The organism is Achromobacter insuavis (assembly GCF_902859645.1).
Classification (GTDB): Bacteria; Pseudomonadota; Gammaproteobacteria; order Burkholderiales; family Burkholderiaceae_B; genus Achromobacter; species Achromobacter insuavis.
In genome coordinates this window covers 1-55,871 of the sequence record NZ_CADIJR010000045.1, presented here as the reverse complement: position 1 = coordinate 55,871, position 55,871 = coordinate 1, and the positions used below count along the sequence as shown (strand labels likewise).

Genomic DNA, 55,871 nt, shown 5'->3' with positions numbered 1-55,871 from the left:
TTCAGGAGCCGCGTCGATCTGGTCGTAGCCCTTGGCTTCGCCGCCGAACTTGCTCGACAGAACGGTCGTGATCGCCGCCGTCAACGTCGTTTTGCCGTGGTCAACGTGACCAATCGTACCCACGTTCACGTGCGGCTTGGTACGTTCAAACTTGCCTTTTGCCATGGCTGACTCCTGACCTGGATTGCGCTTTTGACTGAAGCTGCTGACTGAAGATAAGACTTTGGAATTTGTGGTGCCCATGGCGCGGATCGAACGCGCGACCTCTCCCTTACCAAGGGAGTGCTCTACCACTGAGCCACATGGGCATGTGTACTGCTTGGAGCGGGTGAAGGGAATCGAACCCTCGTCGTAAGCTTGGAAGGCTTCTGCTCTACCATTGAGCTACACCCGCGGCTGTCCTTTCACCACCTCACTACTTTTCCCAGACTTTCAAAATCAAGGCCCGGAGAACTTACCGCCTTCGTTGCGAAGGCCGCCCAGTTCCCTAGGCCTACATTTTAAAATCCAGGCAAACATCGCCTGGATTCAGGTTTGGGTCTCTGGTGGAGGAGGTTGGATTCGAACCAACGTAGGCGCAAGGCCAACAGATTTACAGTCTGCCCCCTTTAACCACTCGGGCACCCCTCCAGCGGAGAACTTGAGATTATGAACACTTTCAAATCCGCTGTCAAACGCCTGGGACGAAAAATATTCAAATCTTTTGCTCTTCCTGCCGCGTTTCCGCGCAGAGGGGGCGAAGCTTACAAGATTCCGCGAACGGCTGCACGAAAAAGTTCAGCGTACTGGTCCGGCGTGTAGGCGACGGGGTTGGTGCCGCCCGACGGATCCTCGCTCGCCATGCGCCCTACCCGCTCGGCCTCGGCGTCATCGATACCGATGTCGGCCAGGGTGTGCGGGATGCCGACGGTCTCGCGCAGCGCCAGCACCCAGTCGAGCACGGCGCCGGGGCTGTCGTCAGGCAAGGCCAGGTAGCGCGCCAGCGCCTGCAGCCGCGGCGCGACCGCGTGCTGGTTGGCCTTGAGCACATAGGGCATGAGGATGGCGTTGAGCATGCCGTGGTGCGCGTCGTACAGCGCCCCCAGCGGATGCGCCAGCGCGTGCATCGCGCCCAGCCCGCGCTGGAACGCGGTGGCGCCCATGCTGGAGGCCACCAGCATCTGCTGGCGAGCCTGCAGGTCCGCGCCATCGGCCACCGCCTGCGGCAGGTATTCCTTGACGATGCGCATGCCTTCGAGCGCGATGCCGGCGGCCATCGGATGGAAGAACGGCGAACAGTAGGCTTCGAGGTTGTGCGACAGCGCATCCATGCCCGTGGCCGCGGTGATGCGCGGCGGCAGGCCGACGGTGAGTTCGGGGTCGAGAATCACGATGGCGGGCAGCATGCGCGCGTGGAAGATGATGCGCTTGACCTGCGCCGCCTCGTCGGTGATGACGGAGGCGCGTCCCACTTCCGAGCCCGTGCCCGCGGTGGTCGGCACCGCCACCACCGGCGCCATGCCGGCGACGTTCACGCGCAGGTAGTTGTCGCCCACGTCCTCGAAATCCCACAGCGGACGCTTCTGCCCGGCCATCAGCGCGATGGCCTTGGCCGCGTCCAGCGCCGAGCCGCCGCCGAACGCGATGACGCCATCGTGGCGGCCTTCGCGATAACGCGCCACGCCATCGTCCACGTTCCGACCGGTGGGGTTGCCCTTCACTTCGTGGAACAGGCCGCATTCGAGCCCGGCCTGGCGGCAGCCGCGCACCGCGTCGGCGATCATGGGCAGCGCGGCCAGGCCGGGATCGGTGACCAGCAAGGGCCGCGCCATGCCGAGTTCGCGGCACCAGTCGGGCAATTCCTTGATGCGGCCGGGGCCCGCCTTGATGGCGGTGGGATAGTTCCAGTTGACGCTGGGGACAGTCATGTCGGCTCCTGGTCGCGCGCTCAGGCGGTGCGGCGCAGATGGAAGGATTTGGCTTGGGTGAGCTGTTCGTAGCCGACGCGCGACAACGAAACGCCGCGGCCGGTTTGCTTGACGCCGGTCCACGCCAGCGCGGGATCGAGGTAGTCGCAGCGGTTCATGAAGACGGTGCCGGTGCGCAACTGGCGGCCGAGATGCAGGGCGGCGTCTTCGTCCTGCGTGAAGACGGCGGCGGTCAGGCCATAGGGGCTGTCGTTCATCAGGGCCACGGCCTCTTCATCGCTGTCGACGGGCATCACGCCAACCACGGGGCCGAAGCATTCATCATTCATCACGCGCATGCGGTGGTCGACCTGCGTCAGCAGCGCGGGCGCCACGTACGGCGTGCCGGCGCGCGCGGCGTCGAAACGCGCGGCATCGACCAGGTTGCGGGCGCCGCGCGATTCCGCCTCGGCGATGACCTCGCGCACCTCGTCGGCGGCGCGCGTGCGCACCACCGGACCCAGCGTGGTGTCTTGCCGCAACGGATCGCCCAGCACGTACTCGCGGGTCAGCGCCGCGGCGCGATCGATGAAGTCCTGGTAGCGTGCGCGCGCCACGTAGATGCGCTGGATGCCGCAGCACGATTGGCCGGAGTTGAAGAAGGCGCCGTCGACCAGCGTATCGACCACGTGCGCCAGGTTGGCGTCGGCGCGCACATAGGCGGGATCGTTGCCGCCCAGCTCCAGGCCCACGCCGATGAAGCGGCCGGCCGCGGCCTGCTCCACGCTCTGGCCGCCGCGCACCGACCCGGTGAAGGACACGTAGCCGATTTCAGGCGCGCGGATCAGCCGCTGCGCGATGTCATGGTTCGCATGCAGGTACTGGAACACGCCATGCGGCACGCCGGCCTCGCTGAAGGCGCGGCCGATGAGCTCGGCGCACAGCGGCGTCTGGTCGGAGTGCTTGAGGATGACGGTGTTGCCGGCCATCAGCGCCGGCACGATGCTGTTCACCGCCGTCAGCAGCGGATAGTTCCACGGCGCGATGGTGAGCGCCACGCCGATCGGCTCGCGGCTGATGAAGCGCGTGAAGCCCGCGATCTCCGGCACGTGGACCGGCGCCAGCGCTTCGGCGGCGATGCCGATCATGTGGCGCGCGCGCGCTTCGAAGCCATCGACTTCACCCGGCGTGTAGCGCAGGGGACGGCCCATCTGGATCGTGATGGCGCGCGCGATCTCGGCCTTGCCCGCGACAAAGCGCGTCACGGCCTCGGACAGGATGCGGCCACGCTGCTCGATGCCGAGCGCGTGCCACGCGCCCTGCGCGACCTGCGCGTCGGCCAGCGCCTGCGCGACCTGCGCCTCGCTGGCGTAGGGGCGGCGCACGACTTCGCGGCCGTCGATGGGACTGATGGTGATGAGTTCCTGCGTCATGGCGACCCTGTGCTTGCGTGGTGGATGAGTGAAGCGGCGGTGTTCAGATGATCTCGAAGTAGCGCGCCAGCTCCCAATCGGTGACGTGGCGCCGGAACTGGCGTTCTTCCCATTCGCGCGTGGCGGCGTAGTGTTCGACGAAGGCGGCGCCGAACAGCTCGCGCGCGGCCTCCGACTGGCGCAGGCGCTGCGCCGCTTCCCACAGCGTGGTGGGCAGGCGCAGGTGGTCGGGAAACTGCTGCGTGTAGGCGTTTCCCTGCACCATCGGCTCGGGTCTCAGACCCTGTTCGATGCCGTGCAGGCCTGACGCCAACGCGGCGGACAACGCCAGGTACGGATTGGCGTCGGCCGAGCCGATGCGCACTTCGACGCGCTGCGACTTGTCGCTGCCCGGGATGAGGCGCAATGCGGTGGTGCGGTTCTCCATGCCCCAGGTCGCGTCCAGCGGCGCCCAGTAGCCCGGCACCAGGCGCGAATAGCTGTTGATGGTCTGCGCGTACAGCGCCATGAATTCGGGCAGGTAGCGCTGCACGCCGGCCATGAAGGCTTCCTGCGTCGCGCTCATGCCGTGCGGGCGCGACTCGTCGTAGAACGCCGAGCGGCCGCTGGTGCGGTCGCGCAGAGACAGGTGGATGTGGCCGCTCTGGCCGGGATGATCGTGCGACCACTTCGCCATGAAGGTGGCCATCAGGCCGTTCTGCTGCGCCAGCGCCTTGGTGAAGGTCTTGAAGAGGAAGGCCTTGTCGCCGGCGGCGGCGGCCTGGTCGACCGCGATGGCCGCCTCCAGCACGCCGGGACCGGTCTCGGTATGCAGGCCCTCGATCGGCATGTCCATGCGCTCGCACATGTCGAGCAGCTTGCGGTAGAAATCGCCCTGCACCGTGCTGCGCAGCACCGAGTAGCCGAAGTTGCCGGGGGTCCAGTTCTCCATGTCGCGGTAGTGCTTGGCGCGCACCGAGTGCGGCGTCTCGCGGAACATGAAGAACTCGTATTCGAGCGCGGCGTAGACCTCGAAGCCCATGCCGGCGGCGCGGTCCAGCGTGCGGTGCAGCAGGCGGCGCGGGCAGATGTCGGCCGCGGGGCCTTCGAACTCGGCCAGGAACAGCAGCATGTCCTCGCCGCCGGGCCCCTGCTCCAGCGGCAACCGGCGGCAGGTGCTGGGCACGATGCGCAGCTTGGCATCGGGATAGGCCGTGTGCCAGCCGGTGTACTTGGTGTTGTCGTAGAGCTGGTCGTCCAGGTCCCAGCCGAACACCACGTCGCAGAACGCCAGCCCGCCGCGCAGCGCGGCCAGGAATTTGTCGCGCCTGACATACTTGCCCAGCATGACGCCATCGACGTCGGACAGGCCGATCTTGATATGCGAGAGCGTGCTGGCCTGGACCAGCCGCTCCGCGTCTTCCACCGTTGCTACCCCTAGTGCATGCATGGCTCGTTCACCTTGTCGTGGCTGAAGCGTTGCGTTGACGTGCGGGGTCGCGGGGCGCGGTGTTTCAGGTCACGGCCGCCCCCAGCATCCGCATCGCCTCGCGATGCAGCTGCGGCGTGGCGGCCGCGATCACGCGGCCCTGCGACGCGAGGCCTAACGGCTGCCCCGACCAATCGGTAATAACGCCGCCCGCGCCTTCGATCACGGGCATCAGCGCCAGATAGTCATACGGCTGCAGGCCGGCCTCGACCACCAGGTCGACATGGCCGCTGGCCAGCAGGCCATAGCTGTAGCAATCGCCGCCATAGCGGCGCATGCGCACCGAGCGCGCCAGCGCCTCGAACGCGTCCAGGTCGGCGCCTTGGAAGATGTCGGGCGAGGTGGCGTAGAGAATCGCCTGGTCCAGTCCGGTGCACTGGCGCGCGCGGCAGGGTTCGCCATTCAGGCGCGCGGGCGAACCGACAACGCCCAGCCAGCGTTCGGCCATCATGGGAATGTCGATCAGGCCCAGCACCGGGCGGCCGCGGTGCAGCAGGCCCAGCAGCGTGCCCCACAGGGGATTGCCGGAGATGAAGGCGCGGGTGCCGTCGATGGGATCGAGCGACCACACCCACTCGGCCTCCGCATGGCTGGCGCCGTATTCCTCGCCGAAGATGCCGTGATCCGGATACTCGCGGGCGATGGCCGCGCGCAGCGCTTCCTCGACCTCGCGGTCGGCACGGGTGACGGGACTTTCATCCGCTTTGGTCTCCACCGTCAGGGGGTGGCGGAACCACTGGCGCGACAAGGGCCGGACCTGGTCCGCCAGCGTCTGGGCGAACGAGGAAAACGCGGCCAATTGCTGCGCATTAAGCGGCGGCGAAGTTTGCATGACGAGCTCCGAGGCGTGGCGCGGCGCGGAAATACCCATGCGATTCGGGTTTTTCCAGTCTAGACACGTTGCCACAAATTTGCAAATATACCTAAAAACGCAACCCGGGAAACGCAACGTTTCCTCGCGCAACCTTACCGCCCCGCCGTCCGCAGAAAAGCAGCTCATCGCCGTTGCCGTGTATTCCTTTCCGGAGTCCCATCATGCAATGTAAGAAGAAGCTTGGTCTTGTGGTTGCAGTAATTTCCCTAGGTTTTGCCCAGGCTGTCCACGCCGGCGCCATCACCGTCTACACGGCGCTGGAGGAAGACGAGATCGCGGCCTACCTGAAGGCCGCCAACGCCGCCCTGCCGGACGTGAAGGTGAACGTGCTGCGCCTGTCCACCGGCGACCTGGGCGCGCGCCTGATCGCCGAGGCCGGCAATCCGCAGCAGGACGTGATCTGGGGCTTCGCCGTCAGCAACATGCTGGACCCGCGCCTGCAGAAGCTGCTGGAGCCGTATGCGGCCAAGGGCATCGACGCACTGCCGGCGCAATACAAGGCCGCCGACAACAAGTGGTTCGCCGCCACCGGCTACGTGGCCGCGTTCTGTGTCAACACCGACCGGCTCAAGTCCAAGAACCTGCCGATGCCGACCTCGTGGGAAGACCTGACCAAGCCGGTCTACAAGGGCGAGATCGTCATCCCCAGCCCGGCCGCATCCGGCACCGGTTATCTGCAGATCGTCGCGCTGTTGCAGGGCCTGGGCGCCGAGAAGGGCTGGGCGCTGCTCAAGGACCTGGACAAGAACGTGGCGCAGTACACGCCGTCGGGTTCCCGCCCCTGCAAGATGGCGCGCGCCGGCGAGTATGCGATTGGCGTGTCGTTCGCGTTCCCGGCGATGCAATCGATCGAGGAAGGCTTTCCGGTGAAGATGGTGATCCCGTCGAAATGGGTGGGCTACGAGCTGGAAGCCTCGGGCCTGATGAAGACCGCCAAGAATCCCGCGGACGCCAAGCGCTTCCTCGACTGGACGCTGTCGGCGCAGGCCGGCGGGCTGTACAGCAAGTACAAGGAACTGGTGACGATTCCAGGCGCCGCCCCCAACAAGGCGGCCGAGGCCGCCGGGCTGCCCAAGGACCTGACCGCCGTGCTGTACCCCGTGGACTTCCAGAAATCGGCGGCGGAACGCGACGCCACCATCAAGACCTGGCAGGACACCATCAAACGCTGACGGCGCGCGCGGCCGGCGCCGCCGGCCGCCACGCCACCGCCTGGAGTGGCCATGTACCTGGAATTGCGCGGGATCCGCAAGACCTTCGACGGCGCGGTGGCGCTGGAAGGCATCGACCTGTCCGTCGGCGAGCACGAATTCGTCTGCCTGCTGGGACCCAGCGGCTGCGGCAAGACCACCCTGCTGCGCATCGTCGCCGGCCTGCTGCCATTCGACAGCGGCACCATCACGCTGGGCGGACGCGACCTGTCGGCGCTGCCTGCGCGCAAGCGCGGCTTCGGCATCGTGTTCCAGTCGTATTCGCTGTTTCCCAACATGACCGTGGCCGAAAACGTCGGCTACGGCCTGCGCATCCGCGGCGAGAGCCGCGAGCGCATCGAGGCGCGGGTGCGTGAATTGCTGGCGCTGATCAAGCTGCCGGATTATGCACAGCGTTATCCCCACCAGCTGTCCGGCGGCCAGCAACAGCGCGTGGCATTGGCGCGGGCGCTGGCGGTGGACCCGGCGCTGATCCTGCTGGACGAACCGCTGTCGGCGCTGGACGCGCGCGTGCGCACCGACATGCGCGCCGAGATCCACGAGGTGCAGCGCCGCCTGCAGATCCCGACCATCATGGTGACGCACGACCAGGAGGAGGCGCTGACGCTGGCCGACAAGATCGTGTGCATGAACGACGGCCGCGTCGAGCAGGTGGGTTCGCCGTCCGACTTGTATCTGCGGCCGCGCACGCGCTTCGTCGCCAACTTCGTCGGCCTGAGCAACCTGCTGCCGACCGACTGGGTGCGCGAGGCCATGCCGGCACTGCTGGCGACCCGGCCCGATGGCGCCAGCGAGCGTTTCGAGGCCTGCCTGCGGCCGGAAAGCCTGCGCATCGCCGCCGATGCGCGCGGGCCGGGGCGGGTGCGCGAGATGACCTTCATGGGCAACCTGACACGCGTGCGGGTGGCGTGGCAGGGCCGCGAGCTGCTGGTCGAGCAGCAGGGCGCGGCGGGCTTGTCGCAGGGCGCGCCGGTGCGCCTGGACATGGCGCCGGAACAGTGCGCCTGGGTCCGCGTATGACTGCGTCCGCCACGCCGGCACGCGCGGAGGCCAAGGCATGAACACGGTTCGTATCGGCGCCGCCACGTCGTCTCGCGCCAACCGCTCGCCGGCCTCCCTGGATCGCCTGCTGCTATGGACCTGCGTCGGCATTCCGATGGCGGGACTGGCGCTGTTCTTCCTGTATCCGCTGGCCACGGTCGGCTGGCGCAGCCTGGTGGAAAAGGACGGCGGCATCGGCCTGGGCAACTACGCCGAGGTATTCGCCACCCGCGGCATCCTGACCGCCACCGCCAACAGCCTGACGATGAGCGCGGCCACCACCGCCGTCAGCCTGTTGCTGGGCTTTGCCATCGCCTTCGGGCTGGACCGCAGCCGCATGCGCGGCAAGGCGCTGGTGAAGCTGGCGCTGGTGCTGCCGCTGCTGGCGCCGTCGCTGGTGCAGGGGTTGGGACTGATCTTCCTGCTCGGCCGCAACGGCCTGGTGCATCGCTGGACGGGGTGGGAATTCGATATCTACGGCTTCTGGGGCCTGCTGATCTCGAACGTGTTCTATGCCCTGCCCCAGGCGGTGCTGATCCTGCAGGCGGCGCTGCGCAACACCGATGCGCGCTATTACGACGCGGCCGAGGTGATGGGCGCGTCGAGCCTGCGGCAGTTCTTCGACATCACCCTGCCCAACTGCAAGTTCGGCCTGCTGAGCGCGGCGTTCGTGGTGTTCGTCATCACCATCACCGACTTCGGCAACGCCGCGGTGATCGGCGGCAACTACCGCGTGCTGGCCACCGAGATCTACAGCCAAGTGTCGGGCCAGATGAATTTCGGCATGGGCTCGGTGGTCGGCATCCTGCTGCTGCTGCCCTCGTTGATCTCGGTGCAGATCGAACGGGTGGCGTCGCAACGCCAGTTCGGCGCCGCCTCGCCCAGCGGACTGCGCGTCACGCCGCAGCCGGCGCGCGGCCGCGACCTGGCGTTCACGGCGGGCGTGCTGCTGTGCGCCAGCACCATCGTGGTGACGGTGGGCACCGTCGTGTTCGCCAGCTTCATGCGGCTGTGGCCGTACCGGATGGAGTGGACCCTGAAGCATTACGACATCACCGTCAGCGGCGGCTATGCGCCGCTGTGGACGTCGCTGTACCTGTCGCTGGCGGCCGCGGCCGGCGGCGTGCTGCTGCTGTTCTTCCTGACCTTCGGCGTCTGCCGCATTCCGCGCGCCTGGGCCAAGCTGGTCTACCTGGTGTCGGTGCTGCCGGTGGGCGTGCCGGGGCTGGTGCTGGGGCTGTCGTATATCTTCGCCTTCAACTCGCCCGCCAACCCGCTCTACGCGCTGTATGGCAGCGCCGCGCTGATCGCGCTGTGCAACTTCTACCACTATCACACGCAGGGCTTTCTGACGATGATGACCGGCATGCGCGCGGTGCCGCAGGCGCTGGAGGAAGCGGTGAGCTGCCTGGGCGGCGGCACCTTGCAGGTGCTGCGCGACGCGGTGCTGCCGCAGATCGCCGCGACGGTGCTGGGCGTGTTCTTTTTCCTCTTCATGCGTTCCATGGTGACGCTGTCGGCGGTGATCTTCCTGGTCACGCCGTCGGTCAGCGTCGCGCCGGTTTCCGTACTGCGGCTGGACGAAGCGGGGTTCGTCTCGCAGGCGGCGGCCTATTCGACGCTTATCATGCTGGTCGTGGGCGGTTCGCTGCTGGCGATGCGCGCGTTGATCGCGCTGCCGGCGCGCCGCCGCAAATAGATTAGGAAGCATCCGATATGTGGCAAGAAGAGCGGTATCAGAGAATCCGCGCCCTGCTGTCTTCCCTGCAGCAGGTATCGACCGACCGTATCGTCGGCGAACTGGGGGTATCGCGGGAGACCGTGCGGCGCGATCTGCTGGAGCTGGAAGCGATGGGCGAGCTGCGCCGCGTGCATGGCGGCGCGGTGCCGGTGCACAGCGAACCGCCGATCGCCGAGCGCGTGCACACCCGCGTCAAGTACAAGCGCGCCATCGCCCGCGCCGCCGCCGGCCTGGTGACGAGCGGCCAGACGCTATTCCTGGACGCCGGCAGCACCACCAGCATGCTGGCCGACGAGCTGGCCAAGCTGAGCGGCCTGACCATCATCACCAATTCGTTCGACGTGGCGCTCAAGGTTGGCGCCGCGGGCAGCGGCGCCAACGAACTGCTCATGCTGGGCGGCTCGGTCGGCGGGCCGGTGTGCGCCACCGCCGGCGACATCACCATCGCCGAGATCCACCGCTACCGCGCCGACGTGGCGCTGCTGTCGCCGGTGGGCGTGGACGCCGAATGCGGCGCCACCAGCTACGACCTGCGCGAAGCCGAGGTGGCGCGCGCCATGGCGGCCAACGCCAAGCAGCGCATCCTGCTGGCCGACTTCAGCAAGATCGGCCTGTGCAGCCGGGTGTCGTACTGCGAAGTGAACCGCATCGATCACCTGATCACCAACACCAATGCGCAGAAGCAGCCCGCCTACGCGGCCCTGAAGGCCGCCGTGGGCAAGCTGCTGGCGGTGTAGCCGGGCCTCAATCCACCGAGACGCCGGCCACCTTCACCATGTCGGCCCAGTAGGCGGTGTCCTGCTGCAGGCGCTTGCCGAAGGCGTCGGGCGCGCTGCCCACGGGCTGGCTGCCGCCGGCCTGGATCTTGGCGATGACGTTGGGCGATTTCATCGCCTGCGCCACGGCCTGCGCCAGATAGGCGACGCGTTCGGGCGGCGTGCCTGCCGGCGCGAACAGGCCATACCAGTCGTCGGCCGTGATGCCGTCCATGCCGGACTGCCCGAGCGTGGGCGCGCCCTTGAAGATGCCGATGCCGTTTTCATGGCTGAGCGCCAGGATGCGCAGCTTGCCCGCCGCCACCATCGGCTCGGCCGAGGCCGGCGAGGTGATCAGCATGTCGACCGTGCCGCCCATCAGGTCGGTAATGGCGGGCGCGGCGCCGCGGTACGGCACGTGCACCAGCTTCACGTTGGCCTTCTGCGACAGCAGCGCCCCCATCAGGTGGCTCATGGTGCCGTTGCCGGGCGTGGCGTAGGTGATGACGCCCGGCTGCTTGCGCGCGGCATCCAGATAGTCGCCCAGCGATTTGTAGGCGCTTTCGCTGCGCGCCACCAGCACCAGCGGCGCCGAGGTGATCTGCGAGATCGGCACGAAATCCTTGAGCGGATCGAAGCCGACGTTCTTGTACAGGCGCGGATTGACCGCCATGACGCTGGTCTGCGACATCACCAGCGTGTAGCCATCGGGCTTGGCGCGCGAGACCTGCGAAGTGCCGACGTTGCCGCCCGCGCCGGAGCGGTTTTCCACCACCACGCTCTGGCCGATGAGGGCGCCCAGTTCCTGCGCGATGAGACGCGCCACGCCATCATTGCCGCCCCCGGGCGGGAACGGCGACACCACGGTGATCGCCTGCTTGGGATAGTCGGCCAATGGCGCCGGCGCCTGGGCATGGGCATTCATCCCCCACGCCAGGCAGGCCAGGGCCGCGGCGGTCTTGCAGGCGTGCTGCAGGTTGAGCTTGTTCATCGGTATTTCCCCTTGTGGTTGGCGGCCGGATGCTCGGCCGTCCATTGCATTTCGGTTCGCCATGAACCGTCCGCGCCCCGCCGGCGAAAGCGCCGGGGCGTGCTGATCGGATGAAGCATTGGGCGCGGCCGCCGTGGCGGCCGCGAGGGTCATTCAGCCCCGGCGGTCACCCGGCCGGGAAGCGGTACGCGGCGCGCTCGCGCGCGTCGATCTGCTTGACCAGGTTGGTTTCCCAGGCAAGGTACTGACGCGCCGCGGCCTTGTTGCCGTCGTGGCGGTCATGCACGAAGAACAGGTAGTCGATGCAATCGGCATCGGCCGGTTCGGCCGGCGTGGCCGCCAGCGCCAGGCCCGCCGCCGCCCAGCCCGCGGGCGTGCCCAGGTTGGCCTTGACGTCACGCACGCCGAGCGCGCGCAGATCCGCCGCGGCCCACGCGGCCAGCGCGCGTTCGTCGGCCAGCAGCACCAGCGGACGCGCGGGATCCAGCGCCAGGTCGGCGAAACGCGGCCGCACCGACCAGCGCGCGCCGTCGATGTGCTGCGCGCGATAGCGCATGCTGGAACGGATGTCGACCAGCTGCGCGCCTTGCGCCAGCGCGGCGGCCAGCGCCGCGTCGTCGAGCACCGTCAACGCCGGCTCCGCCGCCGGGGCGACGGGCGCTTGCAGGTCGGCGGCCACGCCTTCACGCAGCACGCTGGCGTCCCAGCCCATCTGGCGCAGCCAGCTGGCCACCACCGGCGCGCGCACGCCTTCGCCATCGAACACCACGATGCGCGCGCCGCGCACCGCCAGGTATTGGTCGGTGGCCTGGACCAGCTGGCCGCCGGGCGTGTGCTGGGCGCCAGGCAGCGAGCCGCGCGCGAATTCCTCGGCGCTGCGCACGTCGCACAGGAAGGTGCTGCGGCTGGCGTCGTTCAGCCATTCACGCACCTGCGCGGCGTTCACCTCGGGCACGCCATGACGGCGGGCCAGGCCGGCCGAGCGCTGCGCCAGGTCGGGCAGGTCCGCGGCGGCAACGGCGTCGTCGTAGCGGCGGCTGGCGCCGTGGTCCAGCTTGAAGTCCGCCAGATACCAGCCCTGCGTGCCGTTCTCCAGCGCATAGACGGGGTTGGGCACGCCCAGGTTGATGAGCGTCTGCGCGCCGATGATGCTGCGCGTGCGGCCGGCGCAATTGATCACGATGGTGGTGTTGGGGTCGCGCGCCAGCGTGTGGGCGCGCAACGCCAGCTCGCCATTCGGGCAGCAGATGCCGCCGGGAATGCTCATCTTCTGGTATTCGGTGTAGGGCCGGCCATCCAGCACGATCAGGTCGTCGCCGCGGCGCTGGCGCTCGGCCAGCTCGGCGGCGCTGATGCGCGGGGTGTGGAAAACTTCTTCGGCCAGTTCGCCGAAGGTCTTGCTCGGCACGTTGACGCCGGCGAAGGCGGCATAGCCATCGCGCTGCCATTGCGCGATGCCGCCGGCCAGGCAATAGACCCGCGTGTAGCCCAGGGCGCGCAGGGCCGTCGCCGCGCGCGCGGCGACGTCGTCATCGCCGCCTTCGTCGTAGACCACCACGCGCACGTCGCGGCGCGGCGCCAGGCGCGCGATGTCGGCCTCGAGCCGGCTGAACGGCACGGGGGCCGCGTAGAACAGATGGGACTCACCGTACTGGCCATGCTCGCGCACGTCCAGCAGCGCAATCTCGCCGCCGTCATGCAGCCAGCCCTTGAGGGTGTGCGAGTCAATATCGGCCAGTTTCAGGTCGGAATGGGAATGCATCGTTAAATCCGCAGGGAATCGGGAGAATGGGAGTTCGGGGCCTTCAGGCTCGGCCGCAATTGGTCGAATGCCTGTTCGAGGTCGGCGATCAGGTCGTCCGGATCCTCCAGGCCGATATGCAGGCGCAACATGGCGCCGTGCGCGGTGACGGGCAGGGCGCGCGCCTTGGCCAGATTGACGGGAATCACCAGGCTTTCGAAGCCGCCCCAGGAGGCGCCGATGCCGAACAGGCGCAGCGCGTCGATGGCGCGCTCCATGTCGGCGTCGGCGATGCCGGCGGCGAATTCCAGCGTCAACAGGCCATTGGCGCCCGAGCATTCACGCCGCCAGACCGCATGCGCGGGATCGTCGGGCAAGGCCGGGCACAACACGCGCGCCACTTCCGCCCTGCCCTGCAGCCACTGCGCCACGCGCAGGGCGCTGCGAGCGTGCTGCGCCATGCGCAGCGGCAGCGAACGCATGCCGCGCAGCACCAGGTAGGCGTCGTCCGCGCCGACGGTCTGGCCGAAGTCGATGCTGGCGCGTTCCAGCGCGCGCCAGGCGCGGGCATTGGTCACGACCGCGCCCATCATCACGTCGGCGTGGCCGCCCAGGTACTTGGTGGCGGCGAGGATCGAGATATCCGCGCCCAGCGCCAGCGGCTGGCACAGCAATCCCGACGCCCAGGTGTTATCCACAGCCAGCCAGCAATCGTGGCGCCGCGCCAGGTCGGCCAGCTGCCGCAGGTCCGGCATCTCGTAGGTCAGCGAGCCGGGCGACTCGGCATAGATCATGCGCGTGTTGGGGCGCAGCAGCTGCGCCAGGCCGGCGCCGTCCGGCGGATAGAAGGTGAATTCGATGCCCAGCCGCGCCAGGTGCTCGGCGCAGAAACGGCGCACCGGTTCATAGACCGCGTCGGTCACCAGCACGTGGTCGCCGGCGCGCAGATAGGCCAGCAGCACGACGGCGATGGCGGCCTGCCCCGTGGGATACAGCTGCGCGCGATGGCCCTGCTCCAGCTCGACCAGCGCGTCTTCCAGCGCGTGCGTGCTGTCGGTGCCGCGCGCGCCGTACGACGGCAGGCGTTCCTGTTCGCGGCGGGCGCGGGTGTCACGCCAGGCCGCGACGCTGTCGAACACAAACGTGCTGGCGCGCGTGACCGGGGTGTTGACCCAGCCGGCATGGGGACGCCCGGCGCGCAGCAGGCGCGTCGCGGGCCGCAGGGGCTTGTTCATGATGGTCAGCGGCGGGTCTGCACGCCGATCGGCATGACTTTGCAGGTGCCGGCCGCCAGGTCGAAGGCGAGCCGTTCGGTCAGCGTCTCGAGGGCGCGGCCATACATGTGCAAATGGCGGATGACACTGTCGCCCTGGATCTCGACGGCGTGGATGTCGTCGGGCATCAGCGCGATGCCGGCGCCCGGCCCCACCACCACGGTGCCGGTCTTTTCCAGGTGGCCCACGCCCGGCACCGAGCCGTCGTCGGTGCGGTCGTAGACGTAGTTGTATTCCACGCCTTCCACGGCGGCGATACAGGCCCAGGTGGTGTGGTTGTGCGGCACGATCTGCTTGCCGGGGCGCATCACGTTCAGGTAGAGCGCGTAGCTCTTGTCGGCGTCTTCGCCGATCAGGTAGCGCGCCTGGCGCTCGCCCTCTTCCGGCGCCGGGTAGCGGTCCTGGGCCCACCAGTCTGTATGGCCGGCCAGGCCGATCAGCTCGTCCAGCACGGCCTTCAGGCTGTCGCGGTTCAGGCCCTTATTTCCTAAAGTATTTTTAATATTTCCGATGGCGCTATCGATGCCCTGCTGCTGGGGGTGCGTGGTGCTCACAGTGACTTTCCCTCTTGTTTCATGAGTTATTGCAGTCACTGTATCGCCGCAAAGAGGCGCCAACAATTTAATTTGCCTTAATATTCCATAAGCATTGCTAATACTTTGGACCCACCGCTCCCATGCGCAATCTCGATCTGGACCTGCTGCGCACGCTGACCGCGATCGCGCGCCATGAAACGTTTTCGGAAGCGGCCAATCGGCTGCACAAGACCCAGTCGGCGGTGACGCAGCAGATGCAGCGGCTGGAAGCGGCCATCGGCCTGCCGCTGTTCGAGAAACAGGGGCGCAACAAGGCCTTATCCACGCATGGACGGCGCCTGGTCGAATATGCGCGCCACATGCTGGCCATCAACGATGAAGCGCTGCGCGCGCTGCAGGACGCGCCGCTGGAAGGCGACCTGCGGCTGGGCGCGCCGCTGGACGTGGCCGACACCATCCTGCCGACCCTGCTGACCCACATCGCGCGCTCGGCGCCGCGCGTGAAACTGGAGATCCGCACCGACCGCAGCCCGTTCCTGATGGATGCGCTGCGGGCCGGCGAACTGGACCTGACCATCTCGACCCGCTTCGACCAGGAATTCGAAGGCGTGGCGCTGCGCACCTCGCCCACGGTGTGGCTGGCCTCGGCCGACTACGTGCACGACATCAACGCGCCGGTGCCGCTGGTGCTGGCCGACGAGCCCAGCATCTTCCGCCGCCTGGCGCTGACCGCGCTGGAACAGGCGCAGGTGCGCTGGCACACCAACTACGTGGCGCCCAACCTGGTCGGCATCAAGGCCGCGCTGCGCGCGGGCCTGGGCGTGACGGCGCGCAGCGTCGAACTGCTGGCGCCGGAAATGCGGGTGCTGGGGGAAAAGGAAGGCCTGCCGCCCTTGCCGGACGTGACGTACTTCCTGTGGATAAGGCGGGATCTGATCAATCCGCTGACGCGGCAGGTCTACGACATGCTGCGCACCAGCCTGGGATTGGCGCACGGCGCGGACGCGCCGCCCAATCCGTAGCGGCGGCATCGCGGGGACAGCCCCGTTGAATGCCGCCGTGGGCCCCGCTCAGTAGCGATCGAAGCAGCGCTGCAGCGCCGCGGGTTCACGCGTGACGCACAGCGCCAGCATCAGCAGGACGCGGGCCTTCTGCGGATTCAGGTCGCCGGCGGCGACGAAACCCAGCGCCGCGTCATCCAGCTCGACGTCGCGCGCGACGAAACCGCTGCCGGTGCGGCTGGACCGCGCCACCGCGACGCCGTCGGCGGCGGCGCGGGTCAGGGCATCGATGGCCAGGTCGGTGGCATTGCCGTCACCCACGCCCGCCAGCACGATGCCGTCGGCCTGGCGCGCGATGAAATCGATGACGTCGCCTTGCAGGTCGGCGTGCGCATAAACGATATCCACGCGCGGCCAGCCGGCCTTTTCCAGCAATGCGAGTGAAAACTCGCTTTGTGTCGTGTGCGTGGTGGTGTTGCGTGAATAGAAGCACGGCGTGCCGCCATGCATCACGCCGGCGCGACCGCGATTGGGCGAGGCGAAGGCGTTGATGCCGGCGCTGGCGATCTTCTGCAGTTCGCGGGCGTAGTGCACGTCTTCGTTCATGACGACCAGCGGCCCGCGGCCGCGCGCGTCGGGATGGCGCGCCAGCGCCACGGCGTTGTACAGGTTCGCCGGGCCTTCGGCGCCCAGCGCGGTGGCCGGGCGCATCGCGCCCACCAGCACCACCGGCTTGTCGTGCTGGATCACCAGGCTGAGAAAGTACGCGGTCTCTTCAAGCGTGTCGGTGCCATGCGTGATGACGATGCCGGCCACCGACGGATCGGCGCACAGCGCATCGACACGGCGCGCCAACGCGCGCCAGACGTCATGCGTCATGTTCTGGCTGCCGACGTTGGCGACCTGTTCGGCGCGGATGTCGGCCAGCGTCGACAGCTGCGGCACGGCGGCCAGCAGGTCGCCCACCGAGAAGGAGCCCGACTTGTAGCCGGCGGAAGTGGCGTCGGCCTGCGCGCCGGCGATGGTGCCGCCGGTGGCCAGGACCGCGACGACCGGCAATGCCTGCTCAGGCATCGACGACTCCCGACAGGCCCTGCCGTTCCAGCAGCGAATTCAGGTGTTCCCAGCCATGGAAGTCGATGACGATCTGGCCCTTTTCCTTGGCGCCGACCTTCAGCGCCACGCGCGTGCCCAGATGGTCGGACAGCGCCTCTTCCAGGCGCGTCAGGTCGCGCGACACGCCGTTGGCCTTCTTCTTGGGCGAGGCGGCGCTCTCGGCTTCCTTGGCGGTCTTGGCGACCAGCTTTTCGGCTTCGCGCACCGACAGGCGGCGCGCGATGATCTGGTTGGCCAGCTGGATCTGCGTGGCCGCGTCCACCGCCAGCAGCGCGCGCGCATGGCCCATGTCGACGTCGCCGGCCAGCAGCATGGTCTGCACCGCGGCAGCCAGGTTCAACAGGCGCAGCAGGTTGCTGGTGGCCGAGCGCGAGCGGCCGATGGCCTGGGCGGCCTGCTCGTGGGTCAGGCCGAATTCGTCCAGCAGGCGGCGCACGCCATGCGCCTCTTCCAGCGGGTTCAGGTCTTCGCGCTGGATGTTCTCGATCAGCGCCATGACGGCCGCGTTTTCGTCGGCGACTTCGCGCACCAGCACCGGCACTTCCTTCAGGCCGGCCAGCTGCGCGGCGCGGAAACGGCGTTCGCCCGCGATGATTTCGTAATGGCCGGGCGCATCGCCCAGCGCGCGCACAAGAATGGGTTGCATGATGCCTTGTGTGCGAATCGACTCGGCCAGCTCGCCCAACGCGCCCTCGTCCATGCGGGTGCGCGGCTGATACTTGCCGGCCCGCATCTTCGAAACAGGCAGGGTGGACGGCAGACCCTCGGGCTTGGCCGGGGCCTTGCCGATGTTGTCGATGGCGGGCGCGTCGGCGCCCAGCAAAGCGTCAAGTCCGCGACCCAATCCCTTGGGTTTCTTGGTGGCCATAGTTAAATCCTCTTTCCTTCTGTTTTTGGTATCCCGAGCGAAGCTCAGGCGGCCGCCTGCTCGGCGGGCAGGCGGTACCAATACGCATAACAGTCTTTGAAACCGTAGCGGCCATACAAAGCGCGCGCGGCGGTGTTTTGCGGCTCCACCTGCAGATAGGCCGTGGTGGCGCCGTCTTCGACGCACACGGCCAGCAGATGTTCGACCAACATCGCGGCGTGCCCCTTGCGCCGCTGCGCGGGGTCCGTCACGATGTCGAACAGCCCCGCGAGATCGCCATCCCGCACGGCCATGCCGCCCGCCACGCATTCGCCAGCGGCGTCGAACGCCAGCACCGGCAAGATATCCACAGCCAGCCCCTCCAGACGCGCCTGATGCTCGGCGATGTGCTCGGGCCGGGAATCGCGCATGCGTCCGACCGCCGCCGCGAAGCGGGCAGCGTCCACTGTCCTGAAAAGCAGATCGCCCCGGGCGGCCAGCCTGGGGGCGAGCGGCATGCTCATGACTCGGGTCTCTTCGGTAAGGAGGTAGCCCCGCGACGCCAGTTCGGCATCCAGGGCGAAATCGGGGCCGAGGGAGGTCAGGCGCAGCACCATGGGCAGGCCATGGCGCGCGTACAACGTTGAACAATACGCCAGCCGCTCATCGAGCGGACGTGTGGATAACCCCAGCACATTGATGCTGCGTACCCGTTTGGCGGACGACGGCGCGAAACGCACCAGCCAGCCGTCGTAGAGCACCTGCGCGCGCACCGCCGTGGCATTGAGCGCGGCCTCTTCCAGCCGCACGCGCAACGCGTCGCGCACGTCGACGGGCGGCGTGCGGGTATGGGTGGAGTCCGGGGACAGGCGCGTGACGGCGGACATGCGGGCGGCTTACTTGTTGAGTTCGCGGACGCGCTCGATCATTTCGGCGCCGAAGGAGATGTACGCCTGCGCGCCACGCGAGGCGCGGTCGTACACCACGCCGGGCATGCCATAGCTGGGCGCTTCGGCCAGCCGCACGTTGCGCGGCACCACGGTCTTGAAGACCTTGTCGCCGAAGTGCGATTCGAGCTGCGCCGACACCTGCTGCTGCAGGGTCATGCGCGGGTCGAACATCACGCGCAGCAGGCCGATGACGCGCAGGTCATCGTTGATGTTGCGATGCACGCGCTTGATGGTGTTGACCAGGTCGGACAGGCCTTCGAGCGCGAAGTATTCGCACTGCATCGGAATGATGACGCCGTGCGCTGCAGCCAGGCCGTTCAGCGTCAGCAGCGACAGCGTCGGCGGGCAATCGATGAGCACGAAGTCGTACTGGCTGCCGACGGTGTCGATGGCGGCCTTGAGCTGGCGCTCGCGTTCATCCATCTGCACCAGGTCGATCTCGGCGCCGGACAGTTCGCGGTTGGCGGGCAGCACGTCATAGCCGCCCGACTCGGAGCGCACGCGTGCCTGCTCGATGGTGGCTTCGCCGATCAGCACCTGGTACAGGTTCGACTCGAGCGAATTCTTGTCGATGCCGCTGCCCATGGTGGCGTTGCCTTGCGGGTCCAGGTCCACCAGCAGCACGCGTTGCTTGTGCGTGGCCAGCCCGGCCGCCAGGTTGATGGCGGTGGTCGTCTTGCCGACACCGCCCTTCTGGTTGGCGATGCAGAAAACGCGGGCGGTCGAGCTGGGGGGTAAGTTCTTCATAGGGTTCCTTGACTGCGGCGCATCCAGATCAGGCAGCGTTCTGCTTGCAGCTCCGGCACCCGGAGCGGCTGAATATGGTCGACTTGCCATTCCCCACGCGCGTGCAGCGCCTGGATTTCATCATCCGGGACCTTGCCCTTCATGGCGACGAGGGTACCACCGTTGTCCACATGTCTGCCCGCGAGCATCGCAAAATCCTCCAAGGAGGCGAATGCGCGCGACGTCACAATGTTGCAGCCGGCGGGTTCCAGCGTTTCGATGCGCGCGTGGCGCGCCTGCAGATTCGGCAGCGCCAGCGCGCCGCTCATCTGCCGGACGAATGCGGTTTTCTTTTCAACGGCGTCGATGCAGGTCACCGACCATTCGGGCCGCATGACCGCCAGGACGACGCCGGGCAACCCGCCGCCGGAGCCGACGTCGTAGACCTTGGCTGGCGTGCCGGGCGCGCCCAGCGCTTCGCTGAACGGCCCCACGGCGGCCAGGCTGTCGAACAGGTGCTGCACCAGCATCTGCTGCGGATCGCGGATCGCGGTCAGGTTGTAGGTCCGGTTCCAGCGCTGCATCTGCGCCAGGTAGTCGAGCAGCTTGGCGGCCGCGGCGGCGTCCGCCTGCAGTCCGAGCTGCTCGAAGGCATGCGAAAGGCGGCCGGCCATGTCCGCGCCGGCCGGTTGGGGATGGGCGCTCATGCGGCTTGCTTGCGCGAGCCGTAGTGCAGGCGCTTCAGGTGGATCAGCAGCAGCGAGATCGCCGCCGGCGTCACGCCCGAAATGCGGGCGGCCTGGCCGATGGTTTCGGGCCGATGCGTCTTGAGTTTCTGGCGCACTTCGAACGACAGGCTGGTCACGGCGTCGTAGTCGACGTCGGCCGGGATCGGCTGTTGTTCGTGCGCGATCTGTTTCTGTACTTCGTCCTGCTGGCGGGCGATGTAGCCGGCGTACTTGACCTGGATCTCGACCTGCTCGGCCAGGACCTCGTCCTCGACCACGCCCGGACCGGCCAGCAGCGTGCCGTCGGTGTTGCGGGCGGCCATCAGCGCTTCATAGGAAACATTGGGCCGTTTAAGCAGGTCTGCAAGTGAGTACTCACGTTCAATCGCCTTGCCCAGCAGCGGTTCGGCCACTTCCAGCGGCAGCACGCGCGGGTTGACCCACGACGACTTCAGGCGCTCGACTTCGGCGGCGACAGCATCGCGCTTGCGGTTGAACGCGTCCCAGCGGGCGTCGTCGACGATGCCGAGCTGGCGGCCGATTTCGGTCAGGCGCAGGTCGGCATTGTCTTCACGCAGGCTCAGGCGGTATTCGGCGCGCGAGGTGAACATGCGGTACGGCTCGGTCACGCCGCGGGTGACCAGGTCGTCCACCAGCACACCGAGGTAGGCCTCGTCGCGCCGCGGCGTCCAGGGGTCGCGGCCGAGCGACGACAGGGCGGCGTTGACTCCGGCCAGCAGGCCTTGGGCCGCGGCTTCTTCGTAGCCGGTGGTGCCGTTGATCTGGCCGGCGAAGTACAGACCGGAGATCGCCTTGGTTTCCAGCGTGCTCTTCAATCCACGTGGATCGAAGTAGTCGTATTCGATGGCGTAGCCGGGGCGCAGGATGTGCGCGTTTTCCAGGCCGGGCAAGGAATGGATCAGGTCCAGCTGCACATCGAAAGGCAGGCTGGTGGAAACGCCGTTCGGATAGACCTCGTGCGTGTCCAGACCTTCCGGTTCCAGGAAGACCTGGTGCGATTCCTTGTCGGCGAAGCGGTGGATCTTGTCTTCGATCGACGGGCAGTAGCGCGGGCCAACACCCTCGATGACGCCGCTGTACATCGGCGAGCGGTCCAGGCCGCCGCGGATGATGTCGTGGGTGCGGGCGTTGGTATGCGTGATCCAGCACGGCAGCTGCCGCGGGTGCATGGCCACGTTGCCCATGTACGAGAACACCGGAATCGGGTCCAGGTCGCCCGGCTGCTCTTCCAGGATGCTGTAGTTGATGCTGCGGCCGTCGATGCGCGGCGGCGTGCCGGTCTTCAGGCGGCCTTGCGGCAGCTGCAGTTCCTTGAGGCGCTGCCCCAGGGAAATCGCCGGGGGGTCGCCAGCGCGGCCGCCCGAATAGTTCTGCAGTCCCACGTGGATCAGGCCGTTCAGGAACGTGCCGGCGGTCAGGACCACCGTCTTCGCCCGGAACTTCAGGCCGACCTGGGTAACGGCGCCGACCACGCGGTCGCCCTCCACCATCAGATCCTCCACCGCCTGCTGGAACAACCAGAGGTTGGGCTGGTTCTCCAGGCGGCCACGGATGGCCTTGCGGTACAGCACCCGGTCCGCCTGCGCGCGGGTAGCGCGCACGGCCGGGCCCTTGGAGCCGTTCAGGATACGAAACTGAATCCCCGCCTCGTCCGTCGCCAGCGCCATGGCGCCGCCAAGGGCATCGACTTCTTTGACGAGATGGCCCTTGCCAATCCCGCCGATGGAGGGATTGCAGGACATTTGGCCTAGGGTCTCGATGTTGTGAGTCAGCAGCAGCGTCTGGGCACCAGTGCGTGCCGCAGCCAGCGCCGCTTCGGTACCGGCGTGGCCGCCACCGACGACGATGACATCGAATTCGCGGGGATAATCCATGATGGGGAGATAAGAGAGCGTTCGGTGCTCATTATAGAGGCAGGGGGTGCATGTTTCACGTGAAACATGGTTCGGTGCAGCAATGCAGGTAGTAACACTCGACCTCGTGTGCAAATTGGCAACGAGGGCGACTCGATCGACGTTTGAATATGTCGGCATCTGCCGCTGTTAGGGGGATGTTTCACGTGGAACATCCTGTGGCTACGCCCGGACCTGGCGATGTTTCACGTGAAACATGCAGTGTGCCCCGGTCGGACTGACTGTCCAATACCGTTCATCAAGTGCATTCAGGTCTTGGGTTGGCCCAGGTTGGGTGCTTCGTGAGTCTTTACCCTTCCCTCGTTCGACCTTGGCCTTCCTCCTATGTTTCACGTGAAACATGCCTGCGCGCCTGTCTGTGGAGGGAATTGATCTGGGTCTATCGAAGACTCGGGCCAGGATATCTATCGATGCCTCGACGGTCGGCAGCCCTTCATTCGCCCTGTGCCTCCCGCTGGAGACCAATGTTTCACGTGAAACATCGCTCACTTGAATACCTTGCTCAGGGGAATACGTCAGCCTGCACACCAGCTAGACATAGTCATACCCTCCCCCTGCCGACGTCCTGATCCGATGTTTCACGTGGAACATGCCGGGTGAGAGTCCTTTGAACCGATGCCAATTAGTAGCTGGGCCACCAAGTCCAAGTTGATGTTCCACGTGGAACATCACGTGAGATACGTCGCCTCTATAGCCTACTCGCTTTGAAAACCCGTTCCTGCCAGCCCGTCAGCTCCAGAATCTCGGCCGAGTCACTCCAAGAACATAGGAAAAGAAGTGCTGCCGCCCGGCCATTCGGATAGTTCATCGACGCGGGAAAATTTGGGTTTTATCACCCCTACCCTACCCCTACCCCCAAAACATCCCGAATTTTTCCTGTTCCACGTGAAACAGCATATCGCTCCGGGCCAGTCTGCACGCATCGAATCTCACAATCTTCACCACCGCCATCGCAGCCCTTCATCTTGAATGTCTCCCGTCATTCAACTGAAACACTAAACGCCTATGCCGAATCCGGCGCCGTTGCCGCTTAGACCGTCCAGGTCGCAAGCCCGAAGCAGTCGGTTCCCGCCGCCACCCTCCCTCCCCGCGTCACCGGAACAATCGGCCGCAAGCAGAATCCTGTCGGCGCACAGCCAGGGCAAAGGCATGAATGGAAATCAGGCTCGCCGGCACAAAGCCGAGACAAGGCAGACTCACCAGCACCTTATGCACAAAAGCATCCACAAGCTCGAACGCCTCCGCGGACCCGGTTTCACGTGGAACAACTCTGGGGATAACTTGACGCTGCCGTCAACGGGGAGGCTGCGAATGTGGCTCTGAACCGACTCGACAGGGAATTACCCAGATTGCGGAAACCACACAAATTCGCAACGCGCTGCCTGGGAAAGCATGGGCCGGAGAACTGAATCGCCATGCCTGCAACGTCTGCGATCCGCCCGGCAGGTATACCCGGGACGATACGGTGGCAGGCGGGAAAAACAGTGGAAAAGATTGTGGATAAGCTGCCGCTATCGGTTCGATAAGCGCGGCCAAAACGCGGAGCCGGGCGCGAGCACGGAAAAGCCATATTCCTGAACATTCCGATCACGCGAGTGAGACATTGCCCCTGAACTTAACGGGGAACTTCAAACCGGGGCAAAAGTCCAACCGCGCCTTAAGCAGGCATCGGCGACTTATTCACATATTTATCCTCGCCGCCGGCGGATGCATCGCGCCACAACACACAAGTCCAGGCGCGACGCTTGATCGGAGAATCATCTTGCCCGTCCTGGAAGTTTCGCGCCATCATCCTTTCGGCTGACACGCCTCTACGCCAACCGCGGACGCGGCGACCCGACTGTGGAAAACTCGCCGGCACATAATCCGGGAGCAAATCCGCTTTCACATGAAATCCACAACATGGCGTTCCCGGCGTCAAACTCGACGGCAGTGCACCGTCGGGCGATCCTCGTAAACCCATTTCCGATTCGCTATCCCCATTTCTATCCACAGGCTGAGCCCCCACCTTTTGGCTATCCAAGGTGTCATTCTGTGCATAACCGGGATGGGGATATCTTTGTGAACAACCGCGACGCGAATGGATAAAAATGCGTCATGGCGAGCATCAATGCTGCTCCGCCAGCGCCAGATTCAGCCCGGCCAGGCAGACGAAAAAATGCCGTAAACGCCCGGTTTTCCTAGGGAAACACGCGGTTTCCCATGAAACGCGCCCTGGCCGGCATGCGGGCGCCGGTGACGAGTCGAGCGCAGCGTTCCGCCTGCGGATCTTTCCGAAAATTGTGCAAAACTCCCCGGCGCAAACGCAGCGTGCTTCATTACTGCGCAGCGCTATGCACATGCCCGAAAATAATTATCCACAAACTTATCCAACGCTCGAGGATATGTTAGTGAGCACTAACATCACGGAAATAGCCGGGCAAGAAAACCCGCGCCGCAAATGAAACAACGCCCCAGACCGCGAGGTTCTGGGGCGTTGTAGCCAGGCCAGGCCTGGCGGACGGGAAATTGGGATTTCCCGATTTAGAGCGGGCGAATTTCGGCCGCTTGAGGTCCTTTCGGACCATCCTTGACTTCGAATTCGACTTCCTGGCCTTCGTTCAGGCTGCGATAGCCGCGGCCCTGGATGGCGGAAAAGTGTGCGAACACGTCGGTGCCACCAGCATCCGGCGTAATGAAACCGTAACCCTTGTCAGCGTTGAACCACTTGACTTTGCCCTTCTGAGCCATTTTCCTAGCGTCCTGTAATTAACGAAATGCAATGAATCAAGGACGCCGTGAGAACTGAACGACCGGTAGGGATACCTGCGTTGGTGCTGCGTTCTCGCTTGCCGCAAAAGCGGCAGAACAAGTCCGCGCGCTGCTTGAATCAACTGCGGAATCAGCATACTCATCCCGCATTACAGACTCATATAGTTGTTTTCCCCAATGTGTCGTATTTTTCTGACTGGAAGCTCAATACCGCTACGCGGAATTTGCCTGCCGCCGCGCCAGGAACGCGTACATCGGCCCGGTCACGATCACCACGAACACCATGCGCGACACGTGGAATGCGGTCACCACCGGCACGCCCAGCTGCAGCACCTTGGCCGTGATCGCCATCTCCGCGATGCCGCCCGGCGTGGTGCCCAGGATCAGCGTCGGCACCGGCGCCGCGGACCACAATGACAACAGCGCGCCCAGGCCGAATGCCAAGGCCAGCGCGATCACCGTGAACACCGCCACCGCCGCGATGAAGCGCGGCGCCGCGCGGAAGAAATCCGGCCGATAACGGTCGCCCAGCGACCAGCCGATGAAGAGCTGGCCGACCTTCGGCACGAAGTCCGGCAACGCGGACAACTCGATGCTGCTGGCCGTCAGGATCATCGCCATCAGCATCGGCCCCAGCACCCACGGATTGGGCAACCGCAGCTTCATGAAGAACAGGCCGCCGACGCAGGTCAGCGCCACCAGCGCGGCCAGGCCGGCGCCATGCACGGTCCTGGGCCCGGGCACCGTGGGATCGATGCCCGCCACGCCCCACCATTGGAAAATGAACGGCACCGTCATCACCACCATCAGCACCCGCACGCTGTGCGCCGTGGCCACGCGATCGATGCGGGCGCCATGGCGTTCCGCCAGGCTGGCCATCTCGCTGGCGCCGCCCATGGCCGACGAAAACCAGGCCGTTTTGAAATCGGCATCGGTATAGCGCCGCAGGATCGCGGTGCCGATGAACGCCAGCCCCAGCGCGAACAGCATGCCGACGATGATGGGACCGGCATTGCTGCCGATGTGCCCGATCACCTGCGGCGTGAAATACAGGCCCAGCGACGTGCCGATGACCCACTGCCCGGCATTGCGCGCCGGCCGCGGGCATACGGTGCCGCCGCCCGCGATGCGCACCGCCGCCGTCAGCAGCAACGCCCCCAGCATCCACGGCAACGGCAAATGCATCCACAGCGCCAGCAAGGCGCCCGTCAACGCGATCGCCAGGCCGCCGACGACCCTCCACAACATGTTTTGAACCACGATACCGCCCACGCCTATAAGCTCATGAGAAAACCGAATTATGAGTTAGTGGGATACTTACGAAAACTCTCTTGCACACCCAGCGTTCCACTTCGCGTCCACCATGATCCGATCCAAACTTCCCGACGTCGGCACCACCATCTTCACCGTCATGAGCCGCCTGGCCATCGAGCACAAGGCCATCAACCTGGGCCAGGGCTTTCCGGACTTCGATCCCGATCCCGCACTGTGCGCGCTGGTCAGCAAGGCCATGGCCGACGGCCATAACCAATATCCCTACATGCCCGGCGTGGCGCCGCTGCGCGAAGCCATCGCCGCCAAGACGCAGGCCCTGTATGGCCGCGCCTACGACCCGGAAACCGAGATCACCGTCACCAGCGGCGCCACCGAGGCGCTGATGGCCACCGTGCTGGCCGCGGTCAACAGCGGCGACGAAGTCGTCGTCATCGAGCCCTGCTACGACTCCTACCTGCCGGCCATCCGCCTGGCCGGCGGCACCGCGGTGCCGGTGCCGCTGCGCGCGCCCACCGCCGAGGATCCTTACTACCGCATCGACTGGCAGCGCGTGCGCGACGCCATCACATCCAAGACCCGCCTGCTGATGCTGAACTTCCCGCACAACCCCACCGGGGCCGTGCTGGACGACAGCGACCTGGACGCGCTCGAAGCCATCGTGCGCGACACCGGCGTGCTGCTGGTGTCGGACGAGGTCTACGAACACATCGTGTTCGACGGCAAGCCGCATGCCAGCATCGCGCGCCGTCCGCTGCTGGCCGAACATGCGTTCGTGATCTCGTCGTTCGGCAAGACCTATCACACCACCGGCTGGAAGATCGGCTACTGCTGCGCGCCGCGCCAGCTCAGCGCCGAGCTGCGCAAAGTGCACCAGTTCATGGTGTTCACGGTGCCCTCGCCGATGCAGTTCGCGCTGGCCGAATTCATGCGCGATCCCAAGCCCTACCTGGAGCTGCCGGCGTTCTACCAGGCCAAGCGCGACCGCCTGTCGCAAGGCCTGGCCAAGACGCGTTTCAAGCCGCTGCCCAGCCCCGGCACGTTCTTCCTGCTGGCCGACTACAGCGAGATCTCCAAGCAGAACGAAGCGGACTTCGCGCGCGACCTGACGGTGCGCCACGGCGTTACGGTGATTCCCGTTTCGGCCTTCTACCAGAAGCCCGACGCGGCCGAATCGAACCATCGCATCGTGCGCTTCTGCTTCGCCAAGAAAGACGCCACGCTCGATGCCGCGCTGGAGCGCCTGGCGCAGGTCTGACGACGCGCCGCGCGCATCACGACAAAGCGCCCCATCGGGGCGCTTTTCTTTTGTCTCGACCACGGATGTAGAGATGAAAAAAAGGAGCGCCGCGGCGCTCCTGAACAACCTCCGGCGTGACATGCTCCGACGCCGCGCGGCCCCGTGCCGGCGGGGCCGCGGCGCGGAACCCGTCACACCGGTTCGGCGGCAACCTTCCTGGCCCGGCGCACGCGGCGCAGGATCTGCGGCACCACCACCACGGCGATCGCGGCGGTCCACAACGTGATGGCGACGGGACTGGCGAACAGCACCGACACGTTGCCGTCGGTCATCGACAGGGCACGGCGCAGGTTCTGTTCCATCATGTTGCCCAGCACCACGCCCAGCACCAGCGGCGCCATCGGCACGCCGAACTTGCGCAGGAAGTAGCCGATCGCGCCAATGCCCGTCACCAGCAGCAGATCGAACGTGCCGGCGTTGATGGCATACACGCCGATATAGCTGATGCACAGGATGCCCGGCACCATCAGCCAGCCAGGCACCGACAGCACCTTCGAGAACAGCCGCACCATCGGCACGTTCATGACGAACAGCAGCACGTTGGCCACGAACAGCGAGGCGATCAGGCCCCACACCAGTTCCGGCTTGGTGTCGAACAGCACCGGACCGGGCGTGATGTTGTAGAGCGTCAGCGCCCCCATCATCACCGCGGTGGTGCCCGAGCCCGGCACGCCCAGCGTCAGCATCGGCACGAACGAACCGATCGCCGACGAGGTGGCGGCGGCTTCCGGCGCGACCAGGCCGCGCATGTCGCCCTTGCCGAACTTGGCGTTCGGATCCTTGGCTTCGATGATGCGCTTTTCCTGCGAGTAGGCCACGGCCGCGGCCACGCTGGCGCCGGCGCCCGGCAGCACGCCGACGCCGAAACCCACCAGCGCGCTGCGCACCACGCTCCACCAGGTGAACGCCAGCTCCTTCAGGTTGAACAGCTTGCGACCGCTGGGCTTGACCTCGACGCTGTGGCCCGCCATCACTTTTTCAAGCATCTCCAGCATCTCGCTGACCGCGAACAGCGCGATCACGACGACCACGAAATCGATGCCATCGGCCAGGTGCACGGAGTCGAAGGTATAGCGGTATACGCCTGAGTTCGCGTCCACGCCGATGACCGAGATCGACAGGCCGATCATGGCCGCCAGCACGCCCTTGATGGGCTGCTTTCCAAGCAGGCTGGTGAGGCAGCAGAACGCGAAGATCATCAGCACGAAGTACTCGGCCGGACCGAACGCCAGCGCCCATTTGGCCAGCAGCGGCGCCAGCAGGATGATGCCCACCACCGACACGATGGCGCCGAAGAACGCGGACCACGCCGACAGCGACAGCGCGACGTTGGCCAGGCCCTGGCGCGCCAGCGGATAGCCATCCAGCGTGGTCATGATGGCGCTGGCCTCGCCCGGCACGTTGAGCAGGATCGAGGTGATGCGGCCGCCGTATTCCGCTCCCACGTACACCGCCGCCAGCAGGATCAGCGCGGTCTCGGGCGGCAGGTTCATGGCGAACGCGATCGGGATCAGCATCGCCACGCCGTTGATGGGCCCCAGGCCCGGCAGCACGCCCACCATGGTGCCGAAGAACGAGCCGATCGCGGCCACCAGGATGTTGGTCCACGAGAACGCAACGCCAAAGCCGATCGACAGATGATCGAGGATTCCGCTCATACCAGGTTCTCCAGCAAGCCACCGGGCAGGACCACGTCCAGCACCTTGTCGAACAACACGAAGAAGAAGACGCTCATGACCACGCCGCCCAGCGCGCACTTGGCCCAGCCGCCGCCGAACAGGCGGCCGACGAACACCGTCATCAGCGCGGTCGCAATGACGAAGCCGAGCCACTGGAACAGGAAGGCGTAGCCGGCGGCGAACGCCACCATCAGCGCGATGCGGCCATTGGCGCCGGCGGGATTGGGCTCCACCGGGTTGCCGCCCTTGTAGGCCAGCCGCAATCCGCACAGGCCGATGATCAACGCCAGCAGCAGCGGGAAGGCGCGCGGCCCCACCGGTTCGTAGGCGAACGGGGCTTCGATGCCCCACCCCGCCCAGGTCATGAAGGCCGCCAGCAGCAACGCCGCGATGCCCAGGATTCGATCGTTCATGATGAGCGGCCTATTTCTTGACCAGGCCGAAGGAGCCGGCCAGTTCGGCGTACTGCTTGACCTGCTGCTTCACGTAGGCGTCCAGGTCGGCGCCGGTCTTGTTGAAGGGGAACAGGCCTTGCTGTTCGCGCAGCTTGGCGAACTCGGGCGCCTCGGTGACGCGGTTGAAGGCGTTGACCCAGAACTGGTAGTCGGCGTCCGACACCTTGGGGCCGACGTAGAAGCCGCGGATGATGGGCCAGACGATGTCGTAGCCCTGCTCCTTGGCGGTCGGCACGGTGCCCAGCTTGCCCGGCAGGCGCTGGTCGTTGAACACGGCCAGCACGCGGATGGGGGCGCCGCCCTCGAGCATGGTGAAGGCTTCCGCGGCATCGCCCATGTAGGCCTGGATGTGGCCGCCACGCAGGGCGGTGACAGCCTCGCCGCCGCCTTCAAAGGCCACGAAGCGCATCTTCTTGAAATCGACCCCGGCCGCCTTGGCGGTCAGCGCGGCCTTCATCCAGTCCTGGCTGCCCACGGTGCCGCCGGCGCCCAGCACGATCTTGGTCGGGTCCTGCTTGAAGGCCTCCATCAGGCCCTTGAGGTCGGTGTAGGGCGAATCGTTGCGCACCACGGCCACGCCGTAGTCGGTGCCGATGGCCGCCAGCCAGCGCACGTCGTCGACGTTGTACTTGCCGAACTTGCCCTGCGCCAGGTTGAGCAGCGAACCGCCCGAGAACGCGACGATGGTGCCGGGCTCGTTGGGATGCTGGGCCACGATGTTGTTGTAGGCCACGGCGCCGATGCCGCCCGGCATGTAGACGATGCGCATGGCGCTCTTGAGCGCCCCGCTCTGCTTGAGGCCTTCGGTGGCCAGGCGGCAGGTCAGGTCGAAACCGCCGCCGGGCTGGGCGGGGGCGATGCACTCGGGGCGGCGCGGCTCGTCGGCGGCGTGGGCGGCGCCCAGGGACAGGGTGATCGCGCCAAGGGCCGCGACGGCGGCCAGGCGCAGCTTCAGGCTGGTCTGCATTTCTTGCGTCTCCGAATTTATAGGTCTAGGCATGGCTGGCGATTCCGGCGGCGTGACGCCGGTCCGGGTCCAGCGGATGCCACCGTACAAAATCGAAGCTTTCCAAAAGCTTTCAAAAAACGCCGTTTTCCTGGTGCGACGCAACATCCGCGGCCGTTTTCAGGGAAAACACCAGCGACGCGCGCAGGCCTGGCCCCGGAATCCGGTTCTCCAGCGCCAGGCGGGCGCCCAGCAGCTCGGCGATGGTGCCGACGATGGCCAGTCCCAGTCCGGCGCCCGGCTTGTTCTTGCCGGCCGCGCCGCGGCGGAAACGCACGCCGGCGCGGGCGATATCCTCGGCCGACATGCCGGGACCGCTGTCTTCCACCGTGAGCCAGGCCTGGTCGGCCTGGCGGCGGACCAGCACCGTGACCATGCCGCCGGGGGTGGTGTAGCGGATGGCGTTGTCGACCAGGTTGCTGACCGCTTCCCGCAACAGCCAGTCGGCGCCGTTGACCAGGACCGGCCCGGTCTCGGCCTCCAGGCCGATGTCCAGCTGGCGGGCGCGGGCGGTCGGCAGCAGGCCGCGGATCACCCCGTGGGCCAGCTCGGCCAGGTCGACCGGTTCGGGCGCGAAACCGGCTTCGGGCAGGGAAGCGTCCTTAGCGCGCGCCAGGGCGAGCATCTGGTTGGTGGTGCGTACGGCCCTGTCCAACCCCTCCTGCATCGCCAGAAGGGCTGTACGGACCTCCTGGGGGCATGTTTCGCGCAGGGCATAGGCCGTCTGGGTCCGCAAAACCGACAAAGGCGTGCGCAACTGGTGCGAGGCGTCGTCCAGGAACTGGCTCTGGACCCTCGCCTGAGCCGCGTAGCGGGCCATGTGGAGGTTTACGGCCGCAACCAGGGGTAGGACCTCACCTGGCATCTCCGACGCGCTGACGGGGCTTAAATCGTCCGCGGAACGCCTTTCCACTTCCTGCTTCAGGCGCTGCAGGGGGCGCAGGGCCATGAAAACCCCCAGGACGATCACCAGGACGCTGATCAGGATCACGGCCAGGTCGCGCTCCACCGAGCGCACCAGCACCTGGTGCAGGAACGCCTGGCGGCTCTCCAGGCCTTCGGCGACCTGCACGATAACCCGTCCCCCTTTGTTCGCATAGAGCGGCGGATCCATCGCCCGCGCCAGCGCGGCGACCCGTACCGGGGTGCCCAGGTAGGTTGCATAGAAAAACTGGGCCTCGCCGGATTCCAGCGGCTGGGTCGGCATGGGCAGCCCGGGATGGCCGATTTCGGCCAGCCCGTCCTCGGTGGCCACGCGGTAGAACACGCTGCCATTGGCCGTCAGCTCGAAAAATTCCAGCATCAGGTACGGCTGCTCCATGGCTAATCCACCGCTGGCTGTGGATATGTTGTGGTCGATCGCGCGCAGCGCGCCAGCGAGCGACCGGTCATAGGCGATATCGACCTGGTTTCGCAGCTGGTGGTTGGACAGCCAGAGCGCGCCGACCATCACCAGCACCAGGGTCGGGATCAACCACCAGAGCAACTGCGTTTTCAGGGTCCGGTTGCGGCTTTTTTTCCTGGAAACCGGGGTTTTTTCCGGAAAACTAGTTGTCAACAGCGTTCTCCAGGCAGTAGCCCATGCCGCGCATGGTGGTGATCTGCACGCCGGTTTCCGCCAATTTTTTGCGCAACCGGTGCACCAGCACCTCGATGGCCTCGAGGTTGATGTCGGCATCGTCGGTCACGATCCGATCCAGGATCTGCTGCTTGTTGATCGGTTCGCCGCTTTTCTGGATCAACACCCGCAGGACGGCGTGTTCACGTGGGGATAACTGCAAAGCCTGTCCGGAGACCGTGAATTTTTGCGCGGAAGTCTCGAAAACCAGGTTTCCCAGGGTGAGTCGCGGATGGTCGCGGCCACGGCTGCGGCGTACCAGTGCGATCAAACGCGCTTCCAACTCTTCCACAACAAACGGTTTCGGCAGGAAATCGTCCGCGCCTTCGTGAAGCGTCCCGATTTTTTCGGCCAGTGAATCGCGCGCGGTCAGGACCAGCACCGGCGTACGGTCGTCTCGCGCGCGAATCTTCGCCAGCAAGGTATGGCCATCCATGCCCGGCAGTCCCAGGTCAAGGATGACCGCATCGAATTCTTCGACCGCCAGTCTTCTTTCGGCGACCAGGCCGTCATCGGCCCAGTCGACCACGAAGCCCGCATGCCGGGCCAGGCTTCTTGCAAGCCAGCGAGCAAGTTCGGCTTCGTCTTCTATGAGAAGGATGCGCATGGACGGAGTCCGGGGGGGCGTGGCTGGGAGATAGGAGAAAGCATGTTTGTCTTTTCCCTGTATTTCTCTTTATATAAAGACTAATGATTAATAAGGCCTGTGGATAACTACCTTAACCTTGGAAACCTGTTTTTTTTCATCAGGTTGCGAGCGTTTTTGGCTGTGCAAGAACTCTGTGTGGGAAAAGAGTCGAAGTTGGACAAGATTTGGGAGCCCACCGAAAACCCCCGCTTGTTCAACTTGCCTCCACACAATGTGCACAACCTGCCGCCTTAGGAGTTATCCACAGCCCTGTTCTGCCGAACCGGGTCGGGAAGCGGCACTTTTACCCCGAAAAAACGCCCCTTGCCTACCCTGGTTTTCGCCCCTTTCCAGGCCCGTAAAGGCCCCTGGAGGCGTTGCCGGAACCGACTATGTGAGGGGTGGCGTCTCTCTGCGGTTGACGTTGCGCTGAACAAAAAGTGAGCAGGTTTCCGCCGTAGAATCCCGCCCATGGCACGACAACTCAGAATCAAAAAACCGGCCTGGGCGACCTGGCTGAGGGGCCGTTTGCTGGCCGACAATTTGCCCGCGACCTTGTGCGCGGCCGCCTTGATGGGACTGGCCGGCGCGCTGGCGACGGTGATTTTTCGGGAACTGCTGGGCTGGATCCAGATGGTGCTGGGCGGGGTCGATTCGCCGCACGGGATGGTGTCGCTGGCGCGTGGGCTGTCGCCTTGGGAACGCTTTCTGCTGCCGGCGGCCGGGGGCGCGATTGCCGGATTGATCCTGCAGGCGGCCGCCCGGCGCCTGCCGCCGCGCGGCGCCGCCGACTATATGGAGGCGATCGCCATCGGCCGCGGCGTGATCGGTTTTCGGCAGACCGTGGCGCGCAGCATTTCTTCTTTGTTTTCAATCGGTTCGGGCGCTTCGATCGGCCGTGAAGGACCGATGGTGCAGCTGGCGGCGATGTTCTCGTCGCTGTCGGGCCGCTACCTGGTCCTGCCGCCCCGCCATCTGCGGCTGCTGGTGGCCTGCGGCGCCACCGCCGGGATCACGGCCGCCTATAACGCGCCGATCGCCGGCGCGCTGTTCATTTCCGAGATCGTCTACGGCGCCATTTCCTCGGCGACGCTGGTGCCCCTGGTGGTGTCGTCGGTGGTCGCCAACATCGTGACGCGCCAGATCCTGCACTACGATGCGGTCTTCCATATGCCGCCGTTCGAGTTCGTGTCCGGCTGGGAAGTGGTCAATTACCTGGGGCTGGGCCTGATCGCCGGGATGGTGGCGCCGCAATTCCTTCGGTTTCTCGATGGGTCGAAGGCCCTGTTCCGCCGCTTGAGCCTGCCGCTGTGGGCCAAGATGGCGCTGGGCGGACTGGTGGTCGGCGCCCTGTCGGTGTTCAAGCCCGAGGTCTGGGGCAACGGCTACAGCGTGGTCAACAGCATGTTGCACACGGAATGGGCCTGGCAGGCGGTGGCGGCCATCCTGCTGTTCAAGATCGTGGCCACCGGCGCCAGCGTCGGTTCCGGCGCGATCGGCGGCGTGTTCACGCCGACCCTGTTCGTGGGCGCGGCGGTCGGGGCCCTGTATGGCTCCGGCCTGCATGCGTTGTTTCCCGCTGGCGACCTGTCGGCGGTGTCGAGTTATGCTGTGGTCGGCATGGGGGCGCTGCTGGCGGCCACGACCTATGCGCCGCTGATGTCGATCTTGATGATTTTCGAGATGACGTTGAGCTATGAGGTGATGTTGCCGCTGATGCTGGCGTGCATCACCGGCTTCGTGATCGCGCAACGCATCCGGCCGGATTCGGTGTATGCGAAATCGCTGGCCAGCAATCGAATTGCGCGCGAGACGTTGAAGTCGGCGCCGGCGCTTCCCGCGGACAGGTCGCGGGATTCCTGATCAGAATTTTGTCTAAAAACTGCTTGAAAATAGGGGTGAGCAAAAGCTCACATATTTTTCCACGGAAATCATTGATGCCGGGTTTCGTCAATTAAGTGAGCTATTGCTCACTTAATTGGAGGGGGCAATCCAGGCGCTTCGTCATGAATACGCGTTTCAGGCCGATCTCTTCGGCGCGATGCGTCTCGACATAGCCATAGCGCTGATAGATGGCGATGTTCTCGCTCATCGCTTCCTGCGTGTACAGCCGGATGCGCGGATAGCCCGCCTGCCGCGCGATGGTTTCCGCCCATTGCATCAGTTCGCGGCCATAGCCGCGCCCTTGCGCGCCGGGCGACACCGCCACATTGTCGAGCAGCAGGCAATCCACTTCGCGCACCAGGACCAGTACGGCCTGGATACCGCCTTCGTCCTCCAGCACCTGCGCCTGTCCCTGCGCGATGCGCGCGCGGTAATCGTCGCGCATCGGTCCCGGCGTGGCGCCGATGCGCGCCACGTAATGGCGATAGGCGTCGTGGACGATGCGCTCCACCTCGGCCAGGTCGTCGGCCGTAGCCGGACGGATGCGGTGGGGCGCGCCGGTTGCGGTCATGGGAACGCTATTTCCCGATACAGAAGCTCGAGAAGATCTCGCCCAGCAGGTCGTCGCTGGTGAACTTCCCGGTGATGCTCGACAGGCTGTCATGCGCCAGCCGCAGTTCCTCGGCGAACAGGTCCAGCACGCGGTCGTCCTGTTCGGCGTGTTCGGCCGCCAGCGCCAGGTGCTCGGCGGCCTCCTGCAGCGCATGCAGATGGCGCTCGCGCGCCAGCCAGGGCGATTCGGCGCCGGGATTCCAGCCGGCGATCTGCAGCAGCTCGGCGCGCAGCGCGTCCAGGCCGGCGCCGCGCTTGGCGGAAATGCCGAGCTCGCCGGGGCCGGCCGTAAACGCTGTGGATAACAGGTCCACCTTGTTGAAAACCTTCAGCACCGGCGTGCGCGGCGGCAGGCGTGCGGTGATCTGCGCATCCAGTTCATCCCCGGGCTGGGTGGCGTCCTGCAGGTGCAGGATGACGTCGGCGCGTTCGATTTCCTGCCAGCTGCGGGCGATGCCGATGCTTTCCACGGTGTCTTCGGTTTCGCGCAGGCCGGCGGTGTCGACGATGTGCAGCGGCACGCCGTCGATATGGATCTGCTGCACCACTTTGTCGCGCGTGGTGCCCGCAATCGGCGTGACGATGGCGACATCGTCGCCGGCCAGCGCGTTCAGCAGGCTGGACTTGCCGACGTTGGGCTGCCCCGCCAGCACCACGTGCAGGCCTTCGCGCAGGATCACGCCCTGGCGCGCCTGGGCGATGAGATGGCCGAGGTCGCCGGCCAGCTTTTCCAGCGTGGGCCGCGCCTGATACTTTTCAAGGAAGTCGATTTCCTCTTCGGGGAAATCGAGCGTGGCCTCGACCAGCATGCGCAGGTGGATGATGCGGTCGGACAGGTCGTTGACGCGCGCCGAGAATTCACCCGACAGCGAGGCCATCGCGCCGCGCGCGGCGGCCACCGAGGACGCCTCGATCAAATCGGCGACGGCCTCGGCCTGCGCCAGGTCCATGCGGTCGTTGAGAAAGGCGCGGCGGGTGAACTCACCCGGTTCGGCCAGCCGCAGCCCGAGGTCGCGGCCCGCCGCCAGGCAGCTGTCGAGCACGCGCCGCAGCACCGCGGGGCCGCCGTGGCCTTGCAGTTCGAGCACGTCCTCGCCGGTGTAGGAATGCGGCCCCTTGAAGTACAGCGCGATGCCTTCATCGAGCAGTTCGCCGTCGACCGCCTTGAACGGCAGATAGTGCGCGTGGCGCGGCGTGAGTTCGCGCTGGAACAGGCGGCGCACCAATTCGGACAGGTCCGCACCAGAAACGCGCACGACGCCGATGCCGCCTCTTCCGGGGGCGGTGGCAATGGCGGCGATGGGAGCATGAACGGACATATCGGGGACAACGCGAGGCAAGGACAATAGGGGAATATAACTGTTGCGCGGGGCCTTGTTTGCTGGTTAAGGTGCGCCAGAGGTTTAAAACCCGAAACATCCCTGGGAGATCATGATGGCATCTCGGTTTTCGCGTGTGTTGGCCTGTGGTTCGGTAGCGGTCCTGCTGGCCTTCGGCACCCTCAATTCGGCGCTGGCGCGCGACCTGGTGATCGGGCTGAAGACCGAGCCATCGTCGATGGATCCGCAGTATCACGCGTTGACGCCGAACACCCAGATCTCCCAGACCATCTTCGACACGCTGGTGGCCACCGACGCGCAGCTCAAGCCGGTGCCGGCGCTGGCCGAATCCTGGACCGTTGACGGCAAGGTGTGGACCTTCAAGCTGCGGCCCGGCGTCAAGTTCTCCGACGGCTCGCCGTTCACCGCCGAGGACGTGGTCTTCACCTATGACCGCGTGCCCAAGGTGCCGAACAGCCCGTCGCCGTTCACGCTGTACCTGGGCTCGGTGGCCAAGGCCGAAGCGGTGGATCCGATGACCCTGCGCATCACCACCAAGGAAGTGGCGCCGAACCTGCTGGTGAACCTGGCGCAGCTGCCCATCATGTCGAAGAAGGCCGCCTCCGGCCCCGCGGCCGAAGGCAAGACCACCACGGAATTGAACAGCGGCGACGGCCTCATCGGCACCGGCCCGTACAAGTTCGTGTCGTGGAAGCGCGGCGCCGAATTCGTGCTGGCGCGCAATGAAAATTATTGGGGCAAGAAGCCTACCTGGGACAAGGTGATCTATCGCCCTATCAGCAACGCCGCGGCGCGCGTGGCGGCCCTGCTGGCCGGCGACGTCGACATGATCGAGGATCCCCCGACCGATGACCTGCCCAAACTCAAGGGCGACAAGAAGCTGTACGTCGAAGAGACGCCGTCGGTGCGCGTGGTGTACGTGGCGCTGGACCAGTACGCCGAGCCCTCACCCGGCATCCAGGGCACCGACAAGAACCCGCTGAAGGACAAGCGCGTGCGCGAGGCGTTGTCGCTGGCGATCAACCGCGATGCGCTGGTCGAGCGCGTGATGGGCGGCGTGGCGCTGCCCGCCGGCAACCTGCTGCCTTACCCCATGTTCGGGTCGAGCAAGGAACACTCCAAGGCGCCCAAGGCCGACGTGGAAAAGGCCAAGGCGCTGTTGAAGGAAGCGGGCTATCCCAACGGCTTCTCGATCACGCTGGGCTCGCCCTCGGGCCGCTACGTCAACGACTCCAAGGTGGCGCAGGCCATCGCCTCGATGTGGACGCGCGTGGGCGTCAAGACCAGCGTCGATGCCATGGCGCCGCCGGTGTTCTTCAAGAACCGCGACAGCTACGCGTTCTCGGCCTATCTGGCCGGCTGGTCGGTGACCAGCGGCGAGATGTCGAACGCGCTGACCTCGCTCCTGGTGACGCGCAATCCCGAGGCGGGCCTGGGCACCACCAACCGCAGCCGCTACTCGAATCCCAAGATGGACGAGCTGGTGAAGGAAGCCTCGTCCACCATGGATGACGCCAAGCGCGCCGAGCTGCTGTCCAAGGCCAGCAACATCGCCATGGACGACTTCGCGATGCTGCCGGTGCACTTCGAGCTGTCGGTGTGGGCGATGAAGAACGACATCCGCTACCAGGGCCGTCCCGACCAGGTCACGCTGGCGCAGTTCGCAACGCTGAAGAAGTAATGCGCGCAGCGGGCGGTATGACGTGCTAGCGACAATCGTACGAAGACTGCTGCAAACCATCGTCGTCATGCTGGTCATGTCGGCGCTGGTCTTCGCCGGCATCTACATGGTCGGCGATCCGGTCTCGATGCTGGCCAGTCCGGAGGCCACCGAGGCGCAGCGCGCCGCCATCCGCGCCTCGCTCGGCCTGGACCTGCCGCTGTGGCGGCAGTACCTGATCTTCATGGGCCAGGCGGTGCGCGGCGATTTCGGCAACAGCTTCCTGACCGGCGAGCCGGCCATGCACCTGATCCTGGAGCGCATGCCGGCCACAGTCGAGCTGGCCTGTGTGGCCATGCTGATGTCGGTGCTGATCGGCGTGCCGCTGGGCATCCTGGCCGGGCTCAAGCCGAAGGCGGCCGGCTCGCGCGTCATCATGACGGGATCGGTGCTGGGCTTCTCGCTGCCCAACTTCTGGGTCGGCCTGATGCTCATCATGGTGTTCGCGGTGATGCTGGGCTGGGTGCCGGCCGGCGGCCGCGGCCAGACCGTCAGCATCGGTTCGCTGCAGTTGAGCGTGCTGACGCTGGATGGCTGGTTGAGCCTGGCCCTGCCCGCGGCCACCATCGCCTTCGCCAAGTGCGCCATGATCATCCGCGTGACCCGCGCCGCCACGCGCGAGGCGCTGCCGATGGACTACATCAAGTTCGCGCGCGCCAAGGGCCTGTCGGAAAAGCGCGTGCTGGGCGTGCACCTGCTCAAGAACATCCTGATCCCCGTGGTCACCGTGGCGGGCCTGGAGTTCGGCCAGGTGATGGCCTTCGCGGTGGTGACCGAGACGGTGTTCTCGTGGCCCGGCATGGGCAAGCTGCTGATCGATTCCATCATCAACCTGGACCGGCCGGTGGTGGTGGCGTACCTGCTGCTGATCGTGTTCTTCCTTGTGATGCTGAACCTCGTGGTGGACATCATCTATACGGTGCTGGATCCCCGCGTACGCCTGGATAGCCGCCGATGACCGCCCCCGCGACCACCACCGTGCCGACCGCCGCCGCCAAGGAACAGACGCCCTGGCGCCGTTTCCTGGGCGATTTCTTCGCCAGCAAGCTGGCCACGCTGGGCCTGGTGATGCTGGTGCTGATCGTCGGCGCGGCGCTGCTGGCGCCGTGGATCGCGCCGCAGAATCCGTATGACCTGGCGACGCTGGACATCATGGATTCCAAGCTCAAGCCCGGCAGCGAAAGCGGCGACGGCGGCATCCATTACTGGCTCGGCACCGACGGCCAGGCGCGCGACCTGCTGTCGGCGATCCTGTACGGCATGCGCACCAGCCTGCTGGTGGCCACCGTATCGGTGCTGGCGGCGTTCGGCATCGGCGCCACGGTGGGCCTGATCGCGGCCTACTTCGGCGGGCGCATCGACGCGCTGCTGATGCGCATTGTGGATATCCAGTTGTCGTTCCCGGCGATCCTGGTGGCGTTGATGCTGCTGGCGATCCTGGGCAAGGGTGTGGATAAGGTGATCATCGCGCTGATCGTGGTGCAGTGGGCCTATTTCGCCCGCGCCGCGCGCGGCGCCGCATTGGTCGAGCGCGGCAAGGAATACGTCGAGGCGGCGCGCTGCATGTCGCTGTCGTGGGGGCGGGTGCTGTTCCGCCACGTGCTGCCCAACTGCATGCCGCCGCTGATCGTGATCGCCACCATCGACCTGGCGCACGCCATCGCGCTGGAAGCCACGCTGTCGTTCCTGGGCGTGGGCGTGCCGGTGACCGAGCCGTCGCTGGGCATGTTGATCTACAACGGCTTCGAGTACCTGCTGTCGGGCCAGTACTGGATCTCGTTCTTCCCCGGCATCGCGCTGGCGCTGGCCATCATCGCCATCAACCTGGTGGGCGACCACCTGCGCGATGTGCTCAACCCGCGCCACGCGAATTGAGGGTGGACGCGATGCAGACGCAAGCTGTGGACAAGTCGCCGGTGCTCGATGTGCGGGGCCTTAAGACGCATTTCTTCACCCGCAATGGCGTAGTGAAGGCGGTCGATGGCGTCGACCTGACGGTGGCCGAAGGCGAGATCCTGGGGCTGGTGGGCGAATCGGGTTCGGGCAAGAGCATCACCGGTTTCTCGCTGATGGGCCTGCTGGATGAACCGGGCCGCATCGTCGAGGGCGAACTGCGCCTGAACGGCGAGGACCTGCGCGGCGCGTCGCCGGCGCGCTGGCGGCAGTTGCGCGGGCAGGAGATCGCCATGATCTTCCAGGACCCGATGATGACGCTGAACCCGGTGCTGCGCGTCGATACGCAGATGATCGAAGCGGTGCAGGCGCATCACAAGGTATCGCGCGAACAGGCGCGTGAACGCGCCCTGCAGACGCTGACGATGGTCGGCATCCCGTCGCCGCAGGAACGCCTGCGGACCTATCCGCACCAGTTGTCGGGCGGCATGCGGCAACGCGTGGCGATCGCGATCGCGCTGCTGAATTCACCGCGCGTCATCATCGCCGACGAACCCACCACGGCGCTGGACGTGACCATCCAGGGGCAGATCCTGTTCGAAGTGCAGAAGCTGTGCCGCGAGACCGGCACCGGCCTGGTGTGGATCACGCACGACCTAGCGGTGGTGGCGGGCCTGGCCGACCGCGTGTCGGTGATGTACGCCGGCCGCGTGGTCGAGACCGGCAGCACGCGCGACGTCATCAGCCATCCGATGCATCCGTACACGCACGGCCTGATCGCCTCGATTCCGACGCCGGAATCGCGCGGCCGGCCGCTGGTGCCGATTCCCGGCATGACGCCGTCGCTGCTCAACCTGCCGCAGGGCTGTGCGTTCCGCGGGCGCTGCCCGCGCGCCAGCGAGGCCTGTATGACCGAGCCGCAGCCCGTGGAAGTGCGCCCGTCGCAATGGGTGCGCTGCTGGCATGCCGGCGCGCCGGAGGTCCAATGAACGCCGCCGATCGCAACGCCGCCCCCATCCTGTCGCTGCGCGGCGTGGAGCTGCGCTTCACGCAACACGTGGACCTGGCCGGCCGCATCGCCAACCTGCTGGGCGCGGGTTTGAAGACGCAAGTGGTGCACGCCATGGCCGGCGTGGACCTGGACGTGCAGCCGGGCGAGGTCATCGGCATCGTCGGTGAATCCGGTTGCGGCAAGTCGACGCTGGGACGCATCGTCTCGGGCATCCTGCCGCCCTCTTCCGGTGAAGTGCACTATCAGGGCCAGGCCGTGAAGGCCATGGCGGGCCCGCAGCGGCGCGCCTACGAGCTGGGCGTGCAGATGATCTTCCAGGACCCCTACGCCTCGCTCAACCCGCGCATGCGGGTGCGCGAGATCATCGGCGAAGCGCCGGTGGCGCACGGCCTGATCCGCGCGCGCGACAAGGCCGAGTATGTCGCCGGCCTGATGCGCCAGGTGGGGCTCGACCCGGCCTTCGCGCAGCGCTATCCGCACCAGTTCTCGGGCGGCCAGCGCCAGCGCATCGGCATCGCGCGCGCGCTGGCGCTGAAACCCTCGGTGATCGTGTGCGACGAGGCCGTGGCGGCGCTGGACGTGTCGATCCAGGCGCAGGTGCTGAACCTGTTCGAGAAGCTGCGCGACGAGCTGGACCTGACGTACCTGTTCATCAGCCACAACCTGAGCGTGGTCAGCCACATCTCGGATCGCGTCGCCATCATGTACCTGGGCCGCGTGGTCGAGCTGGCGCCGACCGACACGGTGTTCCAGCGCGCCAACCATCCATACACGCAGGCGCTGCTCAAGGAACTGCCAACGCTCACGCCGGGACGCCGCAGCTACCAGCCGATCAAGGGCGAGCTGCCGTCGCCGCTGGATCCGCCCGGCGGCTGCGCCTTCCATCCGCGATGTCCCCAGGCTATGCCGCGCTGCAAGACCGAGCGGCCGCTGCTGCGCGAGGTCGCGCCGATGCAGTTCAGCGCCTGCCATCTGAACGACCCGGCCTGACGCCAATCCGTAACAACGCTGGACGCGGCCGGCGACGGACGCGAGAATTTCCCGGTACCCTGTCATACGACATCCGTTCTCTTCTTTCCTTTCCGCCTACCTTCCGCCATGAAAACCCTCGCCGAAATCGAACGCGCCCACGGTGAACTGACCGAACTGCGCCGTGACATCCACGCCCATCCCGAACTGGCCTTCCAGGAAACGCGCACCTCCAACCTGGTGGCCGAGCGCCTGCGGCAATGGGGGCTGGAAGTCCACACCGGGCTGGGGAAAACCGGCGTGGTCGGCGTGCTGCGTGGCGGCAGCGGCGGCAAGACCATCGGCCTGCGCGCCGACATGGATGCGCTGCCCATGCCCGAGCACAACCGCTTCGCGCACAAGTCCACCATCAGCGGCCGCATGCACGGCTGCGGCCACGATGGCCACACCACGATGCTGCTGGGCGCGGCGCAATACCTGTCCACGCATCGCGATTTCGACGGCACCGTGGTGTTCATCTTCCAGCCGGCCGAGGAGGGCGGCAACGCCGGCGCGCGCGCCATGATGCAGGACGGCCTGTTCGACAAATTCCCCTGTGACGCGGTGTTCGGCATCCACAACATGCCCGGCATGCCGGTCAATCAGTTCGGTTTCCGCGCCGGCCCCACCATGGCCTCGAGCAACCGCTGGGACATCGTCATCAAGGGCGTGGGCGGCCACGCCGCGCAGCCGCATGCATCGGTCGACCCGATCATCGTCGCGGCCGACATGGTGCATGCGCTGCAGACGGTCATCTCGCGCAGCAAGAACCCGCTGGAGCAGGCGGTGCTGTCGATCACGCAGATCCACGCTGGCGACGCCTACAACGTGATTCCCGGCGAAGCGGTGCTGCGCGGCACGGTGCGCACCTATTCGGTCGAGGTGCTCGACAAGATCGAGGAAGACATGCGCCGCATCGCCACCACGCTGCCGCAGGTGTACGGCGGCAGCGGCACGCTGGACTTCGTGCGCGCCTATCCGCCGCTGGTGAACTGGGACAAGGAAACCGCGTTTGCCGCGCAGGTGGCCGAGGACGCCTTCGGCGCCGAGAACGTGGTGCGCGACATGCCGCCTTTCATGGGCGCCGAGGACTTCTCGTTCTTCCTGGAGGCCCTGCCCGGCACCTATCTGTTCCTGGGCAACGGCGACGGCGACCACCGCATGGAGAGCTATCACGGCATGGGGCCGTGCCAGCTGCACAACCCGAACTACGATTTCAACGACGCGCTGCTGCCGGTGGGCGCGACGTATTGGGTCAAGCTGGTCGAGGCCTATCTGCCCAGGCACAAGTAGCGCGCCACCGCGCTTCATGCATTGTGGCGATATGCTTATGCGCGATGCCACGCCAGCCGCCCGGTCTCCCGGGCGGTTTTTCTATATGACGCCAGGCTTTGTTCAAACGCCGATAACTTCGTTTGAGATACAAGGCGCGCTTTCCATAATCGGTCATTCCTGATCCATCCGCGGATGGACCGCAGCGCCGGCGCCAACGCCGCGACGCCAACCGGAGTGACCGATGTCCCAGAGCAACGCCGTGCGGCGCGAAGAGGCCGCCCCCGTCCCGCCGCCCCCGGCCGCGCAGGCGTTCGAGCTGCGGCCGCTGGCGGGCCCCGTGGGCGCCGAGCTCATCGGCCTGGACCTGGGCCGTGAACTGTCGTCCGCCGATTTCAAGCGCGTGCACCAGGCGCACCTGGACCACCACCTGCTGGTGTTCCGCGACCAGCGCATCACGCCGCAGCAGCACATCGACTTCAGCCGCCGCTTCGGCCGCCTGATGATCCACGTGCTGCACCAGTTCCACCTGGCCAACTATCCCGAGATCCTGATCGTCTCCAACATCATCGAGAACGGCCAGCCGGTCGGCCTGGGCGATGCCGGCAAGTACTGGCATTCGGACATCTCGTACAAGGAATTGCCCAGTCTGGGCTCGCTGCTGCACGCGCAGGAACTGCCGGCGCAAGGCGGCGACACGCTGTTCGCCAACATGCACTTGGCCTATGACACCCTGCCCGCCGCATTGCGCAACGCCGTCGAGGGCAAGCGCGCGGTGCATTCGTACCTGGCCAAGTACGGCCAGCTGCAGAAGGAAGGCAACTGGCGCCCCAACCTGAGCGCGCAACAGGTGGCGCAGGTGCAGGCGGTGTCGCACCCGGTGGTGCGCACTCATCCCGAGAACGGCCGCCGCGCGCTGTTCGTGAGCGAAGGCTTCACCACCCATATCGAAGGCCTGCCGGAGGACGAGAGCCGGCAGCTGCTGGACGAGCTGTTCGCGCACAGCGTGCGGCCCGAGCACATCTACCGCCACCGCTGGCAGCCGCACGACCTGGTGTTCTGGGACAACCGCTCGCTGATCCACCTGGCCGGCGGCACGCCCGACCACCTGCGCCGCAAGCTGTACCGCACCACCATCGAAGGCGACGCGCCGTTCTAGGCCGGCCCGCGACTTATCCACAAGGAACGCCATGCGTCTGTCTCCCGATCTGCGCGAACGATTGATCCGCACCGCCACCGCCGCGGGCGTCGCGCTGGCGCTGGCCATCGTCGCGCTGGCCGCGCCCACGCCAGCCGTGGCGGGGCAAGCCGACCTGCCCGCCCCCGGCGCCGCCAGCGCGCAACACGCGCCCTCGTCCCTGCCGCGCTGAACGGTTGGCCCGGCCGGGCCTGTGGATATCCCGCAGGCCCGGGCGCAGGGCCCGCGTCAGAAGTCGGCGCGCAACGTCAGCGCGACCCGCCGCCCTTCCCCGAAGACCACGCCCTGGCTCTGCGGCATGTAGTAGTGCTTGTCGAACAGATTGGTGGCGTTCAGCGACACCGTCATGTGCGGATCGATCTTGTAGGCGATGCGCGCATCCGCGGTGTAGAAGCCGCTCTGCGTGACCGTGGTGGCTCCGCTGCCGCTGAACAGCTTGCTGGTGGCATTGATGCCGCCGCCCACTTCCCAGCGGCTGAGGTCGCCGGGCAGGCGGTAGTTGGTCCAGACCCGGAACAGGTGCTTGGGGGCGATCTGCGAGAACGCCGAGGCGCTGGTATCCAGGCTGGCCTCGTCCAGGTACTTGCTGTCGTTGTAGGTATATCCGGCCATGACGGTCCAGCCCGGCGTGATCTGGCCGGAGGCGCGCAGGTCCAGGCCACGCGAGCGCGCCTTGCCGGCGGCCGCGAAGAACTGGCTGGTGTCATCGGTCGGCAGGGCGCGATTGCTTTGCGTGATCTGGTACAGCGCGGCCGATGTCTGCAGCCTGCCGTCCAGGTAGTTGCCCTTCACCCCCACTTCGAATTGTTCGCCTTCCATCGGCTTGAGCAGCTCGCCGGATGGCGTGCGCAGCGCCTGCGGCTGGAAGATGGTGGAGTAACTGGCATAGACCGAATGCGCGTCGTCGACGTCGGCCACCAGCCCGGCGTAGGGCGTGACCTTTTTCTTGTAGGCATCGCTGCTGGATGCGTTGCCGAACGGGTTGTAGGTCTGGTCCTGCTGATAGCGCGTATCCCACCACGAAACCCGCGCGCCGACGATGGCGGTGAGCGCATCGGTCAGGTGAAAGCGCGTGTTGCCGTAGATGCCGTATTGGCGCTGCACCACCGCGCCCTTGGAGGTATGTTCCGGCAAGCCGCTCCAGCTCGGCTTGGCGTAGGAATAGTTCCAGATGTCGATGGTCTGGAAGTTGAACAGGTTGTCGGTGCCGTAGTAGCTCGTGCCGTAGTTGTACATGCGGCTGTAGTTCGCGCCGATCACCAGGTCGTGCTGGCGTCCCAGCAGCGTGTACTTGCCGGTGGCGTTCAGGTCGTAGCTCTGGTTGTCCTCGTAGTAGTCGGTGTTGGTGGTGCCGAAGGTGGCCGTGTGGGTGGCCTTGTCGACGTTGCCGAACAGCTCGCCGGACAGCACCCGCGCCGTGTTGTGGTCGAAGCTGCCGGTCGCGGTGAGCTTCCAGTCCTGGCCCAGCTTGTGTTCGAGGCTGGCGAACACATTGGTGTTGGCGTAGCGGTCGTGATTCCACGACGCCCCGAAGAAATCGTTGCGCTTGCCGGCCACCGAATAATCGTCGTACAGCGGCGCCTTGTCGGCCCAGCCGACGTTGGAATCGCGCTGGCTGTAGCTGACGCCCGCGCGCAGCAAGGTGTCGGCGGACAGGTCGGCCTCCAGCGTGCCGTAGTACGACTGGTCCTTGCGCCAGGTCGAATCCAGTTCCAGGTCCTTGCGCTGCGCGGCGGCCACGAAGCGCCCCCGCACCGTGCCGGATGCGTTCAGCGGGCCGCCGATATCCACCTGGCCGCCGAAGTTGTCCCGGGTGCCGGCGGTGGTCGAGACCGAGGCCGTGAATTCCGATGGCGCGCGCTTGCGCACCAGGCTGATGACGCCGCCGACGCTGCCGAATCCGCCGTACAGGCCGGCTGGACCGTCCAGCACTTCGACGCGTTCGTACATGGCCAGGCTGGGCGCATTGGTGCCGGCGGTGGACGACATGTCCGAGTTCATCACCACCGGCAGTCCGTCCACCACCATCGAGCTGATGGGGAAGCCGCGCGAATAGTATTGGACCCGGTCGGCGTCGCTTTGCAGCACCATCACGCCGGGTGTGCGCTTCATGGCCTCGTCCAGCGATTGCAGGTTCTGTTCCTGGATCTGCTGCTGCGTGATGACGCTGATGGTCTGCGGAATCTCGCGTTGCGACAACGGGATCTTCGAGGCGACCGTGGTCGGCGGATTGAGGCGCTGGGCCACCGGGTCGATGGCCGCGCCGCTGACGGCGATGGCCGGCAGCGTGGCCACGCCATTGGCGGCGGGCGCGGCCTTCAGCACATATTGTCCCTGGCTGTTGGCAACCGCTTGCAGGCCGGTGCCGGCCAGCAGCGCGGCCAGGCCGTCCGCGGCGCCGAAGCGGCCTTTCAGGCCGGGGCTGTGCTTGCCGTCGACCAGTTCGGTGGCGCTGGCGAGATAGACGCCCGCCTCGGCCGAGAAGCGCGCCAGGGCCGCCTGCAACGGACCGGCGGGGATGTCGTAGCTGCGCGTGGCGGGCGCTTGCGCGGGGCGTTCCGAGGCCATCTGTCGCGCGTGGGCGGGCAAGGCCCCGGCCGCCAGGAACGCGGCGGCCAGATGCAGGGTCAGCGCGGCGCGCCGGGGGCTGCGCAACGCAGGCGCGCGGCGCGGCCTGGCGATGGCGGGACGGGCGGGGGACAAGCGGCGGGACATGGCGTTCGATCCTTGCTGGAAGTGAGAGTGTCGTCAGCGCGTTGCCATCGCGGGGCCGCCGGCCCTGGCGTGCAATGGCGCTTTCACTTCCTGAATCAATCGAGCGGCCGCAAACGGAACCTGGCGCGCCGCGCACGCGACAAAAAAGTTGTAACGCCCATGTCAGCGCGGGGCCGCGTCGTCGGCCGCCACCAGCGTGGTCCACCATGGCATCGGCCGTTGCACCTTTACCTGCGCCGCTTGCGCCAGCAGGGCCAGGGCGCTGTCGACGTCGCGCAGCGGGAACGTGCCGAAGACGCGCCGTTGCGCCACTTGCGGCGCAACGCCGATATGGCCGAGCGTGTAGCGGCCCAGTTCATCGGCGATTTCCCGCAGGGTCAGGTTGTTGGCCAGCAGATCGCCCCGGATCCAGGCTTCGCGCGCCGGATCGGCGCGCGTGGCGGAGCCGACCTCGGCGGCGGTAAAGCGCGCCTGCCGGCCCGTCGCGATGACGGTCGGGGGCGCGTTTCGCGCGGTGCGGATCTCGACCGCGCCCTGATAGACCGCCAGCAGCGTCGCGCCCGCCTCTTGCCGCACGGTGAAGCGCGTGCCGAGCGCCCGCAGCCGGCCTTCGGCGGTGTCGACCACGAACGGGCGGTCCTTGTCCGTCCCCGTCTCGATCAGGATTTCACCGGCCACCAGGTGCAGGCGGCGCAACCCGGGCTGGAAGTCCCGGTTGAAGGCGCTGGCCGTGTTGAGCCAGACGCGCGAGCCATCGGGCAGCACGGTGGCGCGGATCTCGCCGGTGGCCGCGCGGTAGTCGGCGCTCCAGGCCGCGGCTAGCGGGCCCAGCGGCGTCTGGCGCCAGCCCAGCCAGCCGAAGACGCCGACGCCGGCCAGCGAGGCGATGCGGACCAGGGCGCGCCGGCGCCGCAGGACGCGCTGGCCGGCGGCGTGCAGGTTGTCGCTGGTCAGCCGCGGGTCGGGCGTGTCGCGCAAGGGCGCGAGGATGCGCTGGCTGACCTGTTCGACGTAGGCCCAGGCCTGGCGGTGACTGGCATCGGCATCGAGCCAGGCCAGCCAGCGTTGCCGGTCGGCCGCGACCGCGTCGCCGGAGATCAGCAGTGCATACCACTCGGCGGCCTGCTCCATGACATGGTGCGGCGGATTGGCGCGGGCCTGGCGCGCGTCCGGTCCTGGCGCGGGGATCAGGGGGATGGCGGCCATATGGGTCAGGCGAAGGTCGGATCCCGCAGCGCGCTGGCGGTGGCGGCCGCCTCGGTCAGCATGCAGCGCAGCATGACCTGGGCCACGTACTTGCGCACCATGCGCGGCGAGATGTGGAGTTCGGCGGCGACGTCGGCGCTCGGGACCTCGCACACCGCGGCCATCAGGAAGGCCTGGGCAGCCTTGGGCGGCAGGTCGCGCAACAGCGCGCCGATCTCCTGCAGCGCCTCCAGCACGATCGCCTGGCGCTCGGTGGACGGCGCGCAGGCCTCGGGCCGCGCCGCCAGCGTGTCGAGCCAGGCCTGCTCGATCTCGCGCCGATGCCACAGGTTGATGCACATGCCCTGCGCCATGCTGCGCAGATAGGCGCGGGCCTCGCCCGGACTGCCGAAGCCGCGCGGCGCCGGCTTGTGGATAAGCCGCAGGAAGGCGTCGTGCGCCAGGTCCGCGGCATCGGCCGCGTTGCCCAGGCGCCGCTGCAACCATCCGCGCAGCCAGCCGTGATGCTCGTGGTAGAGGGTCTCGATGGAGGGCGTGGAAAGATATCCCTGCGGATTCACGGTTCGATTCGGTGGCGGTGGAGGCTGGGGCAGACGCCCAAGGGGGGCGCATTGGCGATAAATAGTAATCATTATTGATATCGCATGAAAGGAAATTCGTCGATGCGCCGCTGCGGTGTGCGGCGCCGGGCACACTGCCCTCCTCTCTACAATGGACCGCCCGTCCCTTCTTCATCCGGCCGTCCACGGCGCCCCGGATGTGTCCTCCGGAACCCTTATGCTGGCCGCTTCCTCGATCGAACTCATCGGCAACACCCCCCTGATCGCGCTGAGCCGCGTGCACGACGGCCCCGGCCGCATCGTGGCCAAGGCCGAATTCCTGCAACCGGGCGGCAGCGTCAAGGATCGCGCCGCCAAGGCCATCCTGCTGGCCGCGCGCGCCGACGGCCGCCTGGCGCCCGGCATGCCGGTGATCGAGATGACCAGCGGCAACATGGGGGCGGGCCTGGCCGTGGCCTGCGCCGCGCTGGGGCATCCGCTGGTGGTCACCATGTCCGCGGGCAACAGCCCCGCCCGCGCCCGCATGCTGGAAGGCCTGGGCGCCGAGGTGGTGCTGGTGCCGCAGGTCGATGGCGCCCCCGGGCAGGTCACCGGCGCCGACGTCGAGGCGGCGGCCCGGGTGGCGGCCGCGCTGGCGCGCGAACGCGGCGGTTTCTACGTCGACCAGTTCAATGCCGTCGAATGCATCGCCGCGCACGAAACCGGCACCGGCCGCGAAATCCTGGAACAGGTCGGCGCCCCCGTGGACGGCTGGGTCGCGGCCGTCGGCACCGGCTGCACCTTCATGGGCGTGGCGCGCGCGCTCAAGGCGGCGAGCGCCGCGACGTTGTGCGCGGCCGTCGAGCCGCTGGGCTGCGAGGTGCTGGCGGGGGAACCGGTGACCAAGGCGCGTCACCTGATCCAGGGCACCAGCTACGGCGCGGTGCCGCCGCACTGGGATCCGTCCCTGATGGACCTGAGCATCGCGGTCACCGACGACGAGGCGCAGCAATGGCGTCGCCTGCTGGCCGTGCGGGAGGGGCTGTACGTGGGCTATTCCGCCGCCGCCAACGCGTGCGCGGCCGCCAAGCTGTTGCGCTCGGGCCGGCTGCCCGCGGACGCGACGGTGGCCACGGTGCTGTGCGATACGGGCCTGAAATACTAGCAAGCGGGTTTTCCACAGCTTCCGCGGATAACACTATCCACAGCGCCTGTGGAATTCCTGTGGATTGCCTGTGAATTGGCTGTGGACGAATGGGGATAACTTTTTTCGGCCTTGTTGTGGAAAAGTCGCTTGCGGTGGTTTTCGGAGCAAAACGCAGGCGGAACGCGCAGGCGTGGACGCGAAACCAGCCGTAAAAACAGCCAAAAAATAGCGGCGGAAAGAAATCGGGCGGCCCCATGGGCCGCCCGATACGCGCCGCGCGGCGCCTGCCGCGCGCGAATGCCGCGCCTACAGCTTCAGGCCCAGCGCCTTGGCCACGCCCGCCGCGTAGGCCGGATCGGCCTTGCGGAAGTGTTCCAGCTGGCGGCGCTGGATTTCCTCGGGCACGCTCGCCATGTGGCGGCCGATGTTGCCGAACAGCAGTTCCTGCTGCGCCGGCGTCATCAGGCGGAACAAGGCGCCCGGCTGCGAGTAGTAGTCGTCATCGACGCGGTGGTTCCAGCGCGCGGCGGCCTGGCCGTCCAGCGGCAGCGGCGGTTCGCCGGCCGACGGGGTTTCCTTCCATTCACCCGCGCTGTTGGGCTCGTAGTTGAGCGTGCCGCCGGCATTGCCGTCCACGCGCGCCGCGCCATCGCGGTGATAGCTGTGGAACGGGCAGCGCGGCGCGTTCACCGGGATCTGGTGGTGGTTGATGCCCAGGCGGTAGCGGTGCGTGTCGCCGTACGAGAACAGCCGGCCCTGCAGCATCTTGTCCGGCGAGAAGTCGATGCCGGGCACCACGTTGGCGGGCGTGAAGGCGGCCTGCTCGACCTCGGCGAAGTAGTTCTCCGGGTTCTTGTTCAGTTCCAGCACGCCTACTTCGATCAGCGGGTAGTCGCCGTGCGGCCACACCTTGGTCAGGTCGAACGGGTTGATGTGATAGGTCTCGGCGTCGGCCGCGGGCATGATCTGCACCTTCAGCGTCCACTTCGGGAAGTTGCCCTGCTCGATGTTGTCGAACAGGTCACGCTGCGAGCTTTCGCGGTCGTGGGCCACGACCTGCGCCGCTTCCTCGTCGCTCAGACAGGCGATGCCCTGCTGCGACTTGAAGTGGAACTTCACATAGAAGCGTTCACCGCCGGCATTGACGAAGCTGAAGGTGTGCGAGCCGAAGCCATGCTGCTGGCGCAGGTTGGCCGGAATGCCGCGGTCGCTCATCAGGATGGTGACCTGGTGCAGCGATTCGGGGCTGAGCGACCAGAAATCCCAGGCCGCGGTGGCGCTGCGCAGGTTGGTCTTGGGATCGCGCTTCTGGGTGTGGATGAAGTCGGGGAACTTGAGCGGATCGCGGATGAAGAACACCGGGGTGTTGTTGCCGACCAGGTCCCAGTTGCCTTCGTCGGTGTAGAACTTGATGGCGAAGCCGCGCACGTCGCGTTCGGCGTCGGCCGCGCCGCGTTCGCCAGCCACGGTCGAAAAGCGCAGGAACAGCGGGGTCTGCTTGCCGACCTTGGAGAAGATGCTGGCGCGGGTGTATTGGGTGATGTCGTGGGTGACGGTGAAGGTGCCATAGGCGCCCGAGCCCTTGGCATGCACCACGCGTTCGGGGATGCGTTCACGGTCGAAATGGGCGAGTTTCTCTATCAGCCAGAAGTCCTGCAACAGCGCCGGACCGCGCGGGCCGGCGGTCAAGGTGTTGTTGTTGTCGGCCACCGGCGCCCCGGAGGCGGTGGTCAGATGCTTCTTGTCGGTCATGGCTCACTCCCTACGTAATTCCTGGAATGCGCGGCGCCTGGGCCACGCTGCGTGATCGGACACCGTCCCGGACATTGCCGGCCGGGGGATATCTCCGACACATCATAGGGGTCAATTTTTTCGTTGTGAAGTTGATTGAGCTACCAAATTTGATTGAAAATAACTATCGTCAGGGCGACTTGACGCGCATCGCCGTCAAACCAACGTGGAACCTGGACGAAAAAAAACCGGCCCCTGGGGGCCGGCTTTTCATGGCGCGAGCGGGAATCAGCGGTTGGCCGCGGCTTCCGTCTTGCGCTGCATGGCGCGGGTGATGGACCACTGCTGGGCGATCGACAAGGTGTTGTTGACGCACCAGTAGAGCACCAGGCCGGCCGGGAAGAAGAACATCATCCCGCCGAACACCAGCGGCATGATCATCATGACCTTGGCCTGGACGGGGTCCGGGGGCGTCGGGTTCAGTTTGATCTGCAGGAACATGGTGGCCATCATGATGGCGGGCAGAATGAAGAACGGGTCGCGGATCGACAGGTCGTGCACCCACAGGATCCACGGCGCGCCGCGCATTTCGACGCTGGCCAGCAGCACCCAGTACAGCGAGATGAACACCGGGATCTGCACCACCATCGGCAGGCAGCCGCCCAGCGGGTTGATCTTCTCGGTGCGGTACATCTCCATCATGGCCGCGTTGAGCTTCTGCTTGTCGTCGCCGTACTTTTCCTTCAGGGCCTGCAGGCGCGGGGCGACCTGCTTCATGCGGGCCATGGAGCGGTAGCTGGCGGCGGCCAGGGGGTAGAACAGCGCCTTGATCAGCACGGTCAGGGCGACGATGGTCCAGCCCCAGTTGCCCAGGATGGAATGCAGCCAGGTCATCAGCGTGAACAGCGGCTTGGCGATGATGGTCAGCCAGCCGTAGTCGACCACCAGTTCCAGGCCGGGGGCGAGCGCCGCCATGGCCTTCTGGTCCTGCGGACCGACCCACAGGTGCGAATCGACGCGGGCGGCGGCGCCCGGGGCGATCTCGCCGACGGCTTCGATGGTGCGGGCGGCGTAGACGTTCTTCTGGACTTCCAGCACTTCGTTGTTGCGCGGCTTGCCTTGCGGCGGCACCCAGGCGGTGGCGAAGTAGTGCTGCACCACGGCGATCCAGCCGTTGTCGGCCTGCTTGATGTAGTTGGCCTTCTTCTTCTCGATGTCGGCGAAGGTCATCTTCTGGAACTTGTCCTGTTCCGAGTAGACGGCCATGCCGGTGAACGTGTGATAGAAGCTGGAGGTGTCGGCCGGATCGTTGCCGTCGCGCTCGAGCTGCAGGTACAGCGCCGGCGTCACGGGGGCGGCGCCGACGTTGGCCAGGTCGTGGCGCACGTCGATGTCATAGCGGCCGCGATGCAGCGTGAAGGTCTTGGTGACCTTGACGCCGCCGGATTCGGCTTCGAACGCCACCACCAGGCTGTCGCCGGTCAGCTGGCGCTCGGTCGAGACCACGCGGAACGGGGTCTGGTGGGTGGGGAAGCTGCCGCCGATCACGCCGGTCTGGGCGATGTAGGTCAGGCCCGCGCTGCGGTCCAGCAGCACGGTGGGCTTGTCGGGCTGGCCGGTGGCCGGGTACTTCAGCAGCTCGGCGCGCACCAGTTGGGCGCCCAGCGTGTCGAAGGTCAGGCGCAGCACGTCGGTGGTGATGACCACTTCTTCCGAGCGCGTCGGCACCGGCGTGGCGGCGCCAGGCACGGCCGAAGGCGTGGCGGTGGCGGTCGCGGGCGGCGCATTGGGCACCGAGGGCGTCGCGTTGTTCGCGGCGGCCGGCGTGTCGGTGGCGGGCGTGCTGGCCGTGGGCGTGGGGGCCCCGAACAGCGACGGTTTGCCGTTATGGATCTGCCAGTTGTTCCAGAGGAGCAACAGCGAGAAGGAGAAAATCATCCAGAGGACGGTTCGTCGGATATCCATGGTGCCTACTGAAGTGAATACGGGCCAGCAAAGCCCGCCAGTTTAGCGTCAATCATGCTCGGTGCGGTGCCCATGGGAGCAGCAGGCCCCGCGGTTGGTTCCCTTGGACGGCGGAACCGGGTCCCAGCCGCCGGGCGACCAGGGGTGGCAGCGGCCGATGCGTCGCAGCATCAACCAGAAGCCGCGCCAGGGACCGTGGCGTTCGATCGCCTCGATCGCGTACGCCGAGCAGGTCGGGGTGAAGCGGCATTGCCGGCCGATCCAGGGACTCAGGAAAAACCTGTAGAACCGGATCGGGGCAATGAGTAATGCGGCCCCCACGGAACGCCCGCGTCGCGGACGGCCTGCCTGCCGGGGGGATGGCCCGTTCATCGCGCGATCCGCTCGAAGTGAGCGTCCGCTTCGGCCCGGGCCGCCTGTTTCAGCGCGGTGAGCGTGGCGGGCGTGACCTTGCTGTGCAGTCGCACGACGTAGTCTTTCGCCGGCAATCCCAGGCGCCGGTGGCGGAACGCTTCGCGGATGACCCGCTTGAGGGCGTTGCGCGTGGTGGCGTGGGCGGCGAAGCGCTTGGCGATCACCAGGCCCAGCCGGGCACAGGCGTCCTGACCGGGAGGCAGATCGTTGGAAGCGGCGCTCACAACGAAAAACGCCCCTCGGGCCAGACGCCGGCCTTTGAGGGCGGCGGCGAACTCGGAGGGGCGATGCAGCCGCGCCTCCGGCGGAAGCGTGGCGCGCGGCATGGACTGCGGGTCAGCGGGTCGGGTGTCTGCGCAAGAAGCGAGACTTAGACAGCCAGACGCTTGCGGCCCTTGGCGCGGCGAGCGTTCAGGATGGCGCGGCCAGCGCGGGTCTTCATGCGCACGCGGAAACCATGGGTGCGCTTGCGGCGGGTAACGGAAGGTTGGTAGGTGCGTTTCATGGACGATCCACAAAAAGAACAAAAGTCAGAAGGGACCTGCCCGGAGGGTTCCTGGTCGCAAATCCGGTAGCGGGTATCTAGTAAGCGCCTCGCTGCGAATTCGCACATGACATGCGGATTCACTGGCAAAGACAGGCTTGTAGACGGGGCTCTGGTCCGGGCAATACCCGGGCGACCTATTCAGCAAGGCACAGTTCCGGGGGCGGGGTAAGTGTAACCATTACCCTATTACCCGTGTGAACCTGGGCCTTCTGCGAAACCTTCTGACAGACAGAATTCGGAAAAGCCCACCATTTCAGCAAGTTTTCCCTGTCTTGTCAAACAGTTAAGGGGGCGGGTTGTGCACGCTCATGCCCTACCCTGTGGATAACCCGTGCCCAGGCAAGGTAGAATCGAGGTTTGAATAAGAGCGACATGAAAGAATTCTGGCAGACCTGCGTCAGTCGTCTTGAGCAGGAACTCCCCCCCCAACAAATCAGCGCGTGGATACGACCGCTGGTCCCGCTTGCGTATGACGAAACGCAGGCGGTGCTGCGCGTTGCCGCCCCCAACCGGTTCAAGCTGGACTGGGTGCGCAAGAACTTCTCCCACCAGATCGAAGCGTTGGCCGCGGAGTGGTTCGAGCGTCCGGTACAGGTCCTGTTCGAATTGCCCACGCAAGGCACCACCCCGCGCATGCCGGTGGCGCCCGTGCGCGCGCAGCCGCCCGTGCCGACCGCGCCTTCGGCCGCCGCGCCCCTGGGCGGCG

At 66.4% G+C, this 55,871-nt stretch carries 50 protein-coding genes and 3 tRNA genes; 18 read left to right on the top strand and 35 right to left on the bottom strand.

Annotated features, from left to right (window positions below; translation table 11 throughout):
* The 8 genes from H0523_RS20925 to hisN all read right to left on the bottom strand — a co-directional run.
* A partial coding sequence (locus tag H0523_RS20925) for a GTP-binding protein (protein WP_257225162.1) occupies positions 1-165 on the bottom strand: 165 nt, incomplete at its 3' end.
* Positions 166-233: 68 nt separating this feature from the next.
* Positions 234-308, bottom strand: a tRNA-Thr gene (locus H0523_RS20920).
* Between the two features lie 12 nt (positions 309-320).
* Positions 321-394 (bottom strand) — tRNA-Gly (locus H0523_RS20915).
* Between the two features lie 149 nt (positions 395-543).
* Positions 544-630, bottom strand: a tRNA-Tyr gene (locus H0523_RS20910).
* Positions 631-743: 113 nt separating this feature from the next.
* On the bottom strand, positions 744-1,907 hold the full coding sequence (locus tag H0523_RS20905) for an iron-containing alcohol dehydrogenase (RefSeq protein ID WP_054430956.1): 1,164 nt from the start codon (positions 1,905-1,907) through the stop codon (positions 744-746).
* A 20-nt stretch (positions 1,908-1,927) separates the two neighbouring features.
* Positions 1,928-3,319: an aldehyde dehydrogenase family protein gene (locus tag H0523_RS20900; RefSeq protein WP_054430958.1), complete on the bottom strand. Its 1,392-nt coding sequence runs from the start codon at positions 3,317-3,319 to the stop codon at positions 1,928-1,930.
* 43 nt (positions 3,320-3,362) lie between these two features.
* A complete protein-coding gene (locus H0523_RS20895) occupies positions 3,363-4,748 on the bottom strand; it encodes a glutamine synthetase family protein (protein WP_054430960.1) in 1,386 nt (461 codons plus the stop codon).
* Between the two features lie 64 nt (positions 4,749-4,812).
* Positions 4,813-5,619, bottom strand: a complete 807-nt coding sequence (gene hisN, locus H0523_RS20890; protein ID WP_054431107.1) for a histidinol-phosphatase — start codon at positions 5,617-5,619, stop codon at positions 4,813-4,815.
* A 203-nt stretch (positions 5,620-5,822) separates the two neighbouring features.
* Between hisN and H0523_RS20885 the strand changes: the two genes are divergently transcribed.
* From H0523_RS20885 to H0523_RS20870, 4 genes are read left to right on the top strand one after another with little or no spacing between them, the layout of a single operon-like run.
* Positions 5,823-6,833, top strand: coding sequence for an ABC transporter substrate-binding protein (locus H0523_RS20885; protein ID WP_054430961.1), 1,011 nt, complete (start codon positions 5,823-5,825; stop codon positions 6,831-6,833).
* Between the two features lie 51 nt (positions 6,834-6,884).
* Positions 6,885-7,892, top strand: a complete 1,008-nt coding sequence (locus tag H0523_RS20880) for an ABC transporter ATP-binding protein (protein WP_054430963.1) — start codon at positions 6,885-6,887, stop codon at positions 7,890-7,892.
* Positions 7,893-7,929: 37 nt separating this feature from the next.
* A complete protein-coding gene (locus H0523_RS20875; protein ID WP_054430965.1) occupies positions 7,930-9,612 on the top strand; it encodes an ABC transporter permease subunit in 1,683 nt (560 codons plus the stop codon).
* A gap of 17 nt (positions 9,613-9,629) precedes the next feature.
* On the top strand, positions 9,630-10,391 hold the full coding sequence (locus H0523_RS20870) for a DeoR/GlpR family DNA-binding transcription regulator (RefSeq protein WP_054430967.1): 762 nt from the start codon (positions 9,630-9,632) through the stop codon (positions 10,389-10,391).
* 7 nt (positions 10,392-10,398) lie between these two features.
* Here H0523_RS20870 and H0523_RS20865 read toward each other — a convergent pair whose 3' ends face one another.
* The 4 genes from H0523_RS20865 to H0523_RS20850 form a co-directional block, all read right to left on the bottom strand.
* On the bottom strand, positions 10,399-11,400 hold the full coding sequence (locus H0523_RS20865; RefSeq protein ID WP_054430969.1) for a Bug family tripartite tricarboxylate transporter substrate binding protein: 1,002 nt from the start codon (positions 11,398-11,400) through the stop codon (positions 10,399-10,401).
* Between the two features lie 166 nt (positions 11,401-11,566).
* The gene (locus tag H0523_RS20860; protein WP_054430972.1) at positions 11,567-13,162 is read right to left on the bottom strand and encodes a rhodanese-like domain-containing protein; all 1,596 of its coding nucleotides are present in this window, start codon (positions 13,160-13,162) and stop codon (positions 11,567-11,569) included.
* Positions 13,163-13,164: 2 nt separating this feature from the next.
* The gene (gene metC / locus H0523_RS20855; RefSeq protein ID WP_054430974.1) at positions 13,165-14,376 is read right to left on the bottom strand and encodes a cystathionine beta-lyase; all 1,212 of its coding nucleotides are present in this window, start codon (positions 14,374-14,376) and stop codon (positions 13,165-13,167) included.
* 5 nt (positions 14,377-14,381) lie between these two features.
* The gene (locus tag H0523_RS20850) at positions 14,382-14,969 is read right to left on the bottom strand and encodes a cysteine dioxygenase family protein (protein WP_054430976.1); all 588 of its coding nucleotides are present in this window, start codon (positions 14,967-14,969) and stop codon (positions 14,382-14,384) included.
* A 122-nt stretch (positions 14,970-15,091) separates the two neighbouring features.
* On the opposite strand from H0523_RS20850, the gene H0523_RS20845 reads away from it, so the two are divergent.
* On the top strand, positions 15,092-15,973 hold the full coding sequence (locus H0523_RS20845; RefSeq protein ID WP_054430978.1) for a LysR substrate-binding domain-containing protein: 882 nt from the start codon (positions 15,092-15,094) through the stop codon (positions 15,971-15,973).
* A gap of 48 nt (positions 15,974-16,021) precedes the next feature.
* On the opposite strand, the gene H0523_RS20840 is transcribed toward H0523_RS20845, so the two are convergent.
* Genes H0523_RS20840 through mnmG form a run of 6 tightly spaced genes read right to left on the bottom strand, consistent with a single transcriptional unit; the run spans position 16,022 to position 22,214 of the window.
* Complete coding sequence (locus H0523_RS20840) at positions 16,022-17,026, bottom strand: asparaginase (protein ID WP_054430980.1); 1,005 nt, start codon at positions 17,024-17,026, stop codon at positions 16,022-16,024.
* A complete protein-coding gene (locus H0523_RS20835) occupies positions 17,019-17,936 on the bottom strand; it encodes a ParB/RepB/Spo0J family partition protein (RefSeq protein WP_054430982.1) in 918 nt (305 codons plus the stop codon). Before H0523_RS20835 ends, H0523_RS20840 begins: the two co-directional genes overlap by 8 nt.
* Before the next feature lie 44 nt (positions 17,937-17,980).
* Positions 17,981-18,802 (bottom strand): GNAT family N-acetyltransferase, encoded by an 822-nt coding sequence (locus H0523_RS20830; protein ID WP_054430984.1) that lies wholly within the window; start codon positions 18,800-18,802, stop codon positions 17,981-17,983.
* Positions 18,803-18,811: 9 nt separating this feature from the next.
* Positions 18,812-19,612 carry a ParA family protein gene (locus H0523_RS20825; RefSeq protein ID WP_049077304.1) on the bottom strand — a complete coding sequence of 267 codons (801 nt, stop codon included), beginning with the start codon at positions 19,610-19,612 and terminating at the stop codon, positions 18,812-18,814.
* Positions 19,609-20,298 carry a 16S rRNA (guanine(527)-N(7))-methyltransferase RsmG gene (rsmG, locus tag H0523_RS20820; protein WP_054430986.1) on the bottom strand — a complete coding sequence of 230 codons (690 nt, stop codon included), beginning with the start codon at positions 20,296-20,298 and terminating at the stop codon, positions 19,609-19,611. Before rsmG ends, H0523_RS20825 begins: the two co-directional genes overlap by 4 nt.
* Complete coding sequence (gene mnmG, locus H0523_RS20815) at positions 20,295-22,214, bottom strand: tRNA uridine-5-carboxymethylaminomethyl(34) synthesis enzyme MnmG (RefSeq protein ID WP_054430988.1); 1,920 nt, start codon at positions 22,212-22,214, stop codon at positions 20,295-20,297. Before mnmG ends, rsmG begins: the two co-directional genes overlap by 4 nt.
* 2,129 nt (positions 22,215-24,343) lie before the next feature.
* On the opposite strand from mnmG, the gene H0523_RS20810 reads away from it, so the two are divergent.
* Positions 24,344-24,697, top strand: a complete 354-nt coding sequence (locus H0523_RS20810) for a hypothetical protein (RefSeq protein ID WP_156350054.1) — start codon at positions 24,344-24,346, stop codon at positions 24,695-24,697.
* Between the two features lie 79 nt (positions 24,698-24,776).
* On the opposite strand, the gene H0523_RS20805 is transcribed toward H0523_RS20810, so the two are convergent.
* Both H0523_RS20805 and H0523_RS20800 read right to left on the bottom strand, forming a co-directional pair.
* The gene (locus H0523_RS20805) at positions 24,777-24,983 is read right to left on the bottom strand and encodes a cold-shock protein (RefSeq protein WP_006389561.1); all 207 of its coding nucleotides are present in this window, start codon (positions 24,981-24,983) and stop codon (positions 24,777-24,779) included.
* Positions 24,984-25,217: 234 nt separating this feature from the next.
* On the bottom strand, positions 25,218-26,252 hold the full coding sequence (locus H0523_RS20800) for an AbrB family transcriptional regulator (protein WP_054430990.1): 1,035 nt from the start codon (positions 26,250-26,252) through the stop codon (positions 25,218-25,220).
* 115 nt (positions 26,253-26,367) lie between these two features.
* On the opposite strand from H0523_RS20800, the gene H0523_RS20795 reads away from it, so the two are divergent.
* Entirely contained in the window at positions 26,368-27,534 is a 1,167-nt protein-coding gene (locus H0523_RS20795) for a pyridoxal phosphate-dependent aminotransferase (RefSeq protein WP_054430992.1), read from the top strand.
* A 173-nt stretch (positions 27,535-27,707) separates the two neighbouring features.
* Here the strand turns inward: H0523_RS20795 and H0523_RS20790 are convergent, their stop codons facing one another.
* The 5 genes from H0523_RS20790 to H0523_RS20770 all read right to left on the bottom strand — a co-directional run bounded on the left by H0523_RS20790 (position 27,708) and on the right by H0523_RS20770 (position 32,941).
* Positions 27,708-29,234, bottom strand: a complete 1,527-nt coding sequence (locus tag H0523_RS20790) for a tripartite tricarboxylate transporter permease (RefSeq protein ID WP_054430994.1) — start codon at positions 29,232-29,234, stop codon at positions 27,708-27,710.
* The gene (locus H0523_RS20785; protein WP_054430996.1) at positions 29,231-29,668 is read right to left on the bottom strand and encodes a tripartite tricarboxylate transporter TctB family protein; all 438 of its coding nucleotides are present in this window, start codon (positions 29,666-29,668) and stop codon (positions 29,231-29,233) included. Before H0523_RS20785 ends, H0523_RS20790 begins: the two co-directional genes overlap by 4 nt.
* A gap of 10 nt (positions 29,669-29,678) precedes the next feature.
* Positions 29,679-30,677 carry a Bug family tripartite tricarboxylate transporter substrate binding protein gene (locus tag H0523_RS20780; protein ID WP_006392116.1) on the bottom strand — a complete coding sequence of 333 codons (999 nt, stop codon included), beginning with the start codon at positions 30,675-30,677 and terminating at the stop codon, positions 29,679-29,681.
* A 112-nt stretch (positions 30,678-30,789) separates the two neighbouring features.
* Positions 30,790-32,166 (bottom strand): sensor histidine kinase, encoded by a 1,377-nt coding sequence (locus tag H0523_RS20775; protein WP_054431108.1) that lies wholly within the window; start codon positions 32,164-32,166, stop codon positions 30,790-30,792.
* A 97-nt stretch (positions 32,167-32,263) separates the two neighbouring features.
* Positions 32,264-32,941 carry a response regulator gene (locus tag H0523_RS20770; protein ID WP_006392118.1) on the bottom strand — a complete coding sequence of 226 codons (678 nt, stop codon included), beginning with the start codon at positions 32,939-32,941 and terminating at the stop codon, positions 32,264-32,266.
* A 492-nt stretch (positions 32,942-33,433) separates the two neighbouring features.
* Here H0523_RS20770 and H0523_RS20765 point away from each other — a divergent pair, with 492 nt between their 5' ends.
* Positions 33,434-34,825, top strand: a complete 1,392-nt coding sequence (locus tag H0523_RS20765) for a ClcB-like voltage-gated chloride channel protein (protein ID WP_054430997.1) — start codon at positions 33,434-33,436, stop codon at positions 34,823-34,825.
* A 100-nt stretch (positions 34,826-34,925) separates the two neighbouring features.
* Here H0523_RS20765 and H0523_RS20760 read toward each other — a convergent pair whose 3' ends face one another.
* Positions 34,926-35,417 (bottom strand): GNAT family N-acetyltransferase, encoded by a 492-nt coding sequence (locus tag H0523_RS20760; protein WP_054430999.1) that lies wholly within the window; start codon positions 35,415-35,417, stop codon positions 34,926-34,928.
* A 7-nt stretch (positions 35,418-35,424) separates the two neighbouring features.
* Entirely contained in the window at positions 35,425-36,777 is a 1,353-nt protein-coding gene (gene mnmE, locus H0523_RS20755) for a tRNA uridine-5-carboxymethylaminomethyl(34) synthesis GTPase MnmE (protein WP_054431001.1), read from the bottom strand.
* Between the two features lie 115 nt (positions 36,778-36,892).
* Between mnmE and H0523_RS20750 the strand changes: the two genes are divergently transcribed.
* The 8 genes from H0523_RS20750 (at position 36,893) to H0523_RS20715 (ending at position 45,073) form a co-directional block, all read left to right on the top strand.
* Entirely contained in the window at positions 36,893-38,479 is a 1,587-nt protein-coding gene (locus tag H0523_RS20750; RefSeq protein ID WP_054431109.1) for an ABC transporter substrate-binding protein, read from the top strand.
* A gap of 22 nt (positions 38,480-38,501) precedes the next feature.
* Entirely contained in the window at positions 38,502-39,476 is a 975-nt protein-coding gene (locus H0523_RS20745; RefSeq protein WP_054431003.1) for an ABC transporter permease, read from the top strand.
* On the top strand, positions 39,473-40,393 hold the full coding sequence (locus tag H0523_RS20740) for an ABC transporter permease (RefSeq protein WP_054431005.1): 921 nt from the start codon (positions 39,473-39,475) through the stop codon (positions 40,391-40,393). The genes H0523_RS20745 and H0523_RS20740 overlap by 4 nt, the downstream gene beginning before the upstream one ends.
* Before the next feature lie 11 nt (positions 40,394-40,404).
* The gene (locus H0523_RS20735; protein ID WP_054431110.1) at positions 40,405-41,400 is read left to right on the top strand and encodes an ABC transporter ATP-binding protein; all 996 of its coding nucleotides are present in this window, start codon (positions 40,405-40,407) and stop codon (positions 41,398-41,400) included.
* Positions 41,397-42,413: an ABC transporter ATP-binding protein gene (locus H0523_RS20730; protein ID WP_082404486.1), complete on the top strand. Its 1,017-nt coding sequence runs from the start codon at positions 41,397-41,399 to the stop codon at positions 42,411-42,413. Before H0523_RS20735 ends, H0523_RS20730 begins: the two co-directional genes overlap by 4 nt.
* Positions 42,414-42,521: 108 nt before the next feature.
* A complete protein-coding gene (locus tag H0523_RS20725) occupies positions 42,522-43,724 on the top strand; it encodes a M20 aminoacylase family protein (RefSeq protein WP_054431007.1) in 1,203 nt (400 codons plus the stop codon).
* Positions 43,725-43,947: 223 nt separating this feature from the next.
* Positions 43,948-44,862 carry a TauD/TfdA dioxygenase family protein gene (locus H0523_RS20720; RefSeq protein WP_054431008.1) on the top strand — a complete coding sequence of 305 codons (915 nt, stop codon included), beginning with the start codon at positions 43,948-43,950 and terminating at the stop codon, positions 44,860-44,862.
* A gap of 31 nt (positions 44,863-44,893) precedes the next feature.
* The gene (locus H0523_RS20715) at positions 44,894-45,073 is read left to right on the top strand and encodes a hypothetical protein (protein WP_054431010.1); all 180 of its coding nucleotides are present in this window, start codon (positions 44,894-44,896) and stop codon (positions 45,071-45,073) included.
* 56 nt (positions 45,074-45,129) lie between these two features.
* Here the strand turns inward: H0523_RS20715 and H0523_RS20710 are convergent, their stop codons facing one another.
* The 3 genes from H0523_RS20710 to H0523_RS20700 form a co-directional block, all read right to left on the bottom strand.
* Positions 45,130-47,616 (bottom strand): TonB-dependent siderophore receptor, encoded by a 2,487-nt coding sequence (locus tag H0523_RS20710; protein WP_054431013.1) that lies wholly within the window; start codon positions 47,614-47,616, stop codon positions 45,130-45,132.
* A 162-nt stretch (positions 47,617-47,778) separates the two neighbouring features.
* Positions 47,779-48,822: a FecR domain-containing protein gene (locus H0523_RS20705; protein WP_231689944.1), complete on the bottom strand. Its 1,044-nt coding sequence runs from the start codon at positions 48,820-48,822 to the stop codon at positions 47,779-47,781.
* Positions 48,823-48,827: 5 nt separating this feature from the next.
* On the bottom strand, positions 48,828-49,382 hold the full coding sequence (locus tag H0523_RS20700) for a sigma-70 family RNA polymerase sigma factor (RefSeq protein ID WP_054431015.1): 555 nt from the start codon (positions 49,380-49,382) through the stop codon (positions 48,828-48,830).
* A 217-nt stretch (positions 49,383-49,599) separates the two neighbouring features.
* On the opposite strand from H0523_RS20700, the gene H0523_RS20695 reads away from it, so the two are divergent.
* Positions 49,600-50,526 carry a PLP-dependent cysteine synthase family protein gene (locus H0523_RS20695; protein ID WP_054431017.1) on the top strand — a complete coding sequence of 309 codons (927 nt, stop codon included), beginning with the start codon at positions 49,600-49,602 and terminating at the stop codon, positions 50,524-50,526.
* Positions 50,527-50,814: 288 nt separating this feature from the next.
* Here H0523_RS20695 and H0523_RS20690 read toward each other — a convergent pair whose 3' ends face one another.
* From H0523_RS20690 to rpmH, 5 genes are all read right to left on the bottom strand, one after another.
* Positions 50,815-52,260, bottom strand: a complete 1,446-nt coding sequence (locus tag H0523_RS20690; protein WP_054431018.1) for a catalase — start codon at positions 52,258-52,260, stop codon at positions 50,815-50,817.
* A gap of 267 nt (positions 52,261-52,527) precedes the next feature.
* Complete coding sequence (gene yidC, locus H0523_RS20685; RefSeq protein ID WP_054431020.1) at positions 52,528-54,204, bottom strand: membrane protein insertase YidC; 1,677 nt, start codon at positions 54,202-54,204, stop codon at positions 52,528-52,530.
* Positions 54,205-54,252: 48 nt separating this feature from the next.
* On the bottom strand, positions 54,253-54,576 hold the full coding sequence (yidD, locus tag H0523_RS20680; RefSeq protein ID WP_082380551.1) for a membrane protein insertion efficiency factor YidD: 324 nt from the start codon (positions 54,574-54,576) through the stop codon (positions 54,253-54,255).
* Positions 54,573-54,944: a ribonuclease P protein component gene (locus tag H0523_RS20675; RefSeq protein ID WP_006392133.1), complete on the bottom strand. Its 372-nt coding sequence runs from the start codon at positions 54,942-54,944 to the stop codon at positions 54,573-54,575. The genes yidD and H0523_RS20675 overlap by 4 nt, the downstream gene beginning before the upstream one ends.
* 44 nt (positions 54,945-54,988) lie before the next feature.
* On the bottom strand, positions 54,989-55,123 hold the full coding sequence (rpmH, locus tag H0523_RS20670; protein WP_003816025.1) for a 50S ribosomal protein L34: 135 nt from the start codon (positions 55,121-55,123) through the stop codon (positions 54,989-54,991).
* 414 nt (positions 55,124-55,537) lie between these two features.
* On the opposite strand from rpmH, the gene H0523_RS20665 reads away from it, so the two are divergent.
* The coding region (locus H0523_RS20665; RefSeq protein WP_306670205.1) for a DnaA N-terminal domain-containing protein at positions 55,538-55,871 on the top strand (334 nt) is incomplete at its 3' end.

Coding starts and splice junctions, on each gene's coding strand:
- H0523_RS20770 (WP_006392118.1), bottom strand. CDS start 32,941: ATGCGCATCCTTCTCATAGAAGACGAAGCCGAACTTGCTCGCTGGCTT.
- H0523_RS20720 (WP_054431008.1), top strand. CDS start 43,948: ATGTCCCAGAGCAACGCCGTGCGGCGCGAAGAGGCCGCCCCCGTCCCG.
- H0523_RS20825 (WP_049077304.1), bottom strand. CDS start 19,612: ATGAAGAACTTACCCCCCAGCTCGACCGCCCGCGTTTTCTGCATCGCC.
- hisN (WP_054431107.1), bottom strand. CDS start 5,619: ATGCAAACTTCGCCGCCGCTTAATGCGCAGCAATTGGCCGCGTTTTCC.
- yidC (WP_054431020.1), bottom strand. CDS start 54,204: ATGGATATCCGACGAACCGTCCTCTGGATGATTTTCTCCTTCTCGCTG.
- mnmE (WP_054431001.1), bottom strand. CDS start 36,777: ATGTCCGTTCATGCTCCCATCGCCGCCATTGCCACCGCCCCCGGAAGA.
- H0523_RS20760 (WP_054430999.1), bottom strand. CDS start 35,417: ATGACCGCAACCGGCGCGCCCCACCGCATCCGTCCGGCTACGGCCGAC.
- H0523_RS20690 (WP_054431018.1), bottom strand. CDS start 52,260: ATGACCGACAAGAAGCATCTGACCACCGCCTCCGGGGCGCCGGTGGCC.
- rsmG (WP_054430986.1), bottom strand. CDS start 20,298: ATGAGCGCCCATCCCCAACCGGCCGGCGCGGACATGGCCGGCCGCCTT.
- H0523_RS20725 (WP_054431007.1), top strand. CDS start 42,522: ATGAAAACCCTCGCCGAAATCGAACGCGCCCACGGTGAACTGACCGAA.
- H0523_RS20730 (WP_082404486.1), top strand. CDS start 41,397: ATGAACGCCGCCGATCGCAACGCCGCCCCCATCCTGTCGCTGCGCGGC.
- H0523_RS20905 (WP_054430956.1), bottom strand. CDS start 1,907: ATGACTGTCCCCAGCGTCAACTGGAACTATCCCACCGCCATCAAGGCG.
- H0523_RS20800 (WP_054430990.1), bottom strand. CDS start 26,252: ATGTTGTGGAGGGTCGTCGGCGGCCTGGCGATCGCGTTGACGGGCGCC.
- H0523_RS20740 (WP_054431005.1), top strand. CDS start 39,473: ATGACCGCCCCCGCGACCACCACCGTGCCGACCGCCGCCGCCAAGGAA.
- H0523_RS20860 (WP_054430972.1), bottom strand. CDS start 13,162: ATGCATTCCCATTCCGACCTGAAACTGGCCGATATTGACTCGCACACC.
- H0523_RS20845 (WP_054430978.1), top strand. CDS start 15,092: ATGCGCAATCTCGATCTGGACCTGCTGCGCACGCTGACCGCGATCGCG.
- H0523_RS20810 (WP_156350054.1), top strand. CDS start 24,344: ATGCGTCATGGCGAGCATCAATGCTGCTCCGCCAGCGCCAGATTCAGC.
- H0523_RS20795 (WP_054430992.1), top strand. CDS start 26,368: ATGATCCGATCCAAACTTCCCGACGTCGGCACCACCATCTTCACCGTC.
- mnmG (WP_054430988.1), bottom strand. CDS start 22,214: ATGGATTATCCCCGCGAATTCGATGTCATCGTCGTCGGTGGCGGCCAC.
- H0523_RS20710 (WP_054431013.1), bottom strand. CDS start 47,616: ATGTCCCGCCGCTTGTCCCCCGCCCGTCCCGCCATCGCCAGGCCGCGC.
- H0523_RS20765 (WP_054430997.1), top strand. CDS start 33,434: ATGGCACGACAACTCAGAATCAAAAAACCGGCCTGGGCGACCTGGCTG.
- H0523_RS20875 (WP_054430965.1), top strand. CDS start 7,930: ATGAACACGGTTCGTATCGGCGCCGCCACGTCGTCTCGCGCCAACCGC.
- H0523_RS20865 (WP_054430969.1), bottom strand. CDS start 11,400: ATGAACAAGCTCAACCTGCAGCACGCCTGCAAGACCGCCGCGGCCCTG.
- H0523_RS20780 (WP_006392116.1), bottom strand. CDS start 30,677: ATGCAGACCAGCCTGAAGCTGCGCCTGGCCGCCGTCGCGGCCCTTGGC.
- H0523_RS20715 (WP_054431010.1), top strand. CDS start 44,894: ATGCGTCTGTCTCCCGATCTGCGCGAACGATTGATCCGCACCGCCACC.
- rpmH (WP_003816025.1), bottom strand. CDS start 55,123: ATGAAACGCACCTACCAACCTTCCGTTACCCGCCGCAAGCGCACCCAT.
- metC (WP_054430974.1), bottom strand. CDS start 14,376: ATGAACAAGCCCCTGCGGCCCGCGACGCGCCTGCTGCGCGCCGGGCGT.
- H0523_RS20675 (WP_006392133.1), bottom strand. CDS start 54,944: ATGCCGCGCGCCACGCTTCCGCCGGAGGCGCGGCTGCATCGCCCCTCC.
- H0523_RS20835 (WP_054430982.1), bottom strand. CDS start 17,936: ATGGCCACCAAGAAACCCAAGGGATTGGGTCGCGGACTTGACGCTTTG.
- H0523_RS20900 (WP_054430958.1), bottom strand. CDS start 3,319: ATGACGCAGGAACTCATCACCATCAGTCCCATCGACGGCCGCGAAGTC.
- H0523_RS20885 (WP_054430961.1), top strand. CDS start 5,823: ATGCAATGTAAGAAGAAGCTTGGTCTTGTGGTTGCAGTAATTTCCCTA.
- yidD (WP_082380551.1), bottom strand. CDS start 54,576: ATGAACGGGCCATCCCCCCGGCAGGCAGGCCGTCCGCGACGCGGGCGT.
- H0523_RS20785 (WP_054430996.1), bottom strand. CDS start 29,668: ATGAACGATCGAATCCTGGGCATCGCGGCGTTGCTGCTGGCGGCCTTC.
- H0523_RS20735 (WP_054431110.1), top strand. CDS start 40,405: ATGCAGACGCAAGCTGTGGACAAGTCGCCGGTGCTCGATGTGCGGGGC.
- H0523_RS20705 (WP_231689944.1), bottom strand. CDS start 48,822: ATGGCCGCCATCCCCCTGATCCCCGCGCCAGGACCGGACGCGCGCCAG.
- H0523_RS20775 (WP_054431108.1), bottom strand. CDS start 32,166: ATGGTCGGCGCGCTCTGGCTGTCCAACCACCAGCTGCGAAACCAGGTC.
- H0523_RS20790 (WP_054430994.1), bottom strand. CDS start 29,234: ATGAGCGGAATCCTCGATCATCTGTCGATCGGCTTTGGCGTTGCGTTC.
- H0523_RS20830 (WP_054430984.1), bottom strand. CDS start 18,802: ATGTCCGCCGTCACGCGCCTGTCCCCGGACTCCACCCATACCCGCACG.
- H0523_RS20870 (WP_054430967.1), top strand. CDS start 9,630: ATGTGGCAAGAAGAGCGGTATCAGAGAATCCGCGCCCTGCTGTCTTCC.
- H0523_RS20880 (WP_054430963.1), top strand. CDS start 6,885: ATGTACCTGGAATTGCGCGGGATCCGCAAGACCTTCGACGGCGCGGTG.
- H0523_RS20695 (WP_054431017.1), top strand. CDS start 49,600: ATGCTGGCCGCTTCCTCGATCGAACTCATCGGCAACACCCCCCTGATC.
- H0523_RS20805 (WP_006389561.1), bottom strand. CDS start 24,983: ATGGCTCAGAAGGGCAAAGTCAAGTGGTTCAACGCTGACAAGGGTTAC.
- H0523_RS20895 (WP_054430960.1), bottom strand. CDS start 4,748: ATGCATGCACTAGGGGTAGCAACGGTGGAAGACGCGGAGCGGCTGGTC.
- H0523_RS20750 (WP_054431109.1), top strand. CDS start 36,893: ATGGCATCTCGGTTTTCGCGTGTGTTGGCCTGTGGTTCGGTAGCGGTC.
- H0523_RS20840 (WP_054430980.1), bottom strand. CDS start 17,026: ATGCCTGAGCAGGCATTGCCGGTCGTCGCGGTCCTGGCCACCGGCGGC.